The 56,492-nt window shown below is 58.9% G+C and carries 57 protein-coding genes (1 of these 57 running past the window's edge); 44 read left to right on the top strand and 13 right to left on the bottom strand.

Features of this window, described 5'->3' with window-relative positions; translation table 11 throughout:
• Window positions 1-19 precede the first annotated feature (19 nt).
• The 3 genes from LPW13_RS15630 to LPW13_RS15620 all read left to right on the top strand — a co-directional run bounded on the left by LPW13_RS15630 (window position 20) and on the right by LPW13_RS15620 (window position 3,606).
• Window positions 20-1,087 (top strand): LysM peptidoglycan-binding domain-containing protein, encoded by a 1,068-nt coding sequence (locus tag LPW13_RS15630; protein ID WP_230436828.1) that lies wholly within the window; start codon window positions 20-22, stop codon window positions 1,085-1,087.
• A 99-nt stretch (window positions 1,088-1,186) separates the two neighbouring features.
• Window positions 1,187-2,362 carry a DNA-processing protein DprA gene (gene dprA, locus LPW13_RS15625; RefSeq protein WP_230436826.1) on the top strand — a complete coding sequence of 392 codons (1,176 nt, stop codon included), beginning with the start codon at window positions 1,187-1,189 and terminating at the stop codon, window positions 2,360-2,362.
• A 95-nt stretch (window positions 2,363-2,457) separates the two neighbouring features.
• A complete protein-coding gene (locus LPW13_RS15620) occupies window positions 2,458-3,606 on the top strand; it encodes a PQQ-dependent sugar dehydrogenase (protein WP_230436824.1) in 1,149 nt (382 codons plus the stop codon).
• 25 nt (window positions 3,607-3,631) lie between these two features.
• On the opposite strand, the gene rrtA is transcribed toward LPW13_RS15620, so the two are convergent.
• Window positions 3,632-4,267: a rhombosortase gene (gene rrtA, locus LPW13_RS15615; protein ID WP_230436822.1), complete on the bottom strand. Its 636-nt coding sequence runs from the start codon at window positions 4,265-4,267 to the stop codon at window positions 3,632-3,634.
• A gap of 279 nt (window positions 4,268-4,546) precedes the next feature.
• Between rrtA and LPW13_RS15610 the strand changes: the two genes are divergently transcribed.
• The 10 genes from LPW13_RS15610 to LPW13_RS15565 all read left to right on the top strand — a co-directional run bounded on the left by LPW13_RS15610 (window position 4,547) and on the right by LPW13_RS15565 (window position 12,304).
• Complete coding sequence (locus LPW13_RS15610; RefSeq protein ID WP_230436821.1) at window positions 4,547-5,134, top strand: L-threonylcarbamoyladenylate synthase; 588 nt, start codon at window positions 4,547-4,549, stop codon at window positions 5,132-5,134.
• Between the two features lie 62 nt (window positions 5,135-5,196).
• Window positions 5,197-6,102, top strand: coding sequence for an oxygen-dependent coproporphyrinogen oxidase (hemF, locus tag LPW13_RS15605; protein WP_230436819.1), 906 nt, complete (start codon window positions 5,197-5,199; stop codon window positions 6,100-6,102).
• Between the two features lie 203 nt (window positions 6,103-6,305).
• Entirely contained in the window at window positions 6,306-6,737 is a 432-nt protein-coding gene (locus LPW13_RS15600) for a hypothetical protein (protein WP_230436817.1), read from the top strand.
• 32 nt (window positions 6,738-6,769) lie between these two features.
• The gene (gene aroE, locus LPW13_RS15595) at window positions 6,770-7,612 is read left to right on the top strand and encodes a shikimate dehydrogenase (protein ID WP_230436815.1); all 843 of its coding nucleotides are present in this window, start codon (window positions 6,770-6,772) and stop codon (window positions 7,610-7,612) included.
• 323 nt (window positions 7,613-7,935) lie between these two features.
• On the top strand, window positions 7,936-8,427 hold the full coding sequence (gene purE / locus LPW13_RS15590) for a 5-(carboxyamino)imidazole ribonucleotide mutase (protein ID WP_230436813.1): 492 nt from the start codon (window positions 7,936-7,938) through the stop codon (window positions 8,425-8,427).
• A 41-nt stretch (window positions 8,428-8,468) separates the two neighbouring features.
• Window positions 8,469-9,593: a 5-(carboxyamino)imidazole ribonucleotide synthase gene (locus LPW13_RS15585; protein WP_230436812.1), complete on the top strand. Its 1,125-nt coding sequence runs from the start codon at window positions 8,469-8,471 to the stop codon at window positions 9,591-9,593.
• Window positions 9,594-9,772: 179 nt separating this feature from the next.
• The gene (locus tag LPW13_RS15580) at window positions 9,773-10,174 is read left to right on the top strand and encodes a hypothetical protein (RefSeq protein ID WP_230436810.1); all 402 of its coding nucleotides are present in this window, start codon (window positions 9,773-9,775) and stop codon (window positions 10,172-10,174) included.
• 30 nt (window positions 10,175-10,204) lie between these two features.
• Window positions 10,205-11,116, top strand: a complete 912-nt coding sequence (locus LPW13_RS15575; RefSeq protein ID WP_230436808.1) for a LysR family transcriptional regulator — start codon at window positions 10,205-10,207, stop codon at window positions 11,114-11,116.
• A 119-nt stretch (window positions 11,117-11,235) separates the two neighbouring features.
• On the top strand, window positions 11,236-11,730 hold the full coding sequence (locus LPW13_RS15570; RefSeq protein ID WP_230436807.1) for a DUF2938 domain-containing protein: 495 nt from the start codon (window positions 11,236-11,238) through the stop codon (window positions 11,728-11,730).
• 55 nt (window positions 11,731-11,785) lie between these two features.
• Entirely contained in the window at window positions 11,786-12,304 is a 519-nt protein-coding gene (locus tag LPW13_RS15565) for a hypothetical protein (RefSeq protein ID WP_230436805.1), read from the top strand.
• A gap of 101 nt (window positions 12,305-12,405) precedes the next feature.
• Here the strand turns inward: LPW13_RS15565 and LPW13_RS15560 are convergent, their stop codons facing one another.
• Window positions 12,406-13,008, bottom strand: coding sequence for a LysE/ArgO family amino acid transporter (locus LPW13_RS15560; protein WP_230436803.1), 603 nt, complete (start codon window positions 13,006-13,008; stop codon window positions 12,406-12,408).
• 99 nt (window positions 13,009-13,107) lie between these two features.
• On the opposite strand from LPW13_RS15560, the gene LPW13_RS15555 reads away from it, so the two are divergent.
• Window positions 13,108-14,007: a LysR family transcriptional regulator ArgP gene (locus LPW13_RS15555; RefSeq protein ID WP_230436802.1), complete on the top strand. Its 900-nt coding sequence runs from the start codon at window positions 13,108-13,110 to the stop codon at window positions 14,005-14,007.
• Window positions 14,008-14,029: 22 nt separating this feature from the next.
• On the opposite strand, the gene LPW13_RS15550 is transcribed toward LPW13_RS15555, so the two are convergent.
• The 3 genes from LPW13_RS15550 to LPW13_RS15540 all read right to left on the bottom strand — a co-directional run bounded on the left by LPW13_RS15550 (window position 14,030) and on the right by LPW13_RS15540 (window position 17,101).
• Entirely contained in the window at window positions 14,030-14,941 is a 912-nt protein-coding gene (locus tag LPW13_RS15550) for a dimethylarginine dimethylaminohydrolase family protein (protein ID WP_230436800.1), read from the bottom strand.
• Between the two features lie 185 nt (window positions 14,942-15,126).
• Complete coding sequence (locus LPW13_RS15545; RefSeq protein WP_230436798.1) at window positions 15,127-16,374, bottom strand: Zn-dependent hydrolase; 1,248 nt, start codon at window positions 16,372-16,374, stop codon at window positions 15,127-15,129.
• Window positions 16,375-16,576: 202 nt separating this feature from the next.
• Complete coding sequence (locus tag LPW13_RS15540) at window positions 16,577-17,101, bottom strand: gamma carbonic anhydrase family protein (protein ID WP_230439212.1); 525 nt, start codon at window positions 17,099-17,101, stop codon at window positions 16,577-16,579.
• A gap of 154 nt (window positions 17,102-17,255) precedes the next feature.
• Here LPW13_RS15540 and LPW13_RS15535 point away from each other — a divergent pair, with 154 nt between their 5' ends.
• From LPW13_RS15535 to LPW13_RS15525, 3 genes are read left to right on the top strand one after another with little or no spacing between them, the layout of a single operon-like run.
• Entirely contained in the window at window positions 17,256-19,364 is a 2,109-nt protein-coding gene (locus LPW13_RS15535; RefSeq protein ID WP_230436796.1) for a M3 family metallopeptidase, read from the top strand.
• Window positions 19,365-19,423: 59 nt separating this feature from the next.
• Window positions 19,424-19,687 (top strand): YheV family putative zinc ribbon protein, encoded by a 264-nt coding sequence (locus LPW13_RS15530; RefSeq protein WP_230436794.1) that lies wholly within the window; start codon window positions 19,424-19,426, stop codon window positions 19,685-19,687.
• Window positions 19,688-19,699: 12 nt separating this feature from the next.
• Window positions 19,700-20,506, top strand: coding sequence for a hypothetical protein (locus LPW13_RS15525; protein ID WP_230436792.1), 807 nt, complete (start codon window positions 19,700-19,702; stop codon window positions 20,504-20,506).
• Window positions 20,507-20,571: 65 nt separating this feature from the next.
• Here LPW13_RS15525 and LPW13_RS15520 read toward each other — a convergent pair whose 3' ends face one another.
• Complete coding sequence (locus LPW13_RS15520; protein ID WP_230436790.1) at window positions 20,572-21,216, bottom strand: hypothetical protein; 645 nt, start codon at window positions 21,214-21,216, stop codon at window positions 20,572-20,574.
• Between the two features lie 171 nt (window positions 21,217-21,387).
• Window positions 21,388-22,767 (bottom strand): MATE family efflux transporter, encoded by a 1,380-nt coding sequence (locus LPW13_RS15515; RefSeq protein WP_230436789.1) that lies wholly within the window; start codon window positions 22,765-22,767, stop codon window positions 21,388-21,390.
• Between the two features lie 434 nt (window positions 22,768-23,201).
• Here LPW13_RS15515 and coxB point away from each other — a divergent pair, with 434 nt between their 5' ends.
• Genes coxB through LPW13_RS15495 form a run of 4 tightly spaced genes read left to right on the top strand, consistent with a single transcriptional unit; the run spans window position 23,202 to window position 27,495 of the window.
• Complete coding sequence (coxB, locus tag LPW13_RS15510; RefSeq protein WP_230436787.1) at window positions 23,202-24,377, top strand: cytochrome c oxidase subunit II; 1,176 nt, start codon at window positions 23,202-23,204, stop codon at window positions 24,375-24,377.
• A 24-nt stretch (window positions 24,378-24,401) separates the two neighbouring features.
• Window positions 24,402-25,952 (top strand): cytochrome c oxidase subunit I, encoded by a 1,551-nt coding sequence (ctaD, locus tag LPW13_RS15505; RefSeq protein WP_230436785.1) that lies wholly within the window; start codon window positions 24,402-24,404, stop codon window positions 25,950-25,952.
• 23 nt (window positions 25,953-25,975) lie between these two features.
• Window positions 25,976-26,575: a cytochrome c oxidase assembly protein gene (locus tag LPW13_RS15500; RefSeq protein WP_268932656.1), complete on the top strand. Its 600-nt coding sequence runs from the start codon at window positions 25,976-25,978 to the stop codon at window positions 26,573-26,575.
• A 29-nt stretch (window positions 26,576-26,604) separates the two neighbouring features.
• Window positions 26,605-27,495, top strand: a complete 891-nt coding sequence (locus LPW13_RS15495; protein ID WP_230436783.1) for a cytochrome c oxidase subunit 3 — start codon at window positions 26,605-26,607, stop codon at window positions 27,493-27,495.
• 120 nt (window positions 27,496-27,615) lie between these two features.
• Here the strand turns inward: LPW13_RS15495 and LPW13_RS15490 are convergent, their stop codons facing one another.
• Window positions 27,616-27,840, bottom strand: coding sequence for a DUF2909 domain-containing protein (locus LPW13_RS15490; RefSeq protein ID WP_230436781.1), 225 nt, complete (start codon window positions 27,838-27,840; stop codon window positions 27,616-27,618).
• Window positions 27,841-27,873: 33 nt separating this feature from the next.
• On the opposite strand from LPW13_RS15490, the gene LPW13_RS15485 reads away from it, so the two are divergent.
• The 6 genes from LPW13_RS15485 (at window position 27,874) to LPW13_RS15460 (ending at window position 33,112) form a co-directional block, all read left to right on the top strand.
• Window positions 27,874-28,695, top strand: a complete 822-nt coding sequence (locus LPW13_RS15485) for an SURF1 family protein (RefSeq protein WP_230436779.1) — start codon at window positions 27,874-27,876, stop codon at window positions 28,693-28,695.
• Between the two features lie 31 nt (window positions 28,696-28,726).
• Complete coding sequence (locus tag LPW13_RS15480; protein ID WP_230436777.1) at window positions 28,727-29,368, top strand: SCO family protein; 642 nt, start codon at window positions 28,727-28,729, stop codon at window positions 29,366-29,368.
• A 34-nt stretch (window positions 29,369-29,402) separates the two neighbouring features.
• On the top strand, window positions 29,403-30,452 hold the full coding sequence (locus tag LPW13_RS15475) for a COX15/CtaA family protein (RefSeq protein ID WP_230436776.1): 1,050 nt from the start codon (window positions 29,403-29,405) through the stop codon (window positions 30,450-30,452).
• 106 nt (window positions 30,453-30,558) lie between these two features.
• Window positions 30,559-31,467 carry a heme o synthase gene (cyoE, locus tag LPW13_RS15470; RefSeq protein ID WP_230436774.1) on the top strand — a complete coding sequence of 303 codons (909 nt, stop codon included), beginning with the start codon at window positions 30,559-30,561 and terminating at the stop codon, window positions 31,465-31,467.
• 2 nt (window positions 31,468-31,469) lie between these two features.
• Window positions 31,470-32,150 carry an SCO family protein gene (locus tag LPW13_RS15465; RefSeq protein WP_230436772.1) on the top strand — a complete coding sequence of 227 codons (681 nt, stop codon included), beginning with the start codon at window positions 31,470-31,472 and terminating at the stop codon, window positions 32,148-32,150.
• A 161-nt stretch (window positions 32,151-32,311) separates the two neighbouring features.
• Window positions 32,312-33,112, top strand: coding sequence for a CPBP family intramembrane glutamic endopeptidase (locus tag LPW13_RS15460; protein ID WP_230436770.1), 801 nt, complete (start codon window positions 32,312-32,314; stop codon window positions 33,110-33,112).
• A gap of 41 nt (window positions 33,113-33,153) precedes the next feature.
• Here the strand turns inward: LPW13_RS15460 and LPW13_RS15455 are convergent, their stop codons facing one another.
• Window positions 33,154-33,975 carry an iron chelate uptake ABC transporter family permease subunit gene (locus LPW13_RS15455; RefSeq protein ID WP_230436769.1) on the bottom strand — a complete coding sequence of 274 codons (822 nt, stop codon included), beginning with the start codon at window positions 33,973-33,975 and terminating at the stop codon, window positions 33,154-33,156.
• Window positions 33,972-34,778 (bottom strand): zinc ABC transporter ATP-binding protein ZnuC, encoded by an 807-nt coding sequence (gene znuC / locus LPW13_RS15450; protein ID WP_230439210.1) that lies wholly within the window; start codon window positions 34,776-34,778, stop codon window positions 33,972-33,974. Before znuC ends, LPW13_RS15455 begins: the two co-directional genes overlap by 4 nt.
• Window positions 34,779-34,997: 219 nt before the next feature.
• On the opposite strand from znuC, the gene LPW13_RS15445 reads away from it, so the two are divergent.
• The gene (locus LPW13_RS15445) at window positions 34,998-35,951 is read left to right on the top strand and encodes a metal ABC transporter substrate-binding protein (protein WP_230436767.1); all 954 of its coding nucleotides are present in this window, start codon (window positions 34,998-35,000) and stop codon (window positions 35,949-35,951) included.
• 41 nt (window positions 35,952-35,992) lie between these two features.
• Here LPW13_RS15445 and LPW13_RS15440 read toward each other — a convergent pair whose 3' ends face one another.
• Window positions 35,993-36,454: a hypothetical protein gene (locus LPW13_RS15440; RefSeq protein WP_230436765.1), complete on the bottom strand. Its 462-nt coding sequence runs from the start codon at window positions 36,452-36,454 to the stop codon at window positions 35,993-35,995.
• Window positions 36,455-36,685: 231 nt separating this feature from the next.
• Here LPW13_RS15440 and polA point away from each other — a divergent pair, with 231 nt between their 5' ends.
• The 3 genes from polA (at window position 36,686) to LPW13_RS15425 (ending at window position 41,065) form a co-directional block, all read left to right on the top strand.
• Window positions 36,686-39,427: a DNA polymerase I gene (gene polA / locus LPW13_RS15435; protein ID WP_230436763.1), complete on the top strand. Its 2,742-nt coding sequence runs from the start codon at window positions 36,686-36,688 to the stop codon at window positions 39,425-39,427.
• 964 nt (window positions 39,428-40,391) lie between these two features.
• The gene (locus tag LPW13_RS15430; RefSeq protein WP_230436761.1) at window positions 40,392-40,835 is read left to right on the top strand and encodes a hypothetical protein; all 444 of its coding nucleotides are present in this window, start codon (window positions 40,392-40,394) and stop codon (window positions 40,833-40,835) included.
• Window positions 40,836-40,882: 47 nt separating this feature from the next.
• Window positions 40,883-41,065, top strand: a complete 183-nt coding sequence (locus tag LPW13_RS15425; RefSeq protein WP_230436759.1) for a hypothetical protein — start codon at window positions 40,883-40,885, stop codon at window positions 41,063-41,065.
• 32 nt (window positions 41,066-41,097) lie between these two features.
• Here LPW13_RS15425 and yihA read toward each other — a convergent pair whose 3' ends face one another.
• A complete protein-coding gene (yihA, locus tag LPW13_RS15420) occupies window positions 41,098-41,805 on the bottom strand; it encodes a ribosome biogenesis GTP-binding protein YihA/YsxC (protein ID WP_230436757.1) in 708 nt (235 codons plus the stop codon).
• 184 nt (window positions 41,806-41,989) lie between these two features.
• Here yihA and LPW13_RS15415 point away from each other — a divergent pair, with 184 nt between their 5' ends.
• The 8 genes from LPW13_RS15415 to LPW13_RS15380 all read left to right on the top strand — a co-directional run bounded on the left by LPW13_RS15415 (window position 41,990) and on the right by LPW13_RS15380 (window position 49,933).
• Complete coding sequence (locus tag LPW13_RS15415; protein WP_230436755.1) at window positions 41,990-42,640, top strand: c-type cytochrome; 651 nt, start codon at window positions 41,990-41,992, stop codon at window positions 42,638-42,640.
• A gap of 175 nt (window positions 42,641-42,815) precedes the next feature.
• On the top strand, window positions 42,816-43,493 hold the full coding sequence (locus LPW13_RS15410; RefSeq protein ID WP_230436753.1) for a thiol:disulfide interchange protein DsbA/DsbL: 678 nt from the start codon (window positions 42,816-42,818) through the stop codon (window positions 43,491-43,493).
• Between the two features lie 321 nt (window positions 43,494-43,814).
• Window positions 43,815-45,071: a c-type cytochrome gene (locus LPW13_RS15405; protein ID WP_230436751.1), complete on the top strand. Its 1,257-nt coding sequence runs from the start codon at window positions 43,815-43,817 to the stop codon at window positions 45,069-45,071.
• A 201-nt stretch (window positions 45,072-45,272) separates the two neighbouring features.
• Entirely contained in the window at window positions 45,273-45,815 is a 543-nt protein-coding gene (locus tag LPW13_RS15400) for a hypothetical protein (protein WP_230436750.1), read from the top strand.
• Between the two features lie 142 nt (window positions 45,816-45,957).
• On the top strand, window positions 45,958-46,917 hold the full coding sequence (locus LPW13_RS15395) for a hypothetical protein (protein WP_230436748.1): 960 nt from the start codon (window positions 45,958-45,960) through the stop codon (window positions 46,915-46,917).
• A 34-nt stretch (window positions 46,918-46,951) separates the two neighbouring features.
• The gene (locus LPW13_RS15390) at window positions 46,952-47,362 is read left to right on the top strand and encodes an ACT domain-containing protein (RefSeq protein WP_230436746.1); all 411 of its coding nucleotides are present in this window, start codon (window positions 46,952-46,954) and stop codon (window positions 47,360-47,362) included.
• 95 nt (window positions 47,363-47,457) lie between these two features.
• Window positions 47,458-48,213, top strand: a complete 756-nt coding sequence (locus LPW13_RS15385; RefSeq protein WP_230436745.1) for a hypothetical protein — start codon at window positions 47,458-47,460, stop codon at window positions 48,211-48,213.
• A gap of 82 nt (window positions 48,214-48,295) precedes the next feature.
• On the top strand, window positions 48,296-49,933 hold the full coding sequence (locus LPW13_RS15380; protein ID WP_230436743.1) for a M28 family metallopeptidase: 1,638 nt from the start codon (window positions 48,296-48,298) through the stop codon (window positions 49,931-49,933).
• Between the two features lie 80 nt (window positions 49,934-50,013).
• On the opposite strand, the gene LPW13_RS15375 is transcribed toward LPW13_RS15380, so the two are convergent.
• Window positions 50,014-50,895, bottom strand: coding sequence for a LysR family transcriptional regulator (locus tag LPW13_RS15375; protein ID WP_230436742.1), 882 nt, complete (start codon window positions 50,893-50,895; stop codon window positions 50,014-50,016).
• Window positions 50,896-51,018: 123 nt separating this feature from the next.
• Between LPW13_RS15375 and LPW13_RS15370 the strand changes: the two genes are divergently transcribed.
• The 5 genes from LPW13_RS15370 to LPW13_RS15350 all read left to right on the top strand — a co-directional run.
• Complete coding sequence (locus LPW13_RS15370) at window positions 51,019-51,795, top strand: ferredoxin--NADP reductase (protein WP_230436740.1); 777 nt, start codon at window positions 51,019-51,021, stop codon at window positions 51,793-51,795.
• A gap of 457 nt (window positions 51,796-52,252) precedes the next feature.
• Complete coding sequence (locus LPW13_RS15365) at window positions 52,253-52,894, top strand: YqiJ family protein (protein ID WP_230436738.1); 642 nt, start codon at window positions 52,253-52,255, stop codon at window positions 52,892-52,894.
• A 36-nt stretch (window positions 52,895-52,930) separates the two neighbouring features.
• Entirely contained in the window at window positions 52,931-54,625 is a 1,695-nt protein-coding gene (locus LPW13_RS15360) for a flotillin family protein (RefSeq protein ID WP_230436736.1), read from the top strand.
• A gap of 270 nt (window positions 54,626-54,895) precedes the next feature.
• Complete coding sequence (gene hppD, locus LPW13_RS15355) at window positions 54,896-56,005, top strand: 4-hydroxyphenylpyruvate dioxygenase (RefSeq protein WP_230436734.1); 1,110 nt, start codon at window positions 54,896-54,898, stop codon at window positions 56,003-56,005.
• A gap of 34 nt (window positions 56,006-56,039) precedes the next feature.
• On the top strand, window positions 56,040-56,492 hold the 5' portion of the coding sequence (locus LPW13_RS15350) for a VOC family protein (RefSeq protein ID WP_230436732.1). The gene runs 96 nt beyond the window's last position; only the first 453 of its 549 coding nucleotides appear in the window; its start codon is at window positions 56,040-56,042; its stop codon lies beyond the right edge, outside the window.

Genomic DNA, 56,492 nt, shown 5'->3' with positions numbered 1-56,492 from the left:
AAAGCATAGGAATGCTTCCATGAAAAAAATAATCCTGGCCGCCGCCGCAACCCTGCTGGCGACCTTTGGCCTGCAGGCGCAAGACGCGCGCCTGAAGCCCGACCACCCGGACACCTACGTGGTGGAAAAAGGTGACACCCTGTGGGATATCTCCGGGCGCTTCCTCACCCAGCCCTGGTACTGGCCGGAAATCTGGCAGGTGAACCCTCAGGTCGAAAACCCCCACCTGATTTATCCCGGCGACCGCCTGAACCTGGTGTACGTGGACGGTCAGCCGCGCCTCGAGCTCGAGCGGGCGCCCACCGCCTACAAGCTGAGCCCCACCAGCAACAACCGCCTCGGCCCCGCCGTGCGCCGCGAGCCCATCGACAGCGCCATCCCCGCGATTCCGCTGGATGCCATCAACGCCTTCCTGTCCCGCACCCGTATCGTCGGACCCCATGCGTTTGAGGGTGTACCCTACGTGATCTCCGGCGAAGACCAGCGCATCCTGATGGGCGCCGGCGAAAAAATCTACGCTCGCGGCGACTTCCGCGAACCGCTCGCCTCCTACGGCCTCTATCGCCCGGGCCCGGTGTATGCCGATCCCTACACCGGTGAAGATTTGGGCCAGCAGGCCCTGGATGTGGGCTCCGTGGATCTGCGTCAACTCGACCCGGACAGCGGTAACCGCGAATTCGCCGTGGCCACCCTGGACGTCACCCGCACCAGCCGCGATATCCGTCTCGAGGATCGCCTGCTGCCGGTGGAAGAGCGTTCCATTGCCGCCCTGTTCCAGCCCTCGGCGCCGGCGGTCCCCGTAGATGGTGTGATCCTGGGTGTGGAGGAAGGGGTAACCCAGATTGCCAAATACGACGTGGTTGCCATCAACCGCGGCTTGCGCGAAGGCCTGGATGCCGGCAGCGTACTGGCCATTTACAAGCGCGGTGCCACCGTGCGCGATCGCATCGCGCGCCAGAACGTCAAGCTGCCGGACGAGCGCGCCGGCCTGCTGATGGTGTTCCGCAGCTTCGAGAAAATGAGCCTGGGCCTGGTGCTGGAAGCGGATAAGCCGTTGGAAGTCATGGACCTGGTGCGCAACCCCTGATTGGTTAAATGCTCGCATGGGCGTCGCGGGTGGCATGAAGTCCGCTCGCGGCACTGAACACTGAAATACTCCCTCACCAAACAGATACAGGTAAAACGCATGGATGCGTTGTTCGCCTCACTCGCCCTGCTGCGCCTGGAAGGGCTCGGGGTTGGCAGCTACTGGCAATTAATCGAGCGCTTCGGCAGTGCCGAAGCCGCGCTGCAGCAACTCCCACCCAATTTCTCGCGCAAACTGCCCGATCGCGCCCGCGCGCAGCTGGCGGAATTTCAGCACAATGCCGACGACAGCGAATTGGGCCAGTGGGCGCAGGCCGAACGGGCGCGCTGTCATGAACAGGGTACTGCGCTGCTGCACTGCGAGAGCCCCGAATATCCCACGCTGCTGAAAGAGATCCGCAACCCGCCGCCGGTGCTGTATGTGCGCGGCAATCCCGCGTGTTTGTCGTTGCCCCAGGTGGCCGTCGTCGGCGCCCGGCGGGCCAGTCGCGCGGGCCTGGACAACGCGCTGGCGTTTTCCGCCGATCTCTCGGCTGCCGGCTTTGCGATTACCTCCGGGCTGGCATTGGGTGTGGATGGCGCCGCCCATCAGGGGGCGCTGAGATGTGGAGGGGAACGTGCGGGAAAAACCATTGCCGTGCTCGGTACCGGGGTCGATCGCCTGTATCCGCGTCGCAATATCAAGCTGGCGGAGGACATCCTCGCCAACGACGGCGCAGTTGTCAGCGAGATGCCCCTGGCCTCCGCCCCCGAGGCGGGCAACTTTCCCCGTCGCAACCGCATCATTTCCGGCCTGAGTCTCGGCGTACTACTGGTGGAAGCGGCGGTGCGTTCCGGCTCGCTGATTACCGCACGCCTGGCGCTGGAGCAGAACCGCGAGGTGTTTGCGATTCCGGGCTCTATCCACAACCCGCTTGCTCGCGGCTGCCACCGCATGATTCGCGACGGCGCCACGTTGGTGGAAACTAGCGCGGATATTGTCGAGCACCTGGGTGGCATGCTGTCGGCAATGGCACAGCAGCCGGGATTGTTCGATGACACTGTGGAAGCGGCCGAGGTGTCGCTGCCCGCGGAACAGCGCGCCATTATCCGCGCACTCGGCGGCGATCCGCGCAGCATCGAACAGCTCGCGCGGGATACCGGCGGCGATACCGGCGATCTGATGGCCGCATTATTGCACCTGGAGCTGGACGGCCTGGTGGAACAGTGGAATGGTGGCTACCAGCTAACAGGCAGCGGTGCCAGAACCCTGAATACGTTAGCCACAGCCGAGTAAAACTGTTGTCAGTTTCTCCGCACCGTCATCTGGCACTGGCCGAAAAATGGAAAAGCCGTTACGGTCACACGTAACTATTTTCAGGGAGAATCTCCATGGCATCGCGATTGCGTCTTTTCACTTTTGGTGTGGCCGCTGTGGCAGCGTCCTTGTGCACGGTTCCGGCACTGGCGGAAGACAATCCCCGGCAAGACAAGCCGGCAGTCCATCTCGACAAGCTGAACCTGCCGGATGGCTTCAAGATTGAGGTCTACGCGGACGGTGTCGAAAATGCGCGCCACATGGCGCGCGGTGACAACGGCACCCTGTTTGTGGGCTCGATACGCGCGGGCAACGTCTACGCCATTACCGATAAAGACGGTGACCACAAGGCGGACTCGGTGAAAGTGATTGCCGAGGGCATCACTTCTCCAACTGGTGTAGCCTTCCGCGATGGCGACCTCTACATCAGTGCGATCAGCAAGATCCTGCGCCTCGATGATATCGAATCCCGCCTGGACAACCCGCCGGAGCCGGTGGTGATCACTGATCAGTTCCCCACCGAGCGTCACCACGGCTGGAAGTACATCGCCTTTGGCCCCGACGGCTGGTTGTATGTGCCCGTCGGCGCCCCGTGCAATATCTGCGATGAGGAAGGCTTCGCCAATATCCAGCGCATCAAGATCGAGGGCGACAAGGTGGTGAAGACCGAGACCTGGGCCGAGGGGGTGCGCAATACCGTTGGTTTTACCTGGCACCCGGAGACCGAGGCTCTCTGGTTCACTGACAATGGCCGCGACATGCTGGGGGATGATATCCCGCCCTGCGAGCTGAACACCGCCCCGGTAGCGGGTAAGCATTTCGGTTACCCCTATTGCCACGGCGATGACATTTCCGATCCTGAGTTTGGCGAGGGAAAAAGTTGCAGCGATTACGTGCCGCCAGTACAGGAATTGGGCCCCCATGTGGCGCCCCTGGGCGTGAAGTTCTACACCGGTGACCAATTCCCGCAAGCGTATAAAAACCAGGTGTTGATTGCCGAACACGGCTCCTGGAACCGGTCCAACAAGATCGGCTATCGGGTGACCAAAGTGACTCTGAACGAGAAAGGCGAGGCAACTTCCTACGAGCCGTTTATCGACGGTTGGCTGCAGGGAGAGAAGAACTGGGGTCGGCCGGTGGATATACTGGTGATGCCAGACGGCGCGCTGCTGGTGTCAGACGATCAGGCCGGTGTGATCTACCGGGTGAGCTACGGCGAATAACCGGCTAAATGGGCCATGGCGGCGGTCATGCACCGTCGCCGGGCTCGTGGCTGTGGGTATTCAATGAAAAGGGGGCTGCGGCGTGCCGGTGCGCGCGGATCAGGCTCATTATTCCCAGCAGGGTGCCGAACATGGCGCCCAGTAGATGTGCATCGACCGCTACCGCGGCATCAATCATCTGCGCGGTGGCGCCGCTGGCGCCAAACCACTGTTCCCACATTACCTTGCCCCAGCCACCTGCCACCAGCAGGTAGCCGGTACGCATACCGGCGCGAATATCCAGCATCCCACCCCAGATGATCAGCCCGTGCAGCACCCCTGACAGTCCGAGATAGATATCGGTATCGGGAGAGATCAGGTACAGGCCGATACCGATACCCAAGCCGATCAGTGCCACCGCCGAGAAAAACCGCGGGATTTTGTAATGCATACCGTGCAATATCCACAACAGCGCGAGCCCGGCGCTGTTTAGCAACAGGTGATGCAGATTGGTGTGGGTCAGGTGTCCGCTCAGCAGGCGCCAGATCTCGCCACCCGCGATGGCGGTGCGGTCGTAGACCAGCCAGGGCTCCAGCACCGGGGCGCACAGCCATACCGAGGCGATAATCCCCAGCAGATATAGCGGACCCGCGAGTCCGGAACGGTTGAACAGTAAAAACATGCGGAAACAACTCGATTACAACGGGGTGAAAACCCACCCCCTTGAGGGGGGGAGCCATTCAGGCGCTCAGCGCGAAAATTGAACCACAAGCCCGAAAGTCAGTCATGACTTTCTGCCACACTGTACAGGGTTTAAGTCGTCGCGGTGGTGAACCGCAGCACAGCGGGACGAAGGGCCCTGCTTGTCTGCGCAGAGACTATTCGCTAAATTGCCGCGCTCCCGGAACCGGATAAGCCGGCCAACCAACTACTGAATCAAGTTCAAATAGAGTGTCGCCCCTTGTCTGATAACCATCACCCATCGCTGCTCGGTGCTGAGCTTAAAATCGCCCAGGCGGCCCGCGCGCTCGCCGCCGGCGGCGTGATTGCCCACCCCACGGAATCCGTGTGGGGGCTCGCCTGCGACCCGTTCAATCCGGACGCGGTGGAACGCCTGCTGAGGCTGAAGAACCGCCCGCTGGAGAAAGGCCTGATTCTGGTTTCCGGTGATGTGGATCATTTTGGCGGCCTGCTGCGCAACCTGACCGGCGATCAGCGCGCCCGGGTCGATGCCACCTGGCCCGGCCCGGTTACCTGGCTGGTGCCGCATTTTGACCAGGTCCCCCCCTGGGTCAGCGGGATTCACCACAGCGTGGCCCTGCGCCATACCAACCACCCGTTCACCGCGGCGTTAACGCGCGCGTTTGGCGGTGCTATCGTATCCACCTCTGCCAATCCCGCCGGCTGTCAGCCGGCGCGGCACAAATTCCAGGTGCTGCGCTACTTTGGCGACGCGCTGGACTTTGTCGGTGGTGGCAACACCGGTGGCCGCAGCGCCCCCAGTGAAATTCGCGATATCGCCAGCGGCCGCGTGCTGCGCGCCGGCTGACTCGCGCCGCAAGATCGATCCGGCACTGCCGGTACCCGCCCAGAACAGATCGTGAGATTTCCATGACCGAAGTGAATATCCAGGCCGTCAAAGACTATCTGCTGACGCTTCAGGACCGCATTTGCGCCGAAGTATCAGCCATTGATGGCACTAAATTTGTCGAAGATGCCTGGGATCGGGAAGGGGGTGGCGGCGGCCGCACCCGGGTGCTGGAAAACGGCAATGTGATCGAAAAGGGCGGGGTGAATTTCTCCCACGTTTACGGCGACCAGTTGCCGCCGTCCGCCACCGCGGCGCGCCCGGAACTGGCCGGCCGCTCCTTTGAGGCTATGGGCGTATCCCTGGTGATTCACCCCGAGAACCCGTATATCCCCACCAGCCACGCCAATGTACGTCTGTTTGTGGCGGAAAAGGCGGGCGCGGAGCCGGTGTGGTGGTTCGGCGGTGGTTACGATCTCACGCCGTATTACGGGTTTGAGGAAGATGTGGTGCACTGGCACCAGACCGCGAAGAATGCCTGTTCGCCTTTCGGGGACGATATCTATCCCCGCTTCAAAAAGTGGTGCGATGAATATTTCTACCTCAAGCACCGGGACGAGGCGCGCGGTGTCGGCGGGCTGTTTTTTGACGATTTCAACGAGGGCGGGTTCGACAATGCCTTCGCCTTCATGCAGGCGGTGGGCGACAGTTACCTGGATGCCTATCTGCCGATCGTAAAAAAACGCCAGGGCATGGCATACGGCGAGCGCGAGCGGGATTTCCAGTTGTACCGTCGCGGCCGCTATGTGGAGTTCAATCTGGTGTTTGACCGCGGCACCCTGTTCGGCCTGCAGAGCGGTGGCCGCACCGAATCCATCCTCATGTCGCTGCCACCGGAAGTGCGCTGGCGATACGATTGGCAGCCGGAACCGGGAACGCCGGAGGCGCGTCTGTACTCGGACTTCCTGCCCCATAAAGATTGGGTTTAAAGTATTAAAAAGGAAATGGTGGCGGTGCTGCTACCGGGTGCCTCCTCGTGAGACACGCCGTGAACCCATCCATGGGGGCTCTTCTGCGAGGTGGCCCGGCCGCTCCATGTATTCACGGCGCCTTCGGCCCCTCTCGCAGAAGGTCTCACAAGGAGGCACCCGGCATCAGCACCTGCTCGGAGGCTTACTAGAAGGAAACCACCATGCACAAGACCCGCCTGGAAGAGATCAATAAACTGTTTCTCGAATACCGGCGCCTGTTCGAAGCCTGCGATGCGGCGCAGATCGCCGATTTCTATCGCTTTCCCCTGCATTACTACTTTTCCAGTGGTGAAAAATCCGAGCTGACGCGGAGCTATTTTATCGGCCGTGTGGAAAAGCTGCTGAAACTGTATCAAAAACTCGGCGTAAGCCAGATTGTGGGTGCGGTTACGGATGTGATTGAGCTGAACGAAAACACCAGTCTCGCCACCTTGAACTGGGTCTTTCTGGACACCAGCGGCGAAAAGCCGCGGCAGATTTACAGTGCATTCACACGCTATATCGTCGGTGAATTTGCCGGTGAACTGAAAATCGATGGACTGATCGGTGTGGATGAAACCCTGCGCATCAAAGAAGCACTCCGTGCTCACTAACAGAATAATTTCAAACAAAACTGGATGTTGTTGTGACTGATCGCTATGCCGTTATCGGAAACCCGATAAAACAATCCATGTCTCCGGATATCCACGGTGCCTTCGCACGCGAGACCGCCCAGGATATGGAATACGGAAAACTGTTTGCGGAAGTGGATGGTTTTAAACCAGTGGTGGATAAGTTTTTTGCCGACGGTGGAAAAGGGCTCAACATCACCGCGCCATTCAAACTCGATGCCTTTGACTACGCAGACTCCCTGAGCGAGCGTGCGCGCACCGCCGGTGCGGTCAATACCCTGGCGTTACAGAATGATGGCACCTTGCTGGGTGACAACACTGATGGCCCCGGGCTGGTGTCGGATATTGTTAACAACCTGGGCTGGAAAATTGCCGGTCAAAAAGTGCTGGTGCTCGGCGCGGGTGGTGCTACCCGGGGAACATTACTGCCGCTACTGAAACAGCAGCCGGCACAACTGCATATTGCCAATCGCACCGCGCACAAAGCGCAGCAATTGGCTGAAGATTTTTCCGGGTACGGTGCGATTACCGCCAGCGGGCTGGATGCCGTACCGGAGGGTTTTGATCTGGTGATCAATGCCAGTGCCGCCAGTCTGTCCGGGGAACTTCCGCCGCTGTCGCCGCGGGCACTGGCGGAGGGCTGCTGTGCCTACGATATGGTGTACGGTGCGCAACCCACGCCGTTTATGCGCTGGGCCGCGGAGCTGGGCGCGGAAGTCTCCGATGGTCTCGGCATGCTGGTGGGGCAGGCGGCAGAGTCGTTTGCCCTGTGGCGTGGCGTGCGGCCGCAGGTTGCGCCGGTTCTGACCATGTTGCGGGACCGTCTGCGCGCTCAAGCTGCCAGTGAAAAAGAATAGAAATCTGGTCACTTCTCTCCGCGGCGTTACCGTTTGAGCGTGCCGTGACCATTCCGCCAGACTATCGTTTCCCGGACGGAAGCGCCGGGCTGCAAGGCTGATCCGACAGTCTCGCCCGGTAAAGCTCGGGGAAAACGTCACTAAAACCGGCGGAGAGCCCCGTACTGCGTGCTTTCTCGCTGAGTTTTGGTATCCTCACGCCCCTTAATTTGGGGCGGTCGGTCGCTTTTGGGGCGGCGCGGGGCCGGCACCCGTGAATCGACGAGTTATTCCCGGGCTGTGCCCGCTCTCCGATGCTCGTGTAACCCTGGAGTTAACAGCTAGTGAATCAGCTTCCGTTTGAAAAAGTCACCATCGTGATGGGATCCCAATCCGACTGGCCGACCATGGAAATGGCGACCAAGCCGCTTGCCGATCTGGGTGTGCCATTTGCCACGGCGGTGGTTTCCGCGCACCGCACGCCCCAGCGCATGACGGAATTCGCCACCACCGCCCACGAGCGCGGTACCCAGGTGATCATCGCCGGCGCCGGCGGTTCTGCGCATCTGCCGGGCATGATTGCCGCGATGACCCCGCTGCCGGTCATCGGCGTACCGGTGGCGAGCAAATTCATGACCGGAATGGACAGCCTGCTGTCCATCGTGCAGATGCCCAAAGGGGTCGCGGTGGCCACTCAGGCGGTGGGCGCTTCCGGCGCGTTCAATGCCGGCCTGATGGCGGCGCAGATGCTGTCCCTGAGCGATCCGGAGCTGCAGAAACGCCTGATCGCCTGGCGCGAGAACCAGAGCGCCGGCGTGCCGTTTGAAGTGGAATAAGTCGCTCGGCGACTGATGAAGGTTTACGAGGTATAGCGGAAATGACAGCCAGTCAAAGTAGGCGTGTAGGGATTGTCGGCTGTGGCCAGTTGGCCCAGATGATGGCCCAGGAAGCCCGCCCGTTGGGTATCGAATTCAGCTTTCTCGCCGAGGGTGGTGAGAACACCGCCTGCGTGCAAGGGCTGGGGACGATTGTAGACGCCGGCAATGGCGAGGAAATCGAGGCCCTGTACAAAGCCATGGGCAGCCCCGAAGTCATCACCGCCGAACGCGAAGGCGTGGATGTGGGTCTGCTGCGGGCGCTGGAAAAATTCTGCCCGGTTTACCCGCGCCCGGATGCGTTTGAAAAAACCCAGCACCGCGTGCGCGAGAAAACCGCCATCACCGACGCCGGCCTGCCGGTGGCCCCGTTCCGTCCCGCGAATAACTACAGCGAAATCTGCACCGCGGTAAAAGCGTTGGGTTACCCGGCGTTTATCAAAAGCTGTGAAAACGGCTACGACGGCAAGAACCAGTGGCGGGTGAACAGCGACGAAGACCTCGAAGGTATCGCCGATCAGGTACCCGAACAGGAATACGTGGTGGAGAAAGGCATCAACTTCTCCCGCGAGGTTTCCCTGATCGGCGCGCGCACCGCAGACGGCAAAGTGGTGACCTATCCGCTGGCGGAAAACGATCACTACAACGGTACCCTGCTGGTCTCCACCGCGCCCGCGCCGCATGTGGATGAAAAACTCCAGACCACCGCACAGGAATACCTGTCCACCCTGATGGATGCCTGGGACTATGTGGGTGTGCTGGCGATGGAGTGCTTTGTCACCGACGACGGCCTGCTGATCAATGAGCTGGCACCGCGGGTGCACAACAGCGGGCACTGGACTTTAGCTGGAGCCAAAACCAGCCAGTTTGCCAATCATGTGCGCGCAATTCTCGGTATGCCACTGGGTGAAACCGCTTGCGACCGCGTGGCGGTGATGATCAATATGCTGGGCGTGGATAAAAAGCCTGCACTGCCCAACGAAGGGGTCTGGTCCTACGGCAAAGAGCTCCGTCCGGGCCGCAAAATGGGCCATGTGATTCTGCTGGACGACACCCAGGATAAACTGGCCGCACGTATCGACAGCATGCTCGAAGAGCTCTACGGCTCCAGCAAACGCCCCGCTTGATTTTTTGTGCCCGGCAGCGGTGACGCTGCCGGGTCTTGTTTTGCTCCCCTCCCCGCTGTATATCCGAAGTTTCAGAATCGCCAATCCGTGTACTTTCATTGCGTCGAGATCTGGCATACTGCCCCGGTTTCTCTCGTCCGGAATTTTGTTGGCGAGATTCAGTTAACGGGGGTTTACCAGTGCGAGAATTTACCAAGAATCTTTCTGTCTGTTTTGCGGCTGGCTGCCTGGCCGGGCTCGGTTATGCACTGGGCCTGTGGGCACTGGGGCACTACGGAATTACCCGCGCGCTGTCTGTGGATATCGCACCGCATCTTTCCAATGCCTATATTTACCAGCGCGTGGTCTGGGGTGGCATCTGTGGCCTGATTTTTCTACTGCCCTGGCGCAAGAGCTGGATCACCCGGGGTTTTATGCTATCGCTGATTCCCGCGGGCATTCTCTTGTTTCTGTTGTTGCCTATGCGCGGTTTTGGCATCGGCGCACTGGCACTGGGTACCCTGACACCGCTGGTGATTATCCTGGCCTGTGCCGCTGGAGGAATCGTTGGATCCGGCTGGTTGCGGGCACAGGGTAAATAACCATTCCGGGTAAGGCAGGGAGCTGGTCGCGTGCGCAATCTGAGTCTCGATCAACTGCAGTTGTTTGTCAGCGCCTGTGAGCTCGGCTCCTTCTCTGCCGTCGCCCGCCAGTGCGGTCGTGCCCAGTCCGCGGTGAGTGCCCAGATCCAGAACCTGGAGCTCGATGTGGGCGTCGAGCTGTTTGATCGCAGTGGCAAGTTTCCAAAGCCCACTGACGTCGCGCTTGCCCTGTTGCCACTGGCGCGTCAGTCCATTGGCCAGATGCGCCGGCTACAGCAGGCGGCGGACTCCTACCAGAGCGGGGAGGAATCGCAACTCCGAATTCTGTTCGAAGAGCAGGTGATGCCGGACCGGCTGAACGATATGCTCGCCGCCTTCGCCGAACAGTTTCCCAATACACTGATTCACGCCAGCAGTATTGATGGGGAGCGGGCGATCGAGCGGATTGGCCGGGGCGATGCCGATTTCGCTTTTGTCACCGCGCGCGAGGGCTATCCCGGCGAGGTGGATTCCAACAATCTCGGCCAACAGCAGATTCTCACCCTCGCCGCACCGGAGCATCCTCTGGCGCAACTGCCCGCTGCCAGCCTGGTGGAGGCGGCCAACTACCGCCAGATCCTGATTGCCAGTGGTGCACACAGTGCCGTGGGAGATCCGCGCCGGGGCCAGGTGGCCGCACAGTGCTGGGTCACGGATTCGCTGCTGCAGGGGTTGGAGTTGGCGGGCAAGGGGGTAGGCTGGGTCAATGCGCCGTTTGAGCTGGCGCGCCCCTTCCTGAAAAGCGGCCGGCTGGTCGAGTTGAATCTCACCAGCGCACTCTCGGCCTGGAGCCTCGGTGTTGACCTGCTCTGGTCCAATCGCACCCCACAGGGGAATGCGGCGCGCTGGTTCGCGCGCGAGGCTCACCGCCTGTACGGCAATTACTATAGCCCTCCGCTGTAGCGCGGCCTGGGCTCATCCCGCCCGATCTATCTTGATATCCGATAGATACCAACTTCCATCCAAATGTATTTCCGTTGAAACTGCGTTCCTGATTGGGAAAGTGGCAGAGAGGTTTTGCGGTGAACGAAGTTGGGCAATGGATGGGCTACAGCCTGGTGCTGGGCGTCGGGGCGACCGTTATTTGCGATCTCTGGGGGCAGCTGGTGCGAGCAGTCAGCGGCATCGAACCCCTGGACTGGCGGGTGGTGGGCCGTTGGCTGGGGCATATGCCGGGCCAGTTCAGCCACGACAATATTCGCCAGGCCAAACCGGTCAGGGGAGAAAGTATCCTGGGTTGGACCTTCCACTACCTGACTGGTGTGGCGCTCGCCGCGGCCATGCTGGGCCTTTATGGTCTCGACTGGGTTGCGCACCCGGGGTTTCTCGAAGCGCTCGGGTTTGGCGTGGCCACCGTGGTGCTGCCATTTTTTATTATGCAGCCGGCACTGGGAGCGGGTATCGCTGCAAGTCGTACGCCGCAGCCGATGCGCGCGCGGCTGTTGAGCCTGTGCACCCACGGTGCCTTTGGCGTGGGGCTCTGGCTCAGTGCGCGGGCGCTCGCGCTTCTGCACTGATTGAGACTGGACTGAAACCGGCGGGTTGAAACTGGATGGAAACTGGAGGTGAATCATGGACAGCAAAGCCGCGCAGCAACAACTGACGGAATTTGGTGAACACTACCGTTACGACGTGGGATACCTGCAGGAATTTTTGCAGGTTGCGCCAAAGGGCTACGAGGCATTTCAGGGATTTCAGGCGCTGTCCTATTATCGGGAAAAGCTGCCGTTGGATGTTTACTGGGTCAGTCGGTTGGCGTCCATGCAGGTGGCGGATTGTGGTGAATGTCTGCAGCTGTCGGTACGCATGGCACTCGAAGCGGGGTTGGATAAAGCCCTGGTAAAGGCCTGCATTGAAGGCGGTAGTCGGTTACCGGAAAACCTGAAGGATATTTTTGATTTTGCCAGCGCGGTGGCCAGTTACCGCGCCATCGATCCACAACTGGACGCGCGGATTGATCAGCAGTTGGATAAGGCCCAGCGTATCGAGCTGGGAGTCTGCGTGGCGACGGCTGCGGTGTACCCGACCATCAAGCGCGCGCTGGGCATTGCCCAGCGCTGCAGCCTGATGGAAATAGAATACGCGGTGTGAGTGTTCCACAGGGCTCGATCCAGCGTCGCTGAAAGGGGTTTGCGCAGCTGGTACTTGCTGTGCATACCGACTTTGGCGGTAACAGCGGGGATTCAGGCCGATCATTGCTTTAGCACCAGACCCGTGGCGATGCTCAGCATCATCGCGGCAATGCCCAGGTCGATAAACCGCCACACCGATGGCCGCGCCAGCCAGGGCGAGAGCCAGGCCGCCCCAAAGGCCAGCCCGAAAAACCACGCGAGTGACGCGCTGACAGCGCCCAGCGCATAAGCCCCGGGCTCTACCTGCTGTGCGCCGAGTGATCCAATCAATAACACCGTATCCAGGTAGACATGGGGGTTGAGCAGCGTCACCGCCAACGCCATCAACAGTACACTTGCCAGAGAGCGGGCCCTTTGCTCTGTGCGGTTTTCCAGACCTTGTGGCTGGAGGGCCCGGGTCACCGCCTGGATGCCGTACCAGGTGAGGAAGACCGCTCCTCCCCAGCGTGCCAGGCTGATCAACAGCGGGCTCTCCGCCAACAGCGCGGCGAGGCCAAATACCCCGGCGCAGACCAGCACTGCATCGCAGAGTGCGCAGAGCGCCGCTACCTGAAAGTGATATTCCCGGCGCACCCCCTGCGCCAATAGAAACGCATTCTGTGCACCAATGGCAATAATCAGGCCGGCGCCCAACATCAGCCCGTTGAAATAGCTCTGTAACATCGTCTTCCTGTATCTGAAAAGCCGAGACAGTGGCCAGTTTGGATCGACTTCTGGTATAAGAAAAACGAACTTTACTAATCATGTATTAGAGAAACTGATATGTTCGACTACAAGCTGTTGGCCGCGCTCGCCGCGGTGGTGGAACAGGCCGGTTTCGATCGGGCAGCGCAAGCACTGGGCCTGTCACAGTCCGCGGTTTCCCAGCGCATCAAGCTGCTGGAGGCGCGCGTCGGCCAACCGGTATTGCTGCGCGGATCGCCGCCAAAGCCCACGGAAGTGGGACGTCGCCTGCTCAACCACGTACAGCAGGTGCGCCTGCTGGAGCGGGATATACAGGGGCAGATTCCAGCGCTGATGGAGGCGGGGACAGGGCCGGAGAGGTTGCGGATAGCGATCAACGCAGACAGCCTGGCGACGTGGTGGGCGCCCGCGATAGCGGGGTTTTGCAGCGAGCGCAATCTGGTGCTGGACCTGGTGGTGGAAGATCAGGAGGTGGGACTGAAACGTATGCGAGCTGGCGATGTGGCCGCCTGTGTGTGTGGCGCGGATCGGGCCGTGTCCGGTGCGCGCAGTATCGCCCTCGGCGCGATGCGCTACCGCGCGCTGGCGAGCCCGGCGTATATTCGCCGGTATTTTCCGGGCGGGGTCGACCAAGCCGCGCTGCCAAAGTCCCCCGCGGTTGTATTCGGTCCGGATGACGCCTTGCAGCACCGCTATCTGGAATCGCTGGGGTTTAGCGGTACTTTCCCCCACCATCTGTGCCCGTCTTCCGAGGGATTTGTAAACCTAGTGGCGAATGGTCTCGGCTGGGGGCTGGTACCTGAACTACAGGCACAAGATTTGCTGGCCCGGGGCGAGCTGGTGGAACTGCTACCGGATCGGCCGATTGACGTGCCGCTTTATTGGCATTACTGGCGCACGGGTGGTGCGCTGTTGGAAGCGCTGACCGGCGAGCTGTTGCGCACCGCCGGGCAGCTTTTGGTACCGGCGGACAGCTAGTGGTTCATGCGGCTCGGAAACCTTATCCCGGTTCGCGCGCGAGGGGCTGACACATGCAGTGCACGCCGCCGCCGCCGGCGGTGATCATGGAGATATCCGGGTCGATCACTTCCAGGCCGCGGGCGCGGCATTTTTCTTTCAGTTCGGTGTTGTCGGCCGGCAGCATGATGCGGTCGTTGCCGAGAGCGACGACATTGACGCCAAGCTCCATCACCTGCGGGTAGGAGATGTCGATAATCTCAAAGTTGCGGGATTTGAACCACTGCACCAGTTCCGGTTCTACCGCGTCCACGCACACGGCCACCAGCTTTTCTGCCAGTGCGGCGACGAGCACGTCGATGTGCAGGAAGTAGGGGTCGAACTCGTAGCCTTTGACTTCCCAGCCTTCTTTTTCAATCCAGCTTTTCATCTGGTTAAAGCCCTGCGGGGAGGTGCGTTCGCCGCTGTAGCCGCAGAGGATGACGCCGGGTTCGAGCACCATAAAGTCGCCGCCCTCCAGGCTGCCGGCGGTGATGATGTCGTACACCGGGATATCCAGTTTCTGGTAGGTCTTGATGACGTCGACCCATTCGCCGCGGCGCCAGGGGGAGTACATCTGGGTGACGATGGGGCCCCAGGGTGTCATGACGCTGCTGTCGCGGGCGTAGAGTTGATAGGGGAGGTTGGCGTCGGCGGGCAGCAGGTGGGTGGTGACGCCGGCGTGTTTGTAGGCGTCGAGCATTTCCCGGTATTGCTGTTGGGCGACGTTGGCGTCGAATTCGCGGCCCAGGCGCACGGAGCGACGGGAAGCGGCGTTGCCCATCTGCCAAGTGTAATGGTCGATGGGGCCGACGAGCAGGTCGGTGAGGACGCCGTATTCGGAGTCGATGCCCCAGTTTTTCAACGGCGCTGTGTTGCCGTTGTCGTTGCGGTGTTTGTAAGTAAATCCAGTCATCTGCTTTCTCGAATCCTGTCTTATCAGGCCCTTTTTCAGACCCGGTGGCGCGGCTGCTGCCGGTAACCCTTCACGAGACACGCCGTGAACCCATCCATGGGGGCTCTTCCGCGAGGTCCCTCTGGCGGAAGGTCTCGTGAAGGGTTACCGGCATCAGCCGCTTCGCATTTGAGTTTTGCGCTTCGTTAGCTGTCCTGGTTCGCCATTTTCAGCATCGCGTGCAGCAGTGCGTTTGCGCCCGCTTCCAGATCATCCGGCTCCGCATTCTCCGCTTCGTTATGCGAAAGGCCTTTTTCACAGGGCACAAAGATCATGCTGGTGGGCGCGACGCGGGAGATATATACGGAGTCATGGCCGGCGCCCGAGACCATTTCTTTGTTGCTGTAGCCCAGTTCGGCCACGGAGCTGCGCACGGCTTCCACGCATTTTTCGTCAAACCTGACCGCCGGGGAGCGCCATTCGTCGCGGATCTGGTGTTCGAGGCCGAGTTCGGCGGCGGTGCCGGCGGCGATTTCGCGGAAGCTTTTGTCCATGGTGTCGAGCACTTGCTGGTCCGGGTGGCGCAGGTCGACGGCGAGGACGAGTTTTTCCGGTACGGTGTTGCGGCTGCCGGGTTCGGCGCGGATGTCGCCGAAGGTGACACGCGCCCAAGGGGCGTGCGCTTCGGCGAGTTTGTACAGCTGGTCGAGGATGCGGTGCAGGCCCATAAACGGGTCGCGGCGGGTTTCCATGGGGCTGGGGCCGGCGTGGCAGGGTTGGCCGATGAGGGTAAGGTCGTACCAGTACATGCCCTGGACGCCACTCAGTACGCCGATCTGTTTTTCCTCGGCCTCCAGGATCGGACCCTGTTCGATATGTACTTCGAAGGCCGCGGCGAGATCGCGGGGTTTGGCCGGGGCTTCACCTTGGTAGCCGATACGTTCCAGTTCTTCGCCGAAGGTTTTGCCTTCCTTGTCGGTGCGGGCGTAGGCGTATTCCTTGTCGAAGTTGCCGCTCCACACGCCGGAGCCGATCATGGCGGGAGAGAAGCGGGCGCCTTCTTCGTTGGTCCACACCGCCACTTCCAGTGGGGCTTCGGTGTCGAGGTTGTGGTCGTTGAGGGTGCGGATGACTTCGAGGCCGGCGAGCACACCGTAGACGCCATCGAACTTGCCGCCGGTGGGTTGGGTGTCCAGGTGTGAGCCGGTGAGCACCGGGGCCAGATCGCCGTTGTTACCCGCGCGCCGGGCGAAGATATTGCCCATTTCGTCGATGGTGATGCTGCAACCGGCGTCTTCGCACCATTGCACGAACAGATCGCGTCCCTGTTTATCGAGATCGGTGAGTGCCTGGCGGTTGCAGCCGCCTTTGGCGGTGGCGCCGATGGTGGCCATTTCCATCAGGGAGTCCCACAGGCGCTGGCCATTGATACGCAGTTTGCTGAGATCGGTCATGAAATTTTCCGACGGCAGAAGTTATTGTGTGTATTGAGGTGCGTACTGAAAGGATCAGTACACTAAGCACTAACAGGTTTAGTACAAATCACACGCTTAATTCTGCCGGTATCAACAACTTCTGATTGTCGAACTCAGCGCTGCAAGACGTTGAAACTGCGGAAACCGGCAATCGGAAATGCAGTAACTGCAGCAGTGGAAATCACTTGTGCAGGTATTCGTCTTTCAGTTTCACGTAATTACCGGCGGTATAAGTAAAGAATTTCTTTTCTTTCTCTGTTAACGGCCGTGCCTGTTTTGCCGGTGAACCCACGTACAGGTAGCCGCTCTCCAACCGCTTGCCCGGTGGCACCAGCGCGCCTGCCGCCAGCACAACTTCGTCCTCGATCACTGCCCCATCGAGCACAACGGACCCGATACCGATCAGCACCCGGTTGCCCACGGTGCAGCCGTGCAGACAGGCCTTGTGACCGATGGTGACGTCGTCGCCGATGGTCAGTGGCCAGCCGCCTTCGTTGAAATCGCTGGCGTGAGTGATGTGCAACACCGAACCATCCTGCACACTGGTACGGGCGCCGATACGGATGCGGTGCATATCGCCGCGCACCACCGCCATCGGCCACACGGAGGCATCGTCACCCAGTTCCACATCGCCGATCACCGTCGACTGCGGGTCGATAAACACCCGGTCGCCGAGCTTGGGACTGTGGCCGCGGTGCGCTCGCAGGGCGGGGTTCCGGGACTGATGGTGGGAATCGTTCGCGGACAAGGCTGACCTCCGGTTTGGCTATCCACTAGAATACAGCCTGATATGTTAACCCGTGCCGGGCGGTGATGAATGGGTTATTCACGCCATCGCCGCTCCCCGACAAGGAAATCCGATGTCTGATACTCCAGTGCCCACCGCAGCGCCCAACCCGCTGCTCGCCGAGCCCGTACTACCACCTTTCGATACCATCCAACCCGCGCACGCGGAGCCTGCGATTGTGGAATTGATCGAGAATTGTCGCGATCAGCTGCGAAAGGCATTGGAAAACTGCGGTGACAACCCGACCTGGGAGGAGGCTCTGGCGCCCTTGGAAGAGGCGCAGGATCGGTTGCACAAGGCGTTTTCACCGGTATCGCACCTGAACAGCGTGCTCAGCGGCGAGTGGCGCGCGCCCTACGAGGCCTGCCTGGCCAGGGTTACCGAGTACTGGACCGAAGTGGGGCAGGACCCGGATCTGTTCCAGGTGTACCGGCGCCTGGCCAAGGCCGCAGATTTCGCCAACTGGCCCCAGGCGCGCAAACAGGCGGTGCGGCACGGACTGCGGGACATGCATCTGGGCGGCGTGAGCCTGGAAGGACGCAAGCGCGAGCGCTACGCGAGCATCAGCAAGCGTCTGGCGGAGCTCAGCAGTAAATTTGCCAACAATGTGCTGGATGCCACCAATGCCTGGACACTGAATATCGAAGACGAGTCGGCGCTGGCGGGAATTCCCGAGACCGCACTGGCAGCGGCCAAGGCGGCTGCAGAATCCAAGGGCAAGCCCGGTTGGCTGCTGACCCTGGATGGCCCCTGTTTCCTGGCGGTGATGATGTTCGCGGATAACCGCGATCTACGTCATCAGATGCACACCGCATTTATCACCCGCGCCTCGGAGATTGGTCCCAACGGGGGCGAGTTCGACAATGCCAATGTGATGGCTGAGATTCTCTCGCTGCGTGCAGAAAAGGCGCATCTGCTGGGGATGAAGAACTACGCGGAGCTGTCGCTGGCGAGCAAGATGGCGGAAGACCCCCAGCAGGTGGAAAGTTTCCTGTGGGATCTGGCCAAGCGAGCCAGGCCTGCCGCGGTGAAAGAGTTTACCGAGCTGCAGAACTTTGCCTGCGATGAGCTGGGGCTGGATCGGTTGCAGCCGTGGGATGTGCCCTGGGCAGGGGAGAAGCTGAAGCAGTCCCGCTACGCGCTCAACCAGGAGGCGTTGCGCCCTTATTTCCCCTACCCGAAAGTGTTGGCGGGCCTGTTTGCGGTGGCGGAAAAACTGTTCGGCGTGGTCGCGGAAGTGGATACTTCCGTGGCCACTTACCATCCGGACGTGCAGTTCTACTGGCTGAAGCGCGCTGGTGTGCCCATTGCCGGGTTCTATCTCGACCCCTATGCCCGGGAGAAGAAGCGCGGCGGCGCGTGGATGGACGATGTCCGCGTGCGCCGACAGACCGTGGCCGGACTGCAGCTACCGGTGGCCTACCTGGTGTGTAACTTTAGTTCCCCTTCCGCCGCGGGCGCTAGTTCCCCGTCCGCCGCGGGCGCTAGTTCCCCTTCCTCGGATACCCCCGCGCTGCTCACCCACAATGAGGTCACCACTCTGTTCCACGAGTTTGGTCACGGCCTGCACCATATGCTGACGCAAGTGGATGTGGCGGCGGTGTCCGGCATCAACGGTGTGGCCTGGGACGCAGTCGAGCTGCCGAGCCAGTTTCTGGAAAACTGGTGTTGGGAGCCGGAGGCGCTGGCTATGATCTCCGGTCATTACCAGACAGGCGAGCCGCTGCCACGGGAACTATTGGACAAGATGCTCGCTGCGAAGAACTTCCAGTCGGCGATGTTTACCGTACGCCAGCTGGAGTTTGCCCTGTTCGACTTCCTGTTACACTCGCGCCCCGAAGGCGCCAACCCAGAAGAGATTCAGCGTCTGATCAACGAAGTGCGCGATAGGGTTTCCGTAGTGCCGGTATCGCCGGACAACCGCTTCCAGAATGGTTTCAGCCACATTTTTGCCGGCGGCTATGCGGCGGGCTATTACAGCTACAAGTGGGCAGAGGTGCTGTCTGCTGACGCATTCTCGCTGTTTGAAGAAAACGGTATTTTTGATCCGGATACCGGCACCAGATTCCTGCACACTATTCTCGAGCAGGGCGGCAGTCGCGAGGCACAGGACCTGTTCACAGAATTTCGTGGCCGCGGCCCTAAAATAGATGCGCTTCTGCGCCACTCCGGTATTGAGTAAATCGGAACATCGGGTGACGGGCTGTCAAAAGCAGTAGTAGATATATTTTGAGTGAGTTTATGAACAGTGAAACAAAAAAGCCCGTAAAGCGCCGGTTTATTGCCGGCGCCGTGTGTCCCCGCTGTGGCGAGATGGACAAAATCGTCAACTATCGACTGGACGATAAAAACTACCGGGAGTGTGTGGCCTGTGGATTCAAGGATGAGATCCGTTTACAGGCTTCACCGCGGGAACTGGATACCCGCGTGAATCAAACCGATGACAGGGAAGTAGAAGAGACGGCCGTAAAAATTCTGCAGCCGCCGTCAGATAAGAAACACTGACCTGAACATATTTTGAAAAAATTATTCCCGCTGATTGCCCTGTTACTGGTCGCCGCTATAGCGGCATTGTACGGGCTGGACCACTACCAAAAGCTGCGCGCGGATCAGCGCGCGCAGGTTTCTTATTTGCTGTCCCGCTGCGCCAACGAAGGGTTGCTCTCCCTGTTTTCTCTACAGGCGAATGACTGGAAAAAAAATCCGGAGCTCCTCAAGCAGGAAGAGGCGCGCTTGCTGCGAGCTGCCGGCGCACTGCCAGAGAAAACCCTGGAAGGTAAGGTCTTTGGAGACTGGCAGGCTGCGGTGCAGGTTTGTGAACGGCTGACAGAAAACTCAGTCCGCCAGCACAAAACCATTTTCTGGCCGGTCAAGGAGTTGGCGGAAAGTGAACTATGGAACCCCCGGGATCTCAACGATCGTCGGCGCCTTCATCGCCGTCAGCGCGATATTGATCGCGCACGAATTTCTGCCCAGGCGGCAGACCGTTACCTGATCGACCTGCGCGCAGACTTGAATAACCTGCTGGATCAGAGTGGTATTGACAAAGAAACGCTGCCGGAAATCAATGCAGAACTGGATCGCCAGGTCTTCAGCGGTTACCACAAGGGCGCCTTTTCTCTGGCCCGGGTGCAGCAGTACCTGAATCGCCTGCAACATTTCTACCAGCTGCTGAAAGAGAACCCCAAGGGATTTACCCTGCGCGGTGGCAGCCTGTATTTTTACGATCAATCCCTGCGGCGGGAAGTGGATGATCTGAACCGCGTGCTGCTACAGGGCGAACCGGCGTTTTTTAATAACTGGCGGCAGATACTGCGGCGGTAATCAAAGATGGGTTCAAATGAAGAGTGGACGCAGCCTGACTGCATTCGAGCAGGCCGCACGGCCCACTAGTGGGATCGGTCCAGCTGCTGTGGATACAGGTTGGGGGTGCGCAATTCGATCTGTAACTGGTTGGCAAAATCCGGCCATTCCCCCGGCGCATCATCGAAATGCTGCTTGTGCAGGATCAGTGCTACCAGGTGCGTGGGGTCCAGCTCAACGGGCTCAAAGCGTTGCAGCAGAATATCTGTCAGGTCGTCCAACTGACAGGCGAGCTTTTCTCCCAACAACTCCCGCACGATCAAATTTGCAATCATCGGATCCATCGGTAACAACGGCGTTCCGCAAACGGTTTGCAGTGCATCGTTGATCTCTTCCATCACCCGATGCGCCAGATAGGCTTCATCAAGAATCGATCCCAGCCCGTGCTCGTGGGGCTGACGTTCCGGAATTTCCTTGAAGCTGTGTGCCACCAGGTCTCGCACCGGTAAGAAATCCAGACCACCGGCCTTGCACAGTTGCTCCAGACGCTGCATCCACTGCGGGATGACCTGAATATAACGGATCACAAAACAGGTGATATGCAGAGGGGCATCCCGCTGAGGCAGCTGGATGCTGTGATGCAGGCGGGGCAGGGTGTCATGCAGAGAGCGGCGGAATCGTCCGCGCTCCTGCTCCGCCACGACGGCGCGGTCAATGCACTGTTGGATCATTGTGTAAGGGTCTGACATACCGCGATAACGATAACGGTGAAACCGCATCCTCGTTGCTTCATCAGACTGCAGGCAGGATTGTGCAGGGTATTTTGTACCCACGTCGCCCCCGATTTGGTGCAGCCGATGAGACCGCTTAACGTTGGGATTGGATTCTCCCGTAGGCTCCAATTACAACCAATATTTGCTTTTAGTGTAGATGTAAAAATAGACCAATAATCCAAGGGATCGTGCGCTAAACCATAAAAAAAGGCTGAACCAAATGCCACTATTGTCAAATTGTCGTGTAAACCACCAACAGGGTAGAAACACCATCAGGGTTGCGATGAACATGGTGTCACGCATTTGCCGGCTTTTGCCCGCCCCGATGAATACGCCGTCAAGCTGATAGCTCCACACCGCAACCAGCGGCAGTGCGCACAACCAGGGATAATAGCGGTGGGCAATCGCGAGCACTTCGGGTATGCCGGTAAACAGCGGCAGTATCCAGTCGCCGCCGATAATGAAAACCGCAGTGATCAACCCCGCTGTGACCATCGCCCACACGCCTGCCGCGGTGACCGTGCGTAAAAACTGAGTCATTGATCGGCGGGAAATGGCCCGTCCCACCAGCGACTCGGTGGCGTGGGCAAAACCGTCCAGTGCGTAGGAAGTCATCATCAGTAACTGAATCAGAATCGCGTTGGCAGCCAGTACAGCATCTCCCTGGGCCGCCCCCTGGGCGGTGAAAAATGCCAGAGTGAACAGCAACAGACAGGTGCGAATAAACAGATCCGTATTGATCCGCAGGAGCTCCAGCCAGGGCGCCACCTTCTGCCATGGCCAAAAATCCTTGCGCCGGATCAATCGGCTGAATCCGTCGCGGGCGGCACGATGGCGACGTCCCAGTAGCCACCATCCGAGAGTGAAGCTGGATACATCTGCGGATACCGAAGCCCACGCAGCGCCGCGGGCGCCCATATCGAGACCGATGATCAGCACCAGGTCCAACACAATATTCAGCAGATTGGCCGCCACCAGAATCATCAGCGGTGCGCGACTGTCCTGACGGCCGATAAAAAAACCCAGCAGGGCAAAATTTGCCAGTGCCAGGGGCGCGCTCAGCAGGCGGATCTGCAGGTAATCCTGCGCATGGGGAGCGGCCTCGGCACTGGCGTTCATCCACTGGGTGATCAGTGACAGCAGCGGCGATGCGCAGAGTAAAACGGCGGTTCCGAGTAACCCCGCGAGACACAGGGCCCGCGCCAACCAGCGCGCTGCGGCTTCGCCATCGCGGCCGGCTCTGGCCACTAGCCCGGTGGTGCCCATGCGCAGAAAACCGAACGCCCACAGCAGCATGGAGATGACACTGGCGCCAATGGCGACCCCGGAAAGATATTCCGGACTGGATAGGTGTCCGAGCACAGCGGTATCCACCGCCCCCAGCAAAGGCACAGTGATGTTGCTCAGAATCATCGGCCAGGCAAGGTACCAGACGCGGTAGTAGGGCGCGGCAAAACGGCGTGAAATCCGTTTTCGATCGGGGCGCGAGGGCGCCGGTGAATTTTTCATGTAAGTTGGCGGTTTAATTGACTTTCTTCCAGCGATGTGTTTCTTTTGGAAGTGCTAGATGCGACAAAAAAAGACACAGGTTGTTGGTTGTACCTTCCGGGCGACGACATCTGAAGTAAAAAATAACAAGTTGCACTGAAGCAGTATCGTGCGACCGCGGTCCTCCCCGGTGTACGAACAGTGTATGTAGTCTTGGTTTACTACAGCATGTCCACATTGATGATGTGTGGAACAGTATCCGATCTCCTGATCGGAGCAGACTCCAGTTATCCCGGCAGCCAACCGCTGCTAAAGGGTTTTGCTATCTTGTTGGTTACCGCGCCGCGGCCGATTACGCATTGCGTGTACAGAGTGCATGCAGGTGTGGCAAGGCTTCAGCAATGTGACCGCAGGAAGCGGCTCGCGAGAATAACAAACATGGAGATCTGCAGGCGATGTTGAAGGGCTTGAAACGGCTGTTCGCCTTCTTATTGTGCCTCCCGGTTTTCGCACCCGCTGCCTTCGCTCAGGAGTCAGCACCAGGCGCGAATCCGGAATCCGCGCAGGAAGTGGAGCGCTGGGGGGTCAACATGACCCAGGGGGTCACCGAAGTATCCCGTACCACTTACGATCTGCACATGCTGATTTTCTGGATCTGCGTGGCGATCGGTGTGGTGGTGTTCGGTGTGATGTTCTACAGCATGTGGCGCCACCGCAAAAGCAGGGGTTACAAGGCGGCGCAGTTCCATGAGAGCACGCTGGTGGAACTGGCCTGGACCATCGTGCCTACATTGATTCTCGTCGGCATGGCGATTCCCGCCACCAAAACCCTCTACGATATCTACGACACCAAGGAAGCCGATCTCGACATCATGATCACCGGCTACCAGTGGAAGTGGAAGTACGATTATCTGGGTTCCGATGTCTCTTTCTTCTCCAATCTCTCCACACCCCGCGCGCAAATCGATAACCAGCAGCCAAAAAGCAAAGATTACCTGCTGGAAGTGGATGAGCCTTTGGTGGTACCGGTCAATCAGAAAATCCGTTTTCTGATCACTGCCAACGATGTGATTCACGCGTGGTGGGTGCCGGACCTGGCAGTGAAAAAGGATGCGATTCCCGGCTTTGTAAACGAATCCTGGACACGTATCGACGAGCCGGGAATTTACCGCGGTCAGTGCGCGGAACTGTGTGGCAAGGATCACGGTTTCATGCCGATTGTGGTCAAGGCGGTTCCGCAGGATGAATACCACTCCTGGTTGAGCGATCGCGCCGCGGCTGCTGCGCGCATCAAGGAGTTGACCAACAAAACCTTCACCTTTGACGAACTCTATGAGCGAGGCAAGAAAATTTACGCGAGCACCTGTGCCGCCTGTCACCAGCCTAATGGCCAGGGTGTGCCCGGTACCTTCCCGGCCATCGCCGGTTCCAAGTACGCAACGGGCCCGATGGAAAATCATATGAGCATGGTGGTTAACGGCTCGCCGAGCAACCCAGCGATGCAGGCCTTCGGTGCGCAGTTGAGTGAAGTGGATCTCGCCGCAGTGATCACCTATCAGCGCAATGCCTTCGGCAATAATATGGGCGACACCGTGCAGCCCATTGACGTTCTCAATTTCAAGAATAAGTAAGCAGGAGCCGAGAGGAATTTAGTTATGGCACACGGCCCGAAACCCGGAATTACCCGCTGGCTCTACACCACTAACCACAAGGACATCGGTTCGATGTACCTGTGGTTCAGTTTTGCGATGTTCCTGCTTGGCGGTTGCATGGCGCTGGTGATCCGCGCCGAACTCTTCCAGCCCGGCCTGCAGATCGTGCAGCCGGAATTTTTCAACCAGATGACCACCATGCACGGCCTGATTATGGTCTTCGGCGCAGTGATGCCGGCATTCGTGGGGCTCGCAAACTGGATGGTGCCGATGATGATCGGCGCTCCGGATATGGCACTGCCGCGGATGAACAACTGGAGCTTCTGGATCCTGCCATTCGCATTTGCAATGCTGGCGTCCACCCTGTTTATGGAAGGCGGTGCGCCCAACTTCGGTTGGACCTTCTACGCACCATTGTCCACCGAGTACGCACCGCCGAGCGTGACCTTCTTCATCTTCGCCATCCATATCATGGGTGCATCGTCGATCATGGGGGCGATCAATATCGTCGCCACCATCCTGAACATGCGTGCACCGGGTATGACGTTGATGAAGATGCCGCTGTTCGTATGGACCTGGCTGATCACCGCCTACCTGCTGATTGCAGTCATGCCGGTACTTGCGGGCGTGGTGACCATGATGCTGATGGATATTCACTTCGGTACCAGCTTCTTCAGTGCCGCCGGTGGTGGTGACCCGGTATTGTTCCAGCATGTGTTCTGGTTCTTTGGTCACCCGGAGGTGTACATCATGATTCTGCCGGCGTTTGGTATCGTGTCGGCGATCATTCCCACCTTTGCACGCAAACCACTATTCGGTTACAGCTCAATGGTGTACGCCACAGCCTCCATTGCCTTCCTCAGCTTTATCGTGTGGGCGCACCACATGTTTACCGTGGGCATGCCGATTGCCGGTGAGCTGTTTTTCATGTACGCCACCATGCTGATCGCGGTACCCACCGGTGTGAAGGTGTTCAACTGGGTGACCACCATGTTCCGGGGTTCCATGACGTTTGAGACGCCGATGCTGTTCTCCATCGCGTTTGTGATCCTGTTTACCCTTGGCGGTTTCTCCGGTCTGATGCTCGCCATCGCACCGGCGGATTTCCAGTATCACGACACCTACTTTGTGGTGGCGCATTTCCACTATGTTCTGGTACCCGGGGCGATCTTCTCGATCACCGCCGGCGTGTATTACTGGCTGCCCAAGTGGACCGGCAATATGTACAACGAGAGTATGGGCAAGGTGCATTTCTGGCTCGCGTTTATCGGTCTGAATGTCACCTTCTTCCCGATGCACTTTGTCGGACTCGCCGGCATGCCGCGTCGGATTCCCGACTACGCGCTGCAGTTTGCCGACTTCAACCAGATTGCCAGTGTGGGGGCCTTCCTGTTCGGGGCGGCGCAGATCGTGTTCCTGTTTAACGTGATCCGCACGGTACAGGGCGGTAAGAAAGCGTCTGATGAGGTTTGGGAAAACCCGCAGGGGCTGGAGTGGACCGTACCGTCCCCGGCGCCGTACCACACCTTCAGCACGCCGCCAGCGGTGCGCTGAGTGAGCGCTTGAGGTAACAAAGCATGACCAAGCGCAATCAATCCCCCGGTGCAGGTACGTGGAGTGCCAACACCATCACCACAGTCAAGCTGTCCACCCTCGCGGTGGCCATGCTGGGGTTTGCGCTCTTCGTTATGCCACCGCTTTACGATGCGTTTTGTGAAATCACCGGTCTCAATGGCAAGACCGGTGGTCGCTACGAGGCGGTACCGGCGGCGGTGGACAAAGAGCGGCTGGTGAAGGTGCAGTTTGTCGCCAGCCACAATGAAAACATGCCCTGGGAATTTCGCCCGGCTACGGTGGAGATGAGGGTACATCCCGGCGAAGCCGTGGACACGGTATTCCTGGCCCGCAACCCGACCGGGCGCAATATGGTGGGCCAGGCAATCCCCAGCCTGGTGCCATTCAAAGCGACCGAATATTTCCACAAAACCGAGTGTTTCTGCTTCAACCAGCAGACGCTCGCCGCTGGCGAATCCGCGGAATTGGGGCTGAGATTTATCGTCGACCCGGATCTGCCGCGCGGCGTCAATACGATCACGCTTTCCTACACGCTGTTTGATGTGACGGATCGCATGGCCAAACAAACCGAGAACAAAAACACGGATGCCTCCCCCATTTGAGCGAGAGTCCAAGCGAGAGGGATAAATTTATGGCTACAGAAAGCAGCTACTACGTGCCCGAGCAGTCCCGGCTGCCCATCTTTGCCACCCTGGGCCTGTTTCTGACCGCCTTTGGTGCCGCCAGCTGGATCAATGGCGGCAGTGCTTATATTTTCTTTTCCGGTACCATCGCCCTGGCCGCGGTCCTGTGGTTCTGGTTCGCCGCGGTGATCCGGGAAAATATGCAGGGGTTGAACAGTGACCAGCTCAAGCGCTCTTACGTGTGGGGTATGGGCTGGTTCATCTTCTCGGAAGTGATGTTCTTCGCGGCATTTTTCGGCGCCCTGTATTACATTCGCACCTTCTCGCTGCCGTGGCTGGGGGGCGAAGGCGACCGCGGTTCCTCCAATATGTTGTGGGAGGGGTTTCAGAACACCTGGCCGTTGATGGTGACTCCGGAACAGGCGGTCAGTGGCGAGTCCGCCAAGGTAGTCGGCCCCAAAGGCATCATCGACCCCTGGCATCTGCCGCTGCTGAACACCGTTCTGCTGCTCGCTTCCAGCGTCACGGTTCATGTCGCCCACGTGTTCCTGAAAAAGAACAAGCGCCAGGCATTCAACCTGTGGCTGGGTGCGACCGTTATCCTCGGTGCAACCTTCCTGTTCTTCCAGGTGGAAGAGTACCTTGAGGCTTACCAGCAACTGGGGCTGACGCTGGAATCCGGCATCTACGGTACCACCTTCTTTATGCTGACCGGATTCCATGGGGCGCATGTGACCATGGGTACCATCATGTTGCTGATCATGCTGTTGCGCTCGGTGATCGCGCACCACTTCAAACCGGACGATCACTTTGGCTTTGAAGCCGCGAGCTGGTACTGGCACTTTGTGGACGTGGTGTGGGTTGGCCTGTTTATCTTTGTTTACGTGCTGGGCGCGTGATCTGAAGTGAGTGGTGGATACCCGGTACTCATCAACCTGAGGCTCGGCGGACGGGTAACCTGAGCGGATAGATATTCTGTAGGGTGGATAAGCGCAGTGCATCCACCTGACAGGTCCGGCTCAGTATTTATTCGCCCAGGGCGCCGTATTGGAAAGGATGCCACTGTCGAAGCCATACCAGATGGCGATCAGCAATAGAGCGGCAAGGGAAATGCGTATACCCAGCGCGTAGAGTGTGCGCTTTGATTGCGGTGCGCCCATATCGCGCAGCAGAAACAGAAGGGCGCTGGTCAGGCTGGCCAGCACGGCCAGAAACAACAGCACGATGATTGTTTTAAGCCACATAAATTAACGCCATTTATAGAAGTACTTATTGGCATGACAGTTCCGAACCAATCGTCGCACGCAGACGAAAAAGCATTATCCACCGGGACGGAAACACACTCCACGGAAGCCGGAGAACAGTCGCGAGGCACCAGTGTAGCATTGATCCACAACTGGCCGTTGAGCATCCTGAGCCTGTGTTTGATGCCGATTCTACTGTCACTGGGATTCTGGCAACTGGATCGCGGCGAAGAAAAACGGCAAATGCTTGCCGACATCGACACACGGCTCGCCGCCCAGCCGCAGGAACTCAACACCCTGCACACCCCGCAACAATATGTTGCGGTAAGAGCGCTCGGTTATTATACCGATGAGTATTTCTACCTCGATAACCGTATCCGCAATGGCAAGGTCGGTTACGAAATCCTGCAAGTATTTATCAGTAAAGGACAGCGTTGGCTGGTCAATCGTGGCTGGATCGCTGCCGGTAATGACCGTGCGCAACTGCCTGACGTGGACTACCCCCTGGCGGCGAAAGTCATCACTGGCTTCATTTATCCCAATGACGACAGCACTGGTGCAGCAGAACAACAACCGGTTGCTTCAGCAGAGCCTGGGGCCAGAGTCCAGTCATTGGAAAATGCGCTGACCGATTCACTTAACCTTCGCAATCCTCAGTGGCATATTCGGCTGAGTGCCGACTCCGATTCTGCACTCGTTACCGATTGGCGCCTGGTTAATACCCAGCCGGAACGACACCGTGCTTACGCCCTACAGTGGTTCGCCATGGCCACGGCACTGTTGATACTCTGGTTGCTTGCGGCAACGGATGTGCGTGGCAGGGTGTTCAGAAAACGGCTGAACCGCACACAATAACGATCGATAATAACAACAGCGAGGTAAAGGTGTGACCGATCAACTCATTACAGACACAGACGAACCGGGAAGTTCACAGCCGCAACGCCGGGGGCTTGGCCGTTGGGCTGGTATTGGTGTCTTTGTCGCGGTGGCACTGCCCATCGTCTCTGCCTATATCGTGTTCTATACCGGCCTCGGCATGCCCGCGGATACGGTCAATCAGGGAGAGCTGCTGCAGCCGGCCCGCAGCGTTGATGCGTTCTCGGTTTTTGGAAAAAATGGAGAGGCTATTTCGCTCACCGGAGAGGATTCCAAGTGGCGTTACCTCGTGATGGGAGATGCGGCATGCAGTGATGTCTGTGAAGAGCTGCTGTATACCACGCGCCAGGTACATATCCGTCTCGGAGAAAAGGCGCGCAGGGTAGAGCGTGTACTTGTCACATCAGCGCCGCTCAGCACATCGCGACAACAGGCACTGCAGAAGCAGCACCCCAAAATGCGGTTTGCTTCTGCGGATAGCCAACAGGTTTCGCAGTGGCTGAGCGATACCAGTCACGCCAACCTGGAAATGCCCGGTGTGCTGCTGGTGGATCAGCGCGGCTACGCAATGATGGTTTACGATAATGAACATAGCGGCAACCAGTTGCTAAAAGATATCAAACGGTTACTTAAGTACTCCTACGAGCAATAAAAAAGTAGTACCAGAAAAACAGGAGCACGCGCTGATGGATGTGGAATCCGATATTACCCAACTGAGAAAAAACTATAAAAAAGACTGGCGCTTTCGCCTTGCGCTGATCGGTACTGCATTGGCAATGGTTGTGGTTGTACTGGGGGCATTCACCCGCCTGTCTCATGCTGGCCTCGGTTGCCCGGATTGGCCCGGTTGCTACGGCCACCTGCTGTGGCCAACGGAGTCTCATGAGATCGAGGCTGCGAATAAAGCCTTTCCCCTGACTCCGGTAGAAACCGATAAAACCTGGCCGGAAATGGTGCACCGCTATTTTGCCGGTATGCTCCTGTTGCTGGTGGCAGGCCTCACCTATATGTTCTGGCGACGCCGCGGGCACCGTGGATTCATCCAGAGTCACATCCTGCTGGGGTTGATCGTAATGCAGGCCGCATTCGGTATGTGGACAGTCACCCTGAAACTCTGGCCGCAAGTAGTCACCGCCCATCTGTTGGGGGGCATGGCGACACTCGCGGTACTATGGATGCTCGCGGAGCGATTGCGATACCGCAAACGCGTTATTCCGCCGCATGAATTTACCGCCCTACAGCGATTGCGCCCTCTGGCCATTGCGGCGGTGGTCGCCGTCGGCCTGCAGATCGCATTGGGCGGCTGGACCAGCTCGAACTACGCGGCACTGGCGTGTCCGGATTTTCCAACCTGCCATGGGCAGTGGTTCCCCAGCGCCGATTTTTCTGAAGGCTTCAATATTGCGCAACAGATCGGCCCGAATTATCTCGGCGGTGCGCTTGAAGGTGAGGCGCGCACTGCAATCCACGTGACACATCGGATTGGCGCAATAATCGTTGCGGTTCTGGTGAGCCTAGTCGCCTTTCTCGCCTGGCGCGCCGGATCGCCCCGTTGGGCCCAGGGGCTGCTGGCAGTGTTGTGCTTGCAAGTGGCATTGGGAATTGCGAATGTAGTGATGTCTTTGCCGCTCTCGATCGCGGTGGCGCACAACGCCGGCGCAGCGCTTTTATTATTAAGCTTGCTGACGTTCTGTTACCGGATAAACACCGTGCAGCCAGCGATAGGGAACAGTTAACAAGCGGAGTTGTCGCTGATGCAAAGGCTGTGCACCCGGAAAACGGAAATCCAAATGGACCGGAAGGAATTCGGCCAAACATAATAAAGATAACGAGGTGGTGACCATGAGTGTTCAGGTAGTCAGTGTGCAGCGTGCCGGATGGCGCGATTATTACGAACTCACCAAGCCGCGGGTGGTGATGTTGATGATTCTCACCTCGGTCATCGGCATGCTCCTTGCCGTACCGGGCATGGTGCCGCTCGACACACTGTTGCTCGGTAATATCGGTATTGCGCTTTGCGCCGGTTCCGCCGCCACCGTCAACCACCTGGTCGATCGCCATATCGACATCAAGATGGCCCGCACCACCAATCGCCCGATTGCCCGCGGTCGTGTTGAGCCCCATAAAGCCGTACTGTTTTCCCTGGTCTTGGGCGTTACCGGCATGGGTATTCTGCTCGCGTTCATCAATGCGCTGACTGCCTGGCTGACCCTGTTTTCGCTGCTCGGGTACGCCGTCGTCTACACCATGTTTTTGAAGCGTGCCACGCCGCAGAATATTGTGATTGGCGGCCTCGCTGGCGCAGCGCCGCCACTATTGGGTTGGACCGCCGTCACCGGAGACCTGCACGGCCATGGTCTGCTGTTGGCGCTGATCATTTTCGCCTGGACGCCACCACACTTCTGGGCCCTGGCAGTACATCGCCGCGACGATTACGCCAAGGCGGAAATTCCCATGCTGCCCATCACCCACGGCGTGCAGTACACCAAGGTTCATATCCTGCTGTATACCTTTATCCTGTTTGCCGTCAGTCTACTGCCTTTTGCTACCGCCATGCTGGGCTGGTTGTACCTGCTCGGCGCTGTGGTGCTGGGCCTCGGCTTTGTTTATTGGGCAATAGAAATGTTGCGGGATAGAAACCCCGCGGCGGGTATGGAAACATTTAAGTACTCCATCGTTTACCTGATGGCCCTGTTTTGCATCATGCTGCTGGATCATTACCTGATCGCACTACCCACCAGTGGAGCCTGATCATGGAAGCCAACGATTATCACACTGTCAAACACACACCGGAACAAAAGCGCGGAATCTATCTGACCATTGGTGTGCTGGTGCTGTTTATGGTGGCCGTACTGGCGGGCTTTATTAACAAGATGGGTATGCCGCGGGTAATCAGTGATGCTGAGCTGAGAGCCAACGGTGCGATCAAACTGGAGCGTCCACGGATTCTCGACGATTTTCAGCTGATCACCGACAGTGGTGACCAGTACAGCACAGCCGATCTCGCAGGCCGTTGGACACTGGTATTTTTCGGTTTCACCCACTGTCCCGATGTCTGTCCTACAACACTGGCTACGCTGAATAATTTCTATCAGACGCTTGATGAAGATACCCGCAAGGACACCGATGTGCTTCTGGTATCGGTCGATCCCAAAAGAGACAAACCGGAAAACCTGCGCGACTACGTACGTTACTTCAATCCGGACTTCTACGGAGTCACCGGTGAATTCCTCAACCTGAAGCGTTTCGCCAACCAGCTGAATGTTCCCTTCAACAAAGTGCCTCTGGAGGATGGAGACTACACGGTGGACCATGGCTCGCAAGTGGTTTTGATCAACCCGCGGGGGCACTATCACGGCTTCTTCAAGGCGCCATTGGACCCGGCAAAGATGAAGCTCACCTACCGCTCCATGCGAGCAACCTTTAACGGCTGACACTTAACTGCTGGCATTGGCGATCGCGATTTGCGTGCAGGACAGGGAAAATTTGTAGGCAGGTCGCACTTTACCCGGTAATTCGTCACTGAATGGCGCGCTTTCCCTCGATATGATCTGACTCCCTCAATGTCCCACATAAAATGGAAAATGGATTTTCTATGTTTTCTGTCAGTATCGAACAGGGCGCGCCCGTGATCCGCGGTGCCAACCCTTTCAATAGCAAAATGGTCTGGCTGCCCGCCGCCGCACTGTGTGCGCTGGCGATGCCCTTTGGCTGGACAGGCCTGTTTGCACCGGTGATCTGGCTGGCGTTGGTCGCGATAGAGAATGCGCGGGGCTGGAAAAAAGCCCTGAGTTTTGTGATCGCGGGGCTGCTAATGCTGGTGGTGAACAGTGGCGTTATTCCCGGGAATGATCATATAGCGTTGCTGGCGCCCTACAGCGATGACGTGGGGAATCAGATCTACGCGAGTTTCCGTCCGGCGAAAGCGGTGATCGCGCTGACGCTGGTGTTGTTCATGTTGATGCGTCCGCAACCGCTCAAGCGGGCGGATCTGCCGGTAATGGCGATCGCGATTGCGGTTCCGGTGATTGCCGGTGCTTTTCTGTTGGGGGTTTCGGTCAAGCTCACCGCGACCATTGCCCTGGCTGCACTGATCAATCTGGCGGTAGTGTGTATTGCCGAGGAGGGTTTTTTCCGCTGGGTACTACAGCGTGGGCTGGAAACCGGGTTGTCGCAATGGAAAATGTGGAAATGGATTGTGGCGGTTGCCGTCGCCGCACTATTCACCACCCTGCACACTGGATGGGCCGCGTCCCCCGCGCTCTTGGCGCTGGTCGGAATAGCCGGGCTTGGTTACGCGCTGGTGTGGACGCTGCGCGGCAGCTTCTGGGCCTGTGTGTTTACCCACTGGGGGGTAAACCTGTTCCACATGACCCTGCTGAAATATCCCTTCTAACCCGCGTTATCCTGACCCGCATCAATTCAGTTGGTGCCAGTTCAGCCGGCGCCAGCCTGATCGGCTGGGCGCCTGAACTGCCCGATCAGGAACAGGGTACCGGCGGCGAGCACAATGGAAGGCCCGGCGGGACTGTCCCACAGCACCGAAGCGGCAAGCCCCAACAACACCGATACACAACCGATGGCAGAAGCTCTCAGCGCCATTTGTTCCGGCGTGGTGGTGAGCCGTCGGGCGGTAGCGGCGGGAATGATCAGCAGGGCAGTGATCAACAGTACCCCCACCACTTTCATTGCAATGGCGATCAACAGCGCCAGCATCAGCATCAGCGCCAGGCGGATTTTTTCCACCGGCACACCTTCCACCGCGGCCAGTTCCTCGTGCAGGGTAAATGCCAGCAGCTTGGGCCACAGCACCAGCAGCAGTAGCGCGATCACCCCGGCGGCGGCCAGCATCAAATACAGGTCCTGAGTGGAAACCGCCAGCAGGTCGCCCAGTAACAGGGACAGCAGGTCCACATTGATATCCAGCAGGCTGACCGTCACGATCCCCAGCGCGAGCATCGAATGGGAGAGAATGCCCAGCAGGGTATCCACCGACAGGTGCTGGCGCCGCTGTAGATAGACCAAAAGCAGCGCTAACACGCAGCTGCTGGCGCCTACCGCTAGGGTGGGCTGGATATGCAGTACAAAACCCAGAGTTACCCCGAGCAGAGCGGAGTGGGCGAGGGTATCGCCGAAGTAGGCCATTCGGCGCCACACGGCAAAACACCCCAGTGGTCCACTGACCACCGCCACCAGCAGCCCGGCGGCCAGGGCGTACCAGAGGAAGGAACTTTGCAGCAGTTGGGAGAGATCGTTCACGGGGCCGGGTCGCTGTCAGATTTTGGGTTGCGTGAGGGTGGTGGCGTCACTGCGTGGGCGTGGTCCTGATCGCAACACTCGTCTACCACCTCGCCGCTGATGTCGTGGTGATGGTTGTGCTGATGGGTGTACAGGGCGAGCTTGTCGCCGAACATCTCCAGATACACCGGGTCGCGGCTGACCTGTTCCGGATGGCCGTGACAACAGATGTGCTGGTTGACGCATAGGACGCGGTCGGTAGCGGCCATCACCAGATGCAGATCGTGGGACACCAGCAACACGCCGCACTGCAGTTCATCCCGCAGCTGCGCGATCAACTGGTACACCTCACTCTGGCCACCGAGGTCTACGCCCTGGGTCGGTTCGTCCAGCACCAGCAGCTGTGGCTTGCGCGCAGCGGCGCGTGCCAGTAGCACCCGCTGCATTTCGCCGCCGGAGAGATCGGCCAGTCGCGCCTGCGCCAGTTGCGGCGCACCGACCTGCGCCAGCGCTGAGGGCACATCCACGCCGTTGATCCCCAGAGTGAGGAAACGCCCGACGGTCATCGGCATGGTGGCGTCAATCTGTAAGCGCTGCGGCATATAGCCCAGTCGCAGTCCCGGACGGCGTTGCACGCTGCCGCTGCTGGGTTTGGTGAGCCCCAGCAACAGGCGCAATAGCGTGGTTTTACCGGCGCCATTGGGGCCGATGACAGTCACGATTTCTGCCGGCTGCAGCGCCAGGGAAATATCCCGCAGCAGTTGTCGACCGGCAATTTCTAGACCCAGGTTCTGGGCGCGGATAAGCGGCGCGGCGTCAGTCAGGGGAAGCTCCCGTGTAGCAGTTTCAGCGATGGTACGCGAATGAATGGCTGGCGAGTGTAAGCCGGGTGTGATTATATCGCATCCCTTTTGTACCGCCTGAGGGTAGAACGCCGCTGGGCCTGTTTGCCGGTGACCGGCAATTCGGTGCCAGCTTTCCCGTCCGGTTCTACTATTTCAGGCACAGCCTCAGGAACAACCCGCAGTTAAGGTCAGCTCTTCATGCCCAGCAGTCTCCTACAAACTCTTCGTGTCATCCTGGCGGCCGGCGTATTGACCTGGTTAGTGGCCGGTTGTGGAGAAGAACACACTGACACAGTAGAAGATAAAAGCCGTGCACAAGCGCCGCGGATCGTGGTGAGTATCGCCCCCCTGGCGATGCTCGCGCGCGAAGTGGCGGGACCCGATAGCAATATCCACACCCTGATCAGCAGTGGCGATCCACACCAGTACGCCCCCCGGGTGGCCGACCGGGCCGCGATGGAGAGGGCATCGCTGCTGGTATGGATGGGCCCGGCGGTGGAGTCGGTGATGGCGCGGCAAATGGCGCTGCTACCAGAAGAGAAACAGCTCACCCTGCTGAATGCAGAGGGGTATGAGCTGGAAGGCGCCGACCAGGGGGATCCGCACCTGTGGTTGCGCCCGCGCAATGCGGCACGGATGGCGGCACATATCGCCAACCGCCTCGCGGCACTGGATCCTATCCATACAGACGATTACCGGCAGCGGGCCCGGGATTTCTCTCGCGCCATGGCCAACCTGCAGAAAGTGCAGGATCGCGCGCTGTGGGGATACAAAGATGTCCCGGTGGTGACCACGCACCTGGCATACAGTCAGTTTTTCGGGCCCGCCGGCATAAAAGCGGAAAGCCTCAGCGGCAGCGACAACCATCAGCACGGTGCGCGTACCATGCTCGATCAGGGGCGCAACGGCACCGGGGGGAATGGTGACAGGGAAGGCAACAGAGGCTGTCTGTTTGGAGAAGTACCCGCCAATGATCGTGACCGTCAGACTGCCGCGCACCTGGGCCTCGGTTACCGCGCCCTCGACCCGCTCGGTCGCAATCTGCCCGAGGATGCCGGGTACCGGCAATTGATGGAAAAACTGCTATCCGACGCACGCCAGTGCCTGGGTCAGATAGTGGACAGATCGATCCCGGAGAGTCAGGCCAGATAAAAACTCTACTCCAGTGATGGTGTGGCCCGAGCGGAGCAGGTTCAGCTCGGCTCGGTCTCCACGACCCCTTCCACCACGGCCTCCTCGCCCTCGGCGTCGCCAACCGGCTTCACCTCAATGCTGTCCGCAGGGGCAACCTCCACCTCGTTATCAGCGGGTAGTGGCGTCAGCGGTGCCGCTTCCTGTGCCAGCGTCTCTTCGCTGTGGCTTTCCCGCGTCTCTCGGAATGCCTCCATCTGTTGCAACAGGTTTACCAGCATATCGCGCAATAATTCGCGTCGATGCGCCTCTCTGGTCTGGGAAGTAGCCACTGCGGGGGAGAACCCGTGATCAATTACCGGGCGCATGGGATAGCCGATGACTTCAATATGCTCCATGGCCCGGGTGGGGAAGTCACTCTGGGCTTTGCTACTGTGAAGCTGTGTATTCGCCAGGCAGCTGGCAGAGAGGGTGCCGGTCAAAAAGGTGGTGAGGAGTGCGGTGAAGAGAAAGCGGGAGTACATGGTACAGCCTCTGGAACAGTCCAATTTTCATCCGATATCCAAAGCCTAGAAGACCCTGAGCGGGTGGTGGTGACAGTGCGGTGACCGGCGGCGCCGCGACGGCGGAGTGAATCCAGCGGTGGGCGGAGGCGAGCGAAAACTTCACAACACGGTTATCCTGTCGCCCTGCAGAACCTTCAAATCATTACTTGCGAATGACTGTTTCCCGCAAACATTGCACCTCGGACTTATATGAGTAACGACAATTCGAATTCAGCGCCGCTAATCCTCGTGGACGGCTCTTCCTACCTGTACCGCGCGTTTCACGCGCTGCCGCCCCTGGCGACCAGCACCGGCCAGCCCACCGGTGCCGTGCGCGGTGTGATTTCCATGCTGCGCAAACACCTGAAAGAGCATCCGCACAGCCCGGTAGTGGTAGTTTTTGATGCCAAGGGGAAAACCTTCCGCGACGAGCTGTTTGAAGACTACAAGTCTCACCGTCCGCCGATGCCGGACGACCTGCGCGCACAGATTCAGCCGATCCACGACATCATCGATGCCATGGGCCTGCCGCGCCTGGTGATCGACGGCGTGGAAGCGGACGATGTGATCGGCACCCTGGCGCTACAGGCCGCGGACAAAGGGATGGAAGTGATCATTTCCACCGGCGACAAGGACATGGCGCAGCTGGTACGCCCGGGGGTGACGCTGGTGAACACCATGTCCAACACTGAGCTGGATGTGGATGGGGTGAAGGAAAAGTTCGGCGTCGGCCCGGAGCTGATCATCGACTTCCTCGCGCTGATGGGCGACAAGTCCGACAATATTCCCGGAGTGCCCGGCGTGGGTGAGAAAACCGCGCTGGCCCTGTTGCAGGGGCTCGGCAGCCTGAAAAACATCTACGCCAACCTGGATGCGATCGCGCCGCTGGGTTTCCGTGGCTCCAAGACATTGGCCAAGAAGATGGCCGAACACAAAGAGGCGGCGGACATGTCATACCTGCTCGCCACCATCAAGACCGATGTGGACATGGAGCAGAAGCCAGAATCCCTGGCCAATGGCGAGCCGGACAGCGACAGGCTACGCGAGCTGTTCAGCGCGCTGGAATTCCGCAGCTGGGTGGACGAACTCGGTGGCAGTGAGGAGGGTTCCGCGGCGGAAGCGCTGTCGGTCGAGCGCAACTACAGCATCATCACCGAAGAAAAAGACCTGGACGCGTGGCTGGAGAAGCTGGCGGCGGCCGATATCTTTGCGTTTGATACCGAAACCACCAGCCTCAACTATATGCAGGCCAAGCTGGTTGGGGTGAGCTTCGCGGTGGAAGCCGGTGAGGCCGCCTACCTGCCGCTCGCCCACGACTATATGGGCGCACCGGAACAGGTGGATTTCGATCGCGCGCTGGTCAAACTGAAAAAAATCCTTGAAGACGACAAGATCAAAAAGGTCGGCCAGAACCTCAAGTACGACAGCCACATCCTGGCCAATTACGATATCGAACTGCGCGGTATCAAGCGCGACACCATGCTCGAATCCTATGTGTTGAACAGCACCGCCAGCCGTCACGATATGGACAGCCTCGCACAGAAATACCTGGGCGAATCCACGGTCAAGTTCGAGGATATTGCCGGCAAGGGCGCCAAGCAGCTCACCTTCAATCAGATTGAACTGGACAAGGCGGGCCCCTACGCGGCGGAAGATGCGGACATCACCCTGCGCCTGCACCGGGAGCTGAGTAGCCGCCTGGCCAAAGAGGGCGAGCTGGCGAAGGTGCTGGATGAAATCGAGATGCCGCTGTTGCCGGTGCTGGTGCATATCGAACGCAACGGTACCTACATTGATGCGGCGATGCTGAAAAAGCAGTCCGGCGAGCTGGAAGAAAAGATGCGCGACCTCGAACAGCAGGCGTTCGAGGAAGCGGGGGAGGAGTTCAATCTCGGCTCCACCAAGCAGCTCGGCGCCATCCTGTTCGAAAAGCTGGAAATTCCAGTGATCAAGAAAACCCCCAAGGGGGCACCGTCCACTGCCGAGCCGGTACTGCAGGAACTGGCGCTGTCCCACAAGCTGCCGGCGCTGATCATGCAATATCGCGGTATGGCGAAGCTGAAAAACACCTACACCGACAAGCTGCCGCAGATGATCGATCCAGCCACCGGCCGTATACACACCTCCTACCACCAGGCGGTGGCGGCCACCGGCCGTCTGTCTTCCAGCGATCCGAACCTGCAGAACATTCCTATCCGCAGCGAAGAGGGCCGTCGCATCCGCCAGGCGTTTATCGCCGATCCGCGCATCAACGGCGGCAGCCTGATCGTGGCTGCGGACTATTCCCAGATCGAGCTGCGCATCATGGCGCACCTGTCTGGCGACAGGGGCCTGCTGGACGCGTTTGCCCGCGGTGAGGATATTCACCGCGCAACCGCCTCGGAAGTTTTCGAGGTTGCCCTGGACGAGGTCAGTGATGAACAGCGCCGCCGCGCCAAGGCGATCAATTTCGGTCTGATCTACGGCATGAGCGCCTTCGGCCTGGCGAAACAGCTGGGCATTCCGCGCGCAGATGCGCAGACCTATATCGATCGTTACTTCGAGCGCTATCCCGGGGTGCTGGAATATATGGAGAATACCCGCAAAGCGGCGGCGGATAGAGGCTATGTGGAAACCCTGTTCGGCCGCCGCCTGTACCTGCCGGAAATCAACTCCCGCAACGGCATGCAGCGCCAGGCCGCGGAGCGCACCGCGATCAACGCCCCGATGCAGGGCACCGCGGCGGATATTATCAAGCGCGCGATGATCGCCGTGGATCGCTGGTTGCGGGAGGAGACACTGAAAAGCCGCCTGATCATGCAGGTACACGATGAACTGGTGCTGGAAGTGCCCGCCGACGAGCGCGACAGGATCGTGAAAAAAGTACCGGAACTGATGCAGGCCGCGGCGGACCTCGATGTGCCATTGATCGCGGACCTCGGAGAGGGTGCCAACTGGGATGAGGCCCACTGATCCAGACTGGGGGATTCTCTGACTGAGCGGAACAATGGGAGCCAGGGAGCAGGGCCGGAGGGAAGAAGCGGGCAGAAAAAATTTTAATTTTTTTCACCTGCGGCGGAACTCCAGCAGAAACCGCCTCTCTAAGTTAGCAAGATCGTTGGATTGCGTTTCATCCCCCAAAAAGCTTAGTCAGAAGCCCCTCGCCCCGAACTACCCCCTCGGGGCTTTTTTTTGCCCGCAGGGACGGGTTGGTCAAAAATAAATCAATTTATTTGTTGTGGTGGCTTTTTGCTCGCAGGTGGGTGATTTTTACACTGGGCTGACGACCAAAGTCTCAGATCCGGAATTTTATGCCCGCAAAGGAAGATAATGTGGGATACATTGCCGGTATCCGGGAACGGAAACCGGCTCGGCGTAAAATCCGAGTGGGGAACCAACGCGGCCCAGCTTAGTCTTTGTACTGAATGGATTGCATCGGATGAAGTGGAATCTGGGTGAGAACCCAAAGGCGTGTCCGTCCCCCTGGACACGTCTCCCAAGTGCCCATCCCCAAGGGCACTGACCCCTGGCCGGCAGCTGCAATCTGCCGGCTTTTTTTTGCCTTTCCAAAGCTTGTCCAAGCCTCGTTCGGGCTTCTTTGCTCTATGCGAAGGAGACCCCGCCACAGCACTACCCAATTGTTTGGATGGTTCTGTGGCGGTACCGCTGCCGGGTATGTCCTTGTGAGACACGCCGTGAACCCATCCACGGGGGCTCTTCCGCGAGGTCCCTCTCGCGGAAGGTCTCGCAAGGACGTACCCGGCAGCGGCACCTTCGCCCAATGCTGCGTCTGGTTTATGGGCGCAGGGATTCTTGGGCGGCTTAATTTCAGTCTAGACGAAATTTGGCGGATCAATTCACATCAATCGCGGTCTATCTGTTTGAAAATGATAATGCTTCGCATTAGCATGATGTGACATGAATTGAGGAGTTTGCCGTGAATTTGAAATACCTGTGTGCGAATCACCGCCAGTGGCTCACCAGCAACCCCCAGCGTGCCGAGCAGGCATGGACCGACTGGACCGAGCGCGGCACCGAGCTGTGTGAGGAGGGCAGCTTTGATCAGGCGATTCCTTATCTCGGGTGCGCGTTCGAGCTCGCCAGTTATCTACTGACCGCCGGCGCCCCCGGCTACTCGGTGGCGGCGACGCGTTTTACCGACTGCGCGCGCCAGTTGATCGAGGCCTACCGCCAGCGCGGGGAGAGCGGCCTCGGCAACTACATCCTCGTGGGAGCCAGCTCGCGCCTGGCCCGGGAGCTCGGTGACAAGCAGCGCTATCACCTGACCGCAGACTGTATCCGCACCCTGTATATGGCGGAATCCAGTATTCCCGAGCAGTGGCGCGGTACTACCACCAATGCGGTCGCCCGTGTGCATTAGCGGGAAGTGGCAGCGCAACAGCCAGGGGTGCCAGAGGAGAAAGTGGAATGTCGTCGTCCGACCGCTACCTGAAGGTGCAGATTCACCAGCAGACACTGGTTTCCCTGATTGCCCGCAGGCAGTTGACCGCTGAACAGCTGCGCGGGCTCACGCCCACCGCCCGTCGGGCACTGCGGCAGATACTGCTGGACAGCCTGAGGGAGGAGGAAGCCACAGGGCTGCGACATTGAGTGCCGGGCGCCGATTCCGGAACCCGTGAAGATCAGTCGTCCGTCCCGACATCTTCCTCATCGGCTGTTTCCGGCTCTGCCGGCAATGCCAGCCAGGTATTCAGGCGCTGCTCCAGCTTATCCAGTCCCTTGCGCTTGGTGGCGGAGAACACCTGTACCGTCACCCCGCGGTCCAGCTCCTGTTCCTTGAGTGCCTTTTCCACCGCAAAGCGGGTGTTGTTGGCCGGCCCGTTCTTGAGCTTGTCACCCTTGGTGAGCAAGATGTGCGCCGGCAGGCCGGCATTCACTGCCCAGGTGAGCATGTGCAGGTCAAACTCCTTCAGGGGCTGGCGGATATCCATAAGCAGTACCAGGCCCTTCAGGCAGCGCCGCTGTTCCAGATAGAACGCCAGGTGCCGCTGCCACTCGTCTTTCATCGAGCGCGCGACTTTTGCGTAGCCATACCCCGGCAGATCCACCAACCGCTGGTGCTCGCCCAGGCTGAAGAAATTGATCAGCTGGGTGCGGCCCGGCGTTTTTGAGGTGCGCGCAAGCTTGCTGTTGTCCGTGAGCGCGTTGATGGCACTGGATTTTCCGGCGTTGGAGCGCCCGGCAAAGGCGACTTCGGCGCCAAAATCCTCCGGACACTCTTCCAGCGTGGGCGCACTGGTCAAAAAGGCTGCGCGGCGAAAGTTGATTCGTTCTACGTGGGTGGGTTCAGGACGGGTTTCGGAACGGTTTTCAGAATTGGATTCAGACATTTGGCTTCCCGGTACACTCGAATGGCGCGCAAGTATATAATGCCGCGGTTTGAAGGGCCTCCCGAGATTGCCCAACGCAGGAATTGCGTTCGGGGGACGGCTATCCGGGACCCTCGTTGCCACTGCAGGTACGCCGCGGTGGCGCGGATCGGATGCAATATTTCAGCGCGCAACAGGACGACGTATGAACAGCATTATAAAGAAGGCCGCACTGGCTTTGGGGGTGGTGGCAGTGGCGCAGATGGCCCACGCTGCTGGAGATGCCAGCGCGGGACAGACCAAGGCTGCGGCCTGCGCTGCCTGTCACGGACCGGATGGCAACAGCCCGGCACCGACTTTTCCTAAAATCGCCGGTCTCGGCGAGAAGTACCTGCACAAGCAGTTGCAGGATATCAAGAGCGGCGCGCGCGAAGTACCGGAGATGGTGGGTCAGCTCGATAATATGAGCGACCAGGATCTCGAGGATATCGCGGCGTTCTTTGCCAGCCAGAACATCCAGCTGTCCGGCTCCCAGGAGTTCACGGTGATGCTGAACAACGGCGATACCGTGGACGGTCTGGAACTGGGGCGCAAGATTTTCCGCGCCGGTAACGCGGAATCCGGGGTTCCCGCCTGTATGGGCTGCCACTCTCCTACCGGTAAGGGTAATGCCCCTGCGGGCTATCCGCGCCTGTCCGGACAGTACGCACAATACGTCGAAAAGCAGCTGAAGGCGTTCCGCGAGGGCACTCGCAAGAACGATGGCGAGACCCGGGTGATGCGCAGTGTTGCCAAGCAGTTGTCTGACGCCGAAATCAAGGCCGTTGCCAACTACGTTGCCGGGTTGACCGATTAATCAGCGCCCGCAGTAAAAAGGCCGGTCTCTGACCGGCCTTTGTGTGTCCGACTGCCGCACCCGGGTTGCGAACCGGGTGTGGAACTTCAATAATCTCCGCTGTCTACATTCAGGCTGGCGTCAGGGAGCGATGGTTACCCTGTGCCGGAAACAATAATAGTTTGGAGTTACTAACATGAGAGCTGTCGTCGCACTCTTCACCATGCTGCTGAGCCTGGCCGCCTGTGCCCAGGACACCGGGGGCAAATTCAAAGAAGGTCAGTATTATCAGGTACTGCCTCAGGCCGTCGCTCAGGATGACGACAGCAAGATCGAAGTCACCGAACTGTTCTGGTACGGCTGTGGCCACTGCTACCACTTCGAGGCGCCGCTGAAAAAGTGGCAGCAGACCATGCCCCAGGATGTGGCCTTGAACAAAATCCCCGCCATCTGGCAGCCGGTAATGGAGGTGCACGCGCGCCTGTTCTACACCGCTGAAGCTATGGGCGTGCTGGATCAGCTGCACGGCCCGATCTTCAGCGCCATCGCCCAGCAGCGCAAAATGTTTGCCAACCGCGACGGACGCGAGTGGAAGCCGGATGAGTCGGCCATCGAGGCACTGTTCAATGAACACGGCGCCGACGGTGCCAAGGCGGTCAAGCTGATGAACTCTTTCGGTATCAACAGCAAGGTCAAACAGGGTATGGCCAAACAGCGGGCCTACCAGCTCACCGGTACCCCGGAAATGGTAGTGGCCGGCAAATACCGGGTCAGCACCTCCTTCCCGGGTTTCAAAGGCAAGTCCAACGGGCAGCAATTGATGCTGGATGTGGTGGACTACCTGATCGCCAAAGAGCGCGCTGAAAAGGGCTGAATCGCCTCGAAACCCCGCAAACGCGGGGTTTTTTGTGTCCGCCCATTCTGTGCACGCAACCGCGTTGTAGACGGGAAGCGGCCGGCAAGGCTGCTAATCTGATAATAATCACGACACCTAGTGGTCCATGCGGAAAATTCGGTAACTAAAGCACACAGCCACAGGCTCCAGGGTGGCGTTGAAAAAGCGCAGGACTAGCAGCGTTAATTCAAGCTTTTTCAGCGTCGCCCTGGAGTCTGTGGCAAAGTGATCGGTTACAGAATTTTCCGCATGGACCACTAGATCACGCATTTCCCGCTATCGGGCTCGTACCACACGCCTATGCCTTATCAGCGCCCCTCCCGTTCCCTGCCGCCGACACTGTTGTTGGTGCTGAGTCTCTGCGTCAGCGCATGGGCGCTCGGTCGGGAGCCGGCGCTGCCAACACAGGCGGAGATTACTGAGGAGAGTGCCGAAGAGAGCACCGAGGTGCTGGTGGCGCGCGCCGTCAGTCAGCTGTCGTATATCGCTGCGGATTATTCTCAAGTAGCCACCGGAGAGAATTCCGGAGATATGCAGTTACTCGCCCAGCTTCGCGGACATGTGGACGAGGTGGAAGCATTATTGGCGTCGCTGCCGGATAGACCCGGTCGAGGACAGCTTACGCGCAGCCTGAAAGATTTACGCACGGCCATAGAGCGGCGTGCTGATGCGGAAACCGTCCGGCGTCGCGCCAATACCGCCGCCGATCGCCTCGCCGCTTTGTACCAACTGCCGCGGTCTCCAGCGGAACTGTTACCCACGGCGGAAGAGGGGCGCGGACTGTATCGGGCTCGCTGCAGTCGATGTCACGGTGATGCGGGTGCATCGGTGGCGGGCACAGCAGTGAATGCGGATTTTGCCGATCGCAGCCGGATGGCGGGCTTCAGCCTCTACGATCTGTACAACGCTATCGACCCCCACCGCGACGATGTGCACGGTCCGGTCATTGATGGCGACCTGAGCAGTCGTCAGCGCTGGGCGTTGGCGGTTGTGGTGGCGGGGTTCGCCGCGCCACCAAGGATGCCGCCGCTGGGGCTGGCCAAACGCTATCCGGGGCTGGTGGTGCAGCCGGGTGTGGCTACCGTGCGGCCGGCGGAGCTGCCCCAGGACGCGCGCCAGGCCCTGATGTGGTGGCGAGCTTACCCACAGCGCGCGCGGGATATGCAGCACCCGCTGACCCGCGCAGCCGGCTTGCTGCAGCAGGCCCAGACCGCGTTTCGCGGCGGTGACAGTGCAGCAGCCTACCACCAGTTGGTCCTTGCCCAGCGCGAGGGCTTCGCCCCGGTAAGCAGTGAGCTGGAAGCCCGCGACCCCGCATTGGCGCGCCAGATCACCCGGCAGTGGCAAGATCTGCGCCAGTTGATCTTGTCCCAGGGGCCGGAGAATGAGGTAGTCGAGCGTTTTCAGACGCTCACCACCGCGGTGATCCGCGCACGCAATCAACTGCAGCCATCGGCACGGGGCTGGAGTGATGGCTGGGCGATCCTGCTGTTGGTCTCCGCCGCCGGCGTGGGCTGGTTGCTGTGGATAAAACTGTTGCGCCCGCGACGCCGCTGACCGCGGCTTCACCGATATAATGATCGAACGCGCATCAGTTTTTCTGTCTGTCCATTTTTTACGCAATGCTTAATGTCGCTTGGCGCGAATTCAAAGAAAATTGTCGCATTCGCTGCCACTGTTGAGATTTACGACTAGTCTTTTATTTAGACGGTTCAAATAACCGCCAGTTGTAATTTCCCCAACAGAGAAGAGTGCCGCATGAAGTTGTTGCGTCAGTATTCCTTCCGTCCCGTTCTTCTATCCCTGCTGCAGGCCTATGCCCTGGTCATGACAGTATTTTTTCTTTTACCGGCGGTCGCTGCCGCCCAGGAGCAGACCCCGGATCTGGCCGCCGCCGAGCGCTGGGCCGGTAACTGGCTGGTGGTAGGCAATGGCGATGAGCAGTTGGTCTGGCAGCTGAAGGCCGACGGTTCCGGCTATGCCCACGGTTTTAAAGCCGATGGCCAGCTGAGCCACGGATTCGCCATTTCCTGGCGCATTGAGGGCAATACCGTGCGCATTCGCACCGGCGGTACCCTGCACTGCAACGCTGGCATGGTGTATGCGCAATTTACCGGCTGGAGTCCGGTGACCCTAGACTTCAACGTGATCGACGGCAGACATTGGCGGCAGCACAACGGCGGGATTCTCGCCTTCCAGCGTCGTCTTGCCGACTGGGAAACCCCGAGTCACGGCGCCGAGTGCCCGAACCTGTACAGTGAGCGCGATATCCCCGAGCAGACCGCAGCCAACGACAACTGATCCAGCAACTGCAGGTTGATCCGTTGTGAGCAAGGCAGCGATCCGGTTCCGGCACCGCGAGGACCTGCGGGCTGGAACCCCATACCGACACACTCCAATTATTCAGGGAAGAATAAAACGCAACCACAATTGGGTTGATGCCGTGAAGCAGCGACGTTTTATTCTCAGCTTTATGGTCGCGATTCTGGCGGCCCCACCACTGGCTACCGCTGCAGGGGATTCGGCCGGCGACACCGCAGTCGGGACTCCTCCTCCCGCCGGATCGCAAAAATTGGCCGCCGACCGTGTTGCCCCGGCGAGCCACAGCACGCTGGACGTGAATTTCGTTCGCGGTGACGGCGAGCCGGCGGCGATTCCTGCTCAGGCCGGCACCGTGAATGGCGAGTTCATTGCAGTTGCCGAAGACCCGGCCAAGCCGGGAAAAGCCGATCCTGAATCCGAGCGGAAACAAACAGAAGCGGGGGAGTACCCCGGCTGGCAGACAGAATCGCGCCTGACTGCCGATCAGTGGGTAGGCAACTGGCTGATCTCCCGCGACGGCGAGGCGCAGCATGTGTGGAGCCTGAATGCCGACGGCACCGGGCGATCCTATGCGTTCAGCGAACGCGGTGGCGAGATGAAATTTGCCTACGGATACGATATCCGCTGGTATTTTGATCCGTTTACCCAGATGGCCAATATCAAGACCGAGCGCCGTATCGTGTGTCGCGGTGGCAAGGTTTATCCCTATTTCCTCACCCTGAAATCCTACGAGAGCGATTACGCCGTCAAGGGCAAGTACGCTTGGCAGACCACCTGGACCGAGGCCAGTATCGGCCGCAATTATCTGCACAAATCCCTGGTGGTCTTCGTCGCGCCGATTTCCAGCTGGCACAACCCGGAGAAGGATGCTCCCTGTCCGGAATTCCCCAGTATGGCGCTGGAAAAAGACATTGATACCGTTCTGGACAACTGGGAGCTGGAAGCGCAGATGGCTGCGGATCCGGTTGATACCACCCCGGTGGAAGGTGAACCGGAATTTGAGGGGGAGAAGTTCGGCCCCGCTCCTGACAAACCCGAAACTGCGACAGAATCCGCCGACAAGAAAACCACAAAGCAATGACCGAGTTGCCAATTACCTAACAGAGGCCAGTTGGATGAATGCACAGGTAAAGATCGATCAGTTCCTGCTGCGTCTGACCCCGGTTCTGCACCGGGAAAAGCTCGCGCTGTGTTCCCTGGAAGACCACCAGATGCGCGCACTATTAGACGAATGCTTATGTATCTTTCGCGAAAGGGAGGGGCTCTGTGGGCTGTTGCCGGAACAAATTGCCCAGGCAGAACAACTGACCTGTGAAGGGGAGTACCGACAGATTACCCTGAAGTTCTCACAGGATCTGCAGGTGCCGGGGGTGGCCGCGACCATCGTGCGGGAACTCGCCGAGGCCGGAATACATGCGAATGTAGTATCGGCGCGGGTACACGAACACATTCTGGTGGCGGACAGGGATGCCAGCCAGGCTATGCAGATACTTCACGGGCTCAGTAACCGTCTGCAATACAGCTGATCCGAGCGGATGATTGTCACTGCAGCGGTGATTGGGACAGCCCTGAAGTAGGAATGCTGACTAACCGATAACCTGCACAAGGCCGATAGCCATCCATGCAAATCGCCTATCCACCGCCGCTGCCCCATGGTGAAATCCGGCAGCTGTTGCGGGACTTTTTCATGGTACAGGGGCGCGCACGCATTGCTCCTGGTGTCTACGTCAATCGCAATATGGGCATCGTGCGCAGCGGGGAAGACCTGTTGCTGGTCAATCCGGTGCGTCTGTGTCGGCGCGTCGAGGAGGATTTGCGCGATCTGGGGCGGGTGCGACAGGCCGTTCGGCTTGGATATTTTCACGGCTGTGATGACCTCTACTATCGCGATCGCTTCAATGTCTTTTTCTGGCGCCAGCCCCACTCCGATCACTACCCGCTGCCACCGGCGGACCAGGACCTGTGTGAAGGCGGCCCGTGCCCGGTACCCGGCGGTCAGGTGTTCGAATTCAAACACAGCCTGGTCCCCGAAGCGGCACTCATTGTTCCTCAGGATGGCGGTCTGTTACTGACCTGTGATTCCCTGCAATACTGGCACGAATGGAAAGGCTGCAGCTGGGCCGGCAAATGGCTGATGCGCGCAGGTGGTGTGCACCGGGGGATGCAGGTATTGCCCTCCTGGCGCAGCCGTGCCACGAGGGATCGCGAACACAACCTGCGCGGACTGGCGGAAGATTTCCAGCGACTGCAGCAACTCCCTTTCTATCACCTCCTCGGCGCGCACGGGCAATTCTGCGCAGACACCGCACACGAACAGGCCGCAGCCGCCATCGCCAACGGCTTCTCAAAATACAGCGGAACCGGCCGCGCGGCCTGAGTGGGTGATCGTGGTAAGCTCCGGGTAAGGAATACACCGAGATTTATCCACACAGATTCATCCAAGCAGATTCATCCAAGCAATGAAAATAACCAAGCTGATTGGCGGCGTTTCCCTGACTGCCGCTCTCGCTGCCTGTAGTGGCAGCTTGCCGTTCTTCCCGCTCCCCACCGCCAACAGCGAGAATATCCGTGCGGATGTGGAATACCTGGCTGCCGACGCACTGCAGGGGCGTCAAACCGGTACCGCCGGTTACCGCCAGGCGGCGGATTATGTAGCCGACAAATTTTCCGCACTGGGACTCCAGTCGATTTCCGGCGATGACTATCAGCAGCCAGTGCCGTTCCGGCGCGCCAGCTGGGGTACTCGCGAGCCCGGCTTTGTGCTGCACGGCCGCGATGGCGATATCACCTTCGAGGCCGGAGAAGACTTTCTCGCGTCCCCCGCGACCATCAGTGAAGACACCGTCGCATCTGCCGGGCTGGTGTTTGTGGGTTACGGTATTGAGGCGCCGGAGTTCGGCCTGGATGATTACGCAGACCTCGATGTGCAGGGGAAAATCGTTGTAATACTCGATGGCCGTCCGAACCATCTACCCAGTGAAGAGGGCGCCCACTACGCCTCTGGCCGCACCAAGCGCACCACGGCGGCCGCCCACGGTGCCATTGGTTATATCACGCTGAACACGCCGGCGCGGGAGTTCCGCCGCAGCTTCGCCCGCTCGGCGGAGCACATGGATGCGCCTGCGTTCGACTGGCTGCGTGCCGATGATGTGCCCGGGAATGCCATCCCCGGCCTGCATCCCGGAGTATTTCTCGATATGCCTGCGGCAAAACAACTGTTTATCGGTGCACCCCGCAGCCTGGATACCGTGTATACCGAGATTAAGAACGGCGTCGTGCCCCGGGGTTTTCCGCTGCCCTACAGTGCCACGCTCAGCAATGGTGCCGAGCACGAGAAGATCATCAGCCCCAACGTGGTCGGCCTGTTACCCGGCAGCGATCCCAAGCTGAAAGGTGAATACGTGGTGTTTTCCGCACACCTGGATCATATCGGCATCGACGATGCGGCGGAGGGCGATCAGATTGCCAATGGCGCCCAGGATAATGCCGCGGGCATCGCGGTGATGCTGGAAGTGGCGCGGCTGTTTGTCGAGTCCGGTCATCCACCCCGCCGCTCCATCCTGTTCGTCGCGGTAACCGCTGAGGAAGAGGGGTTACTGGGCTCCGACTATTTTGCCCAACACCCGCCGGTGCCGCCGCAGTCCATGGTGGCCAATATCAATCTGGATATGCCGATGCTGCTGTATCCCTTCCGCGACGTGATTGCCTTCGGCGCCGAACACTCGAGCCTGGGCAAAACCGCCGCCCACGCCGCAGAACGCGTGGGCCTGAAACTCAGTCCGGACCCGATGCCGGAAGAGGTCATCTTTGTACGCAGCGATCACTACAGTTTTGTCCGTCAGGGCGTACCCGCGATCTACCTGATTACCGGCCGAGAAGCCCGCGATCCCGACATCAACGGCACCGAAGCCCAGGTCAGCTTCCTGCGCGAGCGCTACCACCGCCCCGGTGACGAGGCAGATACCCAGATCGATTATGTGGCCGCGCAGCAGTTCGCGGAAGTGAATTATGCGATTGCGCGGGAAGTGACTGACAGTGACAAAACGCCGCGTTGGAATCGGGGAGATTTTTTTGGGGACCTGTATTCCAACGATTGATGTTGCCCGCGCTGTGGGTACATGCTGCCTGATGAGTGGGGCGGCCCGCTTAAAGCGGCTCGGGAATAAGGAGGCGTCAATCAAGTCGCTTGACGACACAACTCCAGCCAGCGCTCGATGCCTGCGCTGCGGTATTTCTGCCGGTGGAGGGCAAAGTAAAACTCGCGGTTGAAATTGCGTTGCGGTACCGCGAGTTCAATCAGTGCACCGCGTTTGAATGCATCGCTCAGCGAGACCCGGGACAGACAACTGATGCCGAGACCCGCTTCCACGGCGCGCTTGATCGCCTCGGTGTGTTGCAGTTCGAGGCGGATATTGAGTTGTGGAACGAGGCCCGCGAGAGCGCGCTCGAATGTCTGGCGGGTGCCGGAACCGGTTTCCCGCAGGATCCAGGTCGCTTCGCACAGGTCCTCGTCATTGAGGTTCTGCCTTGCGGCCAGCGGGTGATCGGGAGCACAGAAGACCACCAGTTCATCTTTGCGCCACGGAATCATTTCCAGATCCGGGTGATTCAGTTCGCCTTCGATCAGCCCCAGATCCAGTTCGAAATTGAGTACCCCTTGGGCGATCGCGGCGGTATTGGCGACTTCCAGCTCGACGCCGGCTCCCGGCTGCTCTTCCATATAACGCGCCATGATCCCGGCGGCCAGATAGTTGCCGATGGTGAGGGTGGCGCCGATCTTGAGTCGCCCCAGATCCCCGTGCGCCTGCAGTGTCTGTTCCAGTTCCCGCGCCCGCTCCAGTAATTCTTCCGCCCGTGGCCACAGCTGTCGCCCCAGCTCGTTCAGCCGCAGTCGCTTGCCGGTGCGCTCAAACAGGCGCAGGTCAAACTGCTGCTCAAACTCCTTTAATGCCGTGGACGCCGCAGATTGTGACATGCTCAGGCTCTCCGCCGCGCGGCTCACATTCTGAAAGTGGGCGCAGGCGAGAAATACTTCCAGCTGACGCAGGGAGTAGCGCATGGGGCTCCGACTCCTTCATCAATAAAATAGATAACAAGTATCGAAATATCCCATTTTGCCTATAGATTTACCAGCGATAGAATTCACCGAGTAAAGAGGTCAGGAATAAGTGGTTCTATTGTTATGTCAAATTTGAATAAGGAAACGGTGCTCGAGGTCCATCATTGGAACGAGACCCTGTTCAGTTTCAAGACCAGCCGCGATCCGGGTTTTCGGTTCGAAAACGGCCACTTCACCATGATCGGCCTGGAGCAGGACAATGGCCGCCCGCTATTGCGCGCCTACTCTATCGCCAGTGCCAACTATGAAGATGAGCTGGAGTTCTTCAGCATCAAGGTACCGGATGGCCCCCTGACGTCTCAATTGCAGAAGATCAAACCGGGCGATGAGATTTTTGTCAGCCGCAAACCCACCGGTACCCTGGTGGCGGATCACCTGCTGCCTGGCAAGCGTCTGTGGTTGCTGTCCACAGGCACCGGCCTGGCGCCGTTCATGAGCATCATCAAGGATCCGGCAGTGTATGAGCGCTTCGACCAGGTAATCCTCACCCACGGTGTGCGCTTCCAGTCCGAGCTGGCTTATCAGGATTATATTGAGAAGGAGCTGCCGGAGCACGAGTACTTTGGAGAAATGGTCAGAGATGGCCTGCTCTACTACCCCACCGTTACCCGCGAGCCCTATCGCAATAATGGCCGTCTCACCGATCTGATGCTGTCGGGTAAGATCTTCAGCGATCTGGATCTGCCACAGCCGAATGTGGAAGAAGACCGTTTCATGCTGTGCGGCTCGCCGGCCATGCTCAAGGATCTGACCAAGATCCTCGATGAATGGGGTTTCAAAGAGACCCGCGCGGGGGTTCCTCACGAGTACGTGATCGAGCGTGCCTTCGTAGAAAAGTAAACTCAAACACGGCTGAAGCGATGCCGACAGCAGGGCATCGGAGTCGATACTTGAGGATGCGTGCGATGGATTGCGCAGGGAGAGAAAGTGATTTCTAAATTTTGAGTATCGACTCCCATGCCCTGTTGCGCCAGCTTCAGGCGTTGTCTCAGGCATTAGTAGTGAAAGTAGTGAAAGGGATCCATCCCTGTATTGATAACCACCCTCGCGGTGGTTTTTTTATGCGCGATCATAATCTGGGCTGAGGCATGGCTGTAATTGCCGGTAATTGACCATCCATTTTGGTAATGTTTAATTGGTTACTCCGACTGCGCGCCGGTGCAGCATAAAACGCAACGAGAACAACCAGAATTATGAATACTGTCTTGATCAGTCGCCGGAGCGAAACATCAGCTTTGGGCAGACGAATGGTGAATAGGTCTGGAGTTGGCAGACTTCTGACCTGGAGGTCTGTGCAATGATCTTTCTTCTTGAAGATGGCAACCAGCTGTTTACCGGCGCACTGGTGCTAATGCTGATGATCGCGGTGCTGGAAGGGGTAATGACCCTGATCGGCGCGGGCCTTTCCGACCTGCTCGATAACCTGCTGCCAGACTTTGATATCAATGCGGAAGTACCCGATACCGGTCTCAGCGGTGGGCTGACAAAGTTGCTCGGATGGTTGCGGTTCGGGGAAGTGCCGGCGTTGATTCTGCTGATTGCCTTTCTGGTCTCTTTCGGTATTTCCGGTCTGCTGATCCAGATGTTCCTCGAAGCCTATCTCGGCACCCTGTTACCTGCATGGATACTGGCAATGCCGGTGTTGTTGCTGGCCCTGCCTCAGGTACGCTTTGTGGGCAATATCATGCGCCGGTTTGCGATCGGGGATGAAACGGAAGCCGTTGGTCGCGATTCCTTTGTCGGTCGCAAGGCGGTGATCACGCTGGGCGAAGCGACGGCAGGATCGCCGGCAGAAGCGCGCTTCAGCGATGAATTCGGCACTACACACTATGTCATGGTAGAGCCGTATGATGAGGGTGAGATGTTTTCCCAGGGACAGCAGGTGGTGCTGGTGGAAGCACATGGAGCCAGTTTCCGGGGAATTCGGCCCAATAGTTAATTGCGGATAAAAGAACAGTAATACGGAGAAAAGCCAGTGATTCAAAATCTTTCCAGCATTGCCATTATGGCGGGGACGGTACTGATCGGTCTGATCGTGATCGGTACCATTTTCGCGCGCCTCTACACCCGCGCCTCCAAAGAGCGCTCTTTCGTGCGTACCGGTTTAGGCGGGCAGAAGGTCATCATGAACGGTGGCGCGCTGGTGCTGCCGGTATTGCATGAAATCATCCCGGTCAATATGAACACCTTGCGTCTTGCGGTATCGCGTAAGGAGCATCAGGCGCTGATCACCAAGGATCGTATGCGGGTCGATGTACTCGCCGAATTCTATTTGCGCGTAAAGCCGGATACCGATGCCATCGCCAATGCAGCGCAGACTCTGGGCGTGCGCACCCTGGATCCGGAAGCGCTAAAGGAAATGATCGAGGGTAAATTTGTCGATGCCCTGCGTTCGGTTGCGGCAGAGATGGAAATGGCGGAACTGCACGAACAGCGCAGCCAGTTCGTACAGAAAGTACAGCAGGTGGTATCGGAAGACCTGCTGAAAAACGGCCTCGAGCTGGAATCTGTCTCGCTCACCGGTTTGGATCAGACCCACAAGGAATTCTTCAATCAGGACAATGTATTCGATGCGGAAGGTCTTGCCAGCATGACCCGTTCCATCGAAGCACGGCGTAAAGAAGTCAACGATGTAGAGCAGGAAACCCGGGTCCAGATCGAAACCAAAAACCTGGAAACGGAACGTCAGCGGCTGGAGATTGAAAAAGAAAAACGCTATGCGCATCTTGAGCAGCAGCGCGAGTTGGAAAACCGTGAAGCGGCACAGAAAGCGGATATGGCGAAAGAAACCGCTGCACAGGTAAAAGCTGCTCGCCAGGCAGAGATTGAAGCGGAACGCGAAGTGGATCAGTCCCGTATCGCGGCCGAACAGGCCACTCGCCTTCTGGAAATTGAAAAAGAAAAGCGTCTGCAGGAGCAGGAAATCGAGCGTGAGCGGGTTCTGGATGAGCAGAAAATTTCCAAGTTGAAATCCGTGGAAATTGCCGAGCAGGAGCGTGCCATCGCGGTTGCGGAAAAATCCAAAGAACAATCTCTTGCCGATCAGCAGGCCAATGTCGCGCGCGCGGAAGCGGTGAAGGCAGAAGAGCAGGTGGCCACGGCAAAAGAAGTGGAAGCCGCCGAGCGTATCAAGCGCATCGAAATTATCGAGGCAGAGAAAGAGGCGCAGCGGGAAGCGACCTCCATCACCTTTGCCGCGCAGGCAGAAAAAGCGGCCGCCGAAGACAAGGCCGAAGCACTGCGTCTGCAGGCCAGCGCCGAGGCGGAAGCGGTACGCATCAAGGTCGAGGCAGACCGCGAGAAGTACGCCGTGGATGCGGAAGGCCAGCGCCTGATGAACGAGGCCATGAACAGCCTCAGTGATGCACAGGTCGCACTCAAGCGCGTATTGAGCCTGCACGACAAACTGCCCAACATTGTGCGTGAGAGTGTGCGACCGCTGGAGAAGATCGAGGGTATGAAGATCATCTCCGTGGAAGGCCTGAATGGCGTGGACGGCCGAGCCAGCGGTGGCGTTCTGGACGGCGACGGTGAAAGCAAAAGCCAAAGCCTGCCTGAGGCCCTGGTGGGCAGTGCGCTCAAACACCGCGCCATGGCGCCACTGGTGGATTCCCTGCTGAAAGAAGCCGGTGTGGGTGATCTTTCCAAAGTCGCTGACACCGAAGCCTGACCGTTTTTAAAGATTTGGTCGCAATAGTCCGGGTCATCTGTGACCCGGGCTGTCTTTCGGCGCCGGTCGGCGCCTCCTTCCTCTGATTCGGTCGCTTCTGAGCCGGTCAAATTCCTCTTTTGGTCCTATTACTTAAAGGCTGTAGCACCGCGGTGCTTGACATTGGTTACATGCGTAACTAAATTCGTTGCGCCTGAAACCAATACGACCACCGCCGCCAAAAGCAGCGGACGGGTCACTTAATAATGAGTCCTATAAACGGAGGATCACATGGCCGATTTGTTTGAGAACCCCATGGGCCTGGACGGCTTCGAGTTCGTTGAATTCACTGCGCCGGAGAAAGGCATTCTGGAGACCGTTTTCGAGGCCATGGGCTTCACCAAGGTGGCCCGTCACCGCACCAAAGACGTTGAACTGTGGCGTCAGGGCGACATCAACTTCATTACCAACTACGAGCCGGGTAGTCACGCAGACTACTATGCCCGCGAGCATGGCCCGTCTGCCTGTGGCCTGGCATTCCGCGTCAAAGACGCGACCTTTGCCTACAACGAAGCGCTGAAGAAGGGCGCACAGCCGGTCGAAGTTGAAACCGGCCCGATGGAATTGCGTCTGCCCGCGATCAAGGGCATTGGTGGCGCCACCCTGTACCTGATTGACCGTTATCAGGAAGGCGGAAGCATCTACGATATCGACTTCCACTGGCTGGAGGGCGTCGACAGGCACCCCGAAGGTTGTGGCTTCCACACCCTGGATCACCTGACCCACAACGTCTATCGCGGTCGCATGGACTACTGGGCCAAGTACTACGAAGACCTGTTCAACTTCCGCGAGATCCGCTACTTCGATATCAAGGGCGAGTACACCGGTCTCACCTCCAAGGCCATGACCGCGCCGGACGGCAAGATCCGTATCCCACTGAACGAAGAGGCGGCCGGTGGTGGCGGCCAGATCGAAGAGTTCCTGATGAAGTACAACGGCGAGGGTATCCAGCATATCGCTTTTGCCTGTGACGACCTGGTGGCCTGCTGGGATCGCCTGAAGAAGCAGGGCATGGAGTTCATGACCCCACCGCCGGAAACCTACTATGAGATGTTGGAAGAACGTCTGCCCGGACACGGCGAGCCTACCGAGGAGCTGAAAAAGCGCGGTCTGCTACTGGATGGCACCACCGAGGGCGGCCAGCCACGTCTGCTGTTACAGATCTTCTCCGCCAATATGTTGGGCCCGGTATTCTTCGAGTTTATCCAGCGCAAAGACGACGAAGGCTTCGGTGAAGGTAACTTCAAGGCCCTGTTCGAGTCCATTGAGCGCGACCAGCTGAAGCGCGGTGTTATTGGTGGAGAGAGCGGCGCCCAGGGCAAAGACGAAAACGCAGCCTGATCAGTATCCTGGAAAGAGAGTACGGAGGCCATACATGGCTATTCAACGAATTCACCACGTGGCCTACCGCTGCCGCGATGCCAAGGAAACCGTGGCGTTTTACCGCGACCTCCTGGGCATGGATTTCCAGCTCGCGATCGCCGAAGACAAGGTGCCCTCCACCGGGGCACCGGACCCCTACATGCACATCTTTATGGATGCAGGGCAGGGCAATGTGTTGGCGTTTTTCGAGCTGCCCAATTCTCCGGAAATGGGTCGTGACGAAAACACCCCTTTATGGGTCCAGCACATCGCGCTGGAAGTGGAGAGCATGGACGAGTTGCTGGAGATGAAGCAGAAACTCGAAGATGCCGGTATCGACGTGCTCGGCCCAACCGATCACACCATCTTCAAATCCATCTATTTCTTCGATCCCAACGGCCACCGCATCGAGCTCGCCGCCAATACCGCCAAGCCCGGTATGCATAAAGAGCTGAAGCGCGTCGCC

The organism is Microbulbifer celer, assembly GCF_020991125.1.
GTDB classification, from domain to species: domain Bacteria; phylum Pseudomonadota; class Gammaproteobacteria; order Pseudomonadales; family Cellvibrionaceae; genus Microbulbifer; species Microbulbifer celer.
The sequence above is the reverse complement of the archived record's forward strand: the minus strand, read 5'-3'. Positions and strand labels throughout refer to the sequence as shown.

What these genes read in the sequence shown, in the direction of transcription:
- LPW13_RS15630 (WP_230436828.1), top strand. Translation starts at nt 20, where the DNA reads ATGAAAAAAATAATCCTGGCCGCCGCCGCAACCCTGCTGGCGACCTTT.
- dprA (WP_230436826.1), top strand. Translation starts at nt 1,187, where the DNA reads ATGGATGCGTTGTTCGCCTCACTCGCCCTGCTGCGCCTGGAAGGGCTC.
- LPW13_RS15620 (WP_230436824.1), top strand. Translation starts at nt 2,458, where the DNA reads ATGGCATCGCGATTGCGTCTTTTCACTTTTGGTGTGGCCGCTGTGGCA.
- rrtA (WP_230436822.1), bottom strand. Translation starts at nt 4,267, where the DNA reads ATGTTTTTACTGTTCAACCGTTCCGGACTCGCGGGTCCGCTATATCTG.
- hemF (WP_230436819.1), top strand. Translation starts at nt 5,197, where the DNA reads ATGACCGAAGTGAATATCCAGGCCGTCAAAGACTATCTGCTGACGCTT.
- LPW13_RS15600 (WP_230436817.1), top strand. Translation starts at nt 6,306, where the DNA reads ATGCACAAGACCCGCCTGGAAGAGATCAATAAACTGTTTCTCGAATAC.
- LPW13_RS15585 (WP_230436812.1), top strand. Translation starts at nt 8,469, where the DNA reads ATGACAGCCAGTCAAAGTAGGCGTGTAGGGATTGTCGGCTGTGGCCAG.
- LPW13_RS15565 (WP_230436805.1), top strand. Translation starts at nt 11,786, where the DNA reads ATGGACAGCAAAGCCGCGCAGCAACAACTGACGGAATTTGGTGAACAC.
- LPW13_RS15560 (WP_230436803.1), bottom strand. Translation starts at nt 13,008, where the DNA reads ATGTTACAGAGCTATTTCAACGGGCTGATGTTGGGCGCCGGCCTGATT.
- LPW13_RS15555 (WP_230436802.1), top strand. Translation starts at nt 13,108, where the DNA reads ATGTTCGACTACAAGCTGTTGGCCGCGCTCGCCGCGGTGGTGGAACAG.
- LPW13_RS15550 (WP_230436800.1), bottom strand. Translation starts at nt 14,941, where the DNA reads ATGACTGGATTTACTTACAAACACCGCAACGACAACGGCAACACAGCG.
- LPW13_RS15545 (WP_230436798.1), bottom strand. Translation starts at nt 16,374, where the DNA reads ATGACCGATCTCAGCAAACTGCGTATCAATGGCCAGCGCCTGTGGGAC.
- LPW13_RS15535 (WP_230436796.1), top strand. Translation starts at nt 17,256, where the DNA reads ATGTCTGATACTCCAGTGCCCACCGCAGCGCCCAACCCGCTGCTCGCC.
- LPW13_RS15530 (WP_230436794.1), top strand. Translation starts at nt 19,424, where the DNA reads ATGAACAGTGAAACAAAAAAGCCCGTAAAGCGCCGGTTTATTGCCGGC.
- LPW13_RS15520 (WP_230436790.1), bottom strand. Translation starts at nt 21,216, where the DNA reads ATGATCCAACAGTGCATTGACCGCGCCGTCGTGGCGGAGCAGGAGCGC.
- LPW13_RS15515 (WP_230436789.1), bottom strand. Translation starts at nt 22,767, where the DNA reads ATGAAAAATTCACCGGCGCCCTCGCGCCCCGATCGAAAACGGATTTCA.
- coxB (WP_230436787.1), top strand. Translation starts at nt 23,202, where the DNA reads ATGTTGAAGGGCTTGAAACGGCTGTTCGCCTTCTTATTGTGCCTCCCG.
- ctaD (WP_230436785.1), top strand. Translation starts at nt 24,402, where the DNA reads ATGGCACACGGCCCGAAACCCGGAATTACCCGCTGGCTCTACACCACT.
- LPW13_RS15500 (WP_268932656.1), top strand. Translation starts at nt 25,976, where the DNA reads ATGACCAAGCGCAATCAATCCCCCGGTGCAGGTACGTGGAGTGCCAAC.
- LPW13_RS15495 (WP_230436783.1), top strand. Translation starts at nt 26,605, where the DNA reads ATGGCTACAGAAAGCAGCTACTACGTGCCCGAGCAGTCCCGGCTGCCC.
- LPW13_RS15490 (WP_230436781.1), bottom strand. Translation starts at nt 27,840, where the DNA reads ATGTGGCTTAAAACAATCATCGTGCTGTTGTTTCTGGCCGTGCTGGCC.
- LPW13_RS15485 (WP_230436779.1), top strand. Translation starts at nt 27,874, where the DNA reads ATGACAGTTCCGAACCAATCGTCGCACGCAGACGAAAAAGCATTATCC.
- LPW13_RS15475 (WP_230436776.1), top strand. Translation starts at nt 29,403, where the DNA reads ATGGATGTGGAATCCGATATTACCCAACTGAGAAAAAACTATAAAAAA.
- cyoE (WP_230436774.1), top strand. Translation starts at nt 30,559, where the DNA reads ATGAGTGTTCAGGTAGTCAGTGTGCAGCGTGCCGGATGGCGCGATTAT.
- LPW13_RS15465 (WP_230436772.1), top strand. Translation starts at nt 31,470, where the DNA reads ATGGAAGCCAACGATTATCACACTGTCAAACACACACCGGAACAAAAG.
- LPW13_RS15460 (WP_230436770.1), top strand. Translation starts at nt 32,312, where the DNA reads ATGTTTTCTGTCAGTATCGAACAGGGCGCGCCCGTGATCCGCGGTGCC.
- LPW13_RS15445 (WP_230436767.1), top strand. Translation starts at nt 34,998, where the DNA reads ATGCCCAGCAGTCTCCTACAAACTCTTCGTGTCATCCTGGCGGCCGGC.
- LPW13_RS15440 (WP_230436765.1), bottom strand. Translation starts at nt 36,454, where the DNA reads ATGTACTCCCGCTTTCTCTTCACCGCACTCCTCACCACCTTTTTGACC.
- polA (WP_230436763.1), top strand. Translation starts at nt 36,686, where the DNA reads ATGAGTAACGACAATTCGAATTCAGCGCCGCTAATCCTCGTGGACGGC.
- LPW13_RS15425 (WP_230436759.1), top strand. Translation starts at nt 40,883, where the DNA reads ATGTCGTCGTCCGACCGCTACCTGAAGGTGCAGATTCACCAGCAGACA.
- yihA (WP_230436757.1), bottom strand. Translation starts at nt 41,805, where the DNA reads ATGTCTGAATCCAATTCTGAAAACCGTTCCGAAACCCGTCCTGAACCC.
- LPW13_RS15415 (WP_230436755.1), top strand. Translation starts at nt 41,990, where the DNA reads ATGAACAGCATTATAAAGAAGGCCGCACTGGCTTTGGGGGTGGTGGCA.
- LPW13_RS15410 (WP_230436753.1), top strand. Translation starts at nt 42,816, where the DNA reads ATGAGAGCTGTCGTCGCACTCTTCACCATGCTGCTGAGCCTGGCCGCC.
- LPW13_RS15405 (WP_230436751.1), top strand. Translation starts at nt 43,815, where the DNA reads ATGCCTTATCAGCGCCCCTCCCGTTCCCTGCCGCCGACACTGTTGTTG.
- LPW13_RS15400 (WP_230436750.1), top strand. Translation starts at nt 45,273, where the DNA reads ATGAAGTTGTTGCGTCAGTATTCCTTCCGTCCCGTTCTTCTATCCCTG.
- LPW13_RS15390 (WP_230436746.1), top strand. Translation starts at nt 46,952, where the DNA reads ATGAATGCACAGGTAAAGATCGATCAGTTCCTGCTGCGTCTGACCCCG.
- LPW13_RS15385 (WP_230436745.1), top strand. Translation starts at nt 47,458, where the DNA reads ATGCAAATCGCCTATCCACCGCCGCTGCCCCATGGTGAAATCCGGCAG.
- LPW13_RS15380 (WP_230436743.1), top strand. Translation starts at nt 48,296, where the DNA reads ATGAAAATAACCAAGCTGATTGGCGGCGTTTCCCTGACTGCCGCTCTC.
- LPW13_RS15375 (WP_230436742.1), bottom strand. Translation starts at nt 50,895, where the DNA reads ATGCGCTACTCCCTGCGTCAGCTGGAAGTATTTCTCGCCTGCGCCCAC.
- LPW13_RS15370 (WP_230436740.1), top strand. Translation starts at nt 51,019, where the DNA reads ATGTCAAATTTGAATAAGGAAACGGTGCTCGAGGTCCATCATTGGAAC.
- LPW13_RS15365 (WP_230436738.1), top strand. Translation starts at nt 52,253, where the DNA reads ATGATCTTTCTTCTTGAAGATGGCAACCAGCTGTTTACCGGCGCACTG.
- hppD (WP_230436734.1), top strand. Translation starts at nt 54,896, where the DNA reads ATGGCCGATTTGTTTGAGAACCCCATGGGCCTGGACGGCTTCGAGTTC.